Annotated in this window: 62 protein-coding genes (2 of these 62 only partly in view); 24 read left to right on the top strand and 38 right to left on the bottom strand. The window is 74.6% G+C overall.

The annotated features are described in order from the left end of the window. Together soxY and EDC57_RS12205 are read right to left on the bottom strand one after the other, a co-directional pair. Nucleotides 1-366, bottom strand: the 5' portion of a protein-coding gene (gene soxY / locus EDC57_RS12210) for a thiosulfate oxidation carrier protein SoxY (RefSeq protein ID WP_123402170.1). 111 nt of this gene lie to the left of the window's left edge; the window shows 366 of its 477 coding nt (coding positions 1-366); the start codon lies at nucleotides 364-366; its stop codon lies off the left edge, out of view. 146 nt (nucleotides 367-512) lie between these two features. Beyond that, on the bottom strand, nucleotides 513-1922 hold the full coding sequence (locus EDC57_RS12205; RefSeq protein ID WP_170165145.1) for a M48 family metalloprotease: 1410 nt from the start codon (nucleotides 1920-1922) through the stop codon (nucleotides 513-515). Between the two features lie 161 nt (nucleotides 1923-2083). Here EDC57_RS12205 and EDC57_RS12200 point away from each other — a divergent pair, with 161 nt between their 5' ends. Next, nucleotides 2084-2314, top strand: a complete 231-nt coding sequence (locus tag EDC57_RS12200) for a sulfurtransferase TusA family protein (RefSeq protein WP_123402168.1) — start codon at nucleotides 2084-2086, stop codon at nucleotides 2312-2314. 55 nt (nucleotides 2315-2369) lie between these two features. Further along, complete coding sequence (dsrE2, locus tag EDC57_RS12195) at nucleotides 2370-2852, top strand: sulfur carrier protein DsrE2 (RefSeq protein ID WP_123402167.1); 483 nt, start codon at nucleotides 2370-2372, stop codon at nucleotides 2850-2852. A gap of 32 nt (nucleotides 2853-2884) precedes the next feature. On the opposite strand, the gene hisC is transcribed toward dsrE2, so the two are convergent. From hisC to EDC57_RS12130, 13 genes are read right to left on the bottom strand one after another with little or no spacing between them, the layout of a single operon-like run. Then, entirely contained in the window at nucleotides 2885-3976 is a 1092-nt protein-coding gene (gene hisC / locus EDC57_RS12190; RefSeq protein ID WP_123402166.1) for a histidinol-phosphate transaminase, read from the bottom strand. After that, nucleotides 3969-5273, bottom strand: a complete 1305-nt coding sequence (gene hisD, locus EDC57_RS12185; protein WP_425454804.1) for a histidinol dehydrogenase — start codon at nucleotides 5271-5273, stop codon at nucleotides 3969-3971. The genes hisC and hisD overlap by 8 nt, the downstream gene beginning before the upstream one ends. Nucleotides 5274-5275: 2 nt before the next feature. Next, nucleotides 5276-5926 (bottom strand): ATP phosphoribosyltransferase, encoded by a 651-nt coding sequence (gene hisG, locus EDC57_RS12180; protein ID WP_123402164.1) that lies wholly within the window; start codon nucleotides 5924-5926, stop codon nucleotides 5276-5278. 10 nt (nucleotides 5927-5936) lie between these two features. Continuing rightward, the gene (gene murA, locus EDC57_RS12175) at nucleotides 5937-7247 is read right to left on the bottom strand and encodes a UDP-N-acetylglucosamine 1-carboxyvinyltransferase (protein ID WP_123402163.1); all 1311 of its coding nucleotides are present in this window, start codon (nucleotides 7245-7247) and stop codon (nucleotides 5937-5939) included. Next, nucleotides 7232-7483, bottom strand: coding sequence for a BolA family protein (locus tag EDC57_RS12170; RefSeq protein ID WP_123402162.1), 252 nt, complete (start codon nucleotides 7481-7483; stop codon nucleotides 7232-7234). The genes murA and EDC57_RS12170 overlap by 16 nt, the downstream gene beginning before the upstream one ends. A 16-nt stretch (nucleotides 7484-7499) precedes the next feature. Continuing rightward, nucleotides 7500-8270, bottom strand: a complete 771-nt coding sequence (locus EDC57_RS12165) for an ABC transporter permease (protein ID WP_123402161.1) — start codon at nucleotides 8268-8270, stop codon at nucleotides 7500-7502. Beyond that, complete coding sequence (locus EDC57_RS12160; RefSeq protein WP_123402160.1) at nucleotides 8267-9184, bottom strand: ABC transporter ATP-binding protein; 918 nt, start codon at nucleotides 9182-9184, stop codon at nucleotides 8267-8269. Before EDC57_RS12160 ends, EDC57_RS12165 begins: the two co-directional genes overlap by 4 nt. Continuing rightward, a complete protein-coding gene (locus EDC57_RS12155; RefSeq protein ID WP_123402159.1) occupies nucleotides 9181-9471 on the bottom strand; it encodes an STAS domain-containing protein in 291 nt (96 codons plus the stop codon). The genes EDC57_RS12160 and EDC57_RS12155 overlap by 4 nt, the downstream gene beginning before the upstream one ends. Continuing rightward, the gene (locus EDC57_RS12150; RefSeq protein WP_123402158.1) at nucleotides 9464-10078 is read right to left on the bottom strand and encodes an MlaC/ttg2D family ABC transporter substrate-binding protein; all 615 of its coding nucleotides are present in this window, start codon (nucleotides 10076-10078) and stop codon (nucleotides 9464-9466) included. The genes EDC57_RS12155 and EDC57_RS12150 overlap by 8 nt, the downstream gene beginning before the upstream one ends. Next, nucleotides 10075-11421 carry a TolC family protein gene (locus EDC57_RS12145; RefSeq protein WP_123402157.1) on the bottom strand — a complete coding sequence of 449 codons (1347 nt, stop codon included), beginning with the start codon at nucleotides 11419-11421 and terminating at the stop codon, nucleotides 10075-10077. Before EDC57_RS12145 ends, EDC57_RS12150 begins: the two co-directional genes overlap by 4 nt. Then, complete coding sequence (mlaD, locus tag EDC57_RS12140; RefSeq protein WP_123402156.1) at nucleotides 11418-11891, bottom strand: outer membrane lipid asymmetry maintenance protein MlaD; 474 nt, start codon at nucleotides 11889-11891, stop codon at nucleotides 11418-11420. The genes EDC57_RS12145 and mlaD overlap by 4 nt, the downstream gene beginning before the upstream one ends. 2 nt (nucleotides 11892-11893) lie before the next feature. Continuing rightward, nucleotides 11894-12673: a lipid asymmetry maintenance ABC transporter permease subunit MlaE gene (gene mlaE, locus EDC57_RS12135; RefSeq protein ID WP_123402155.1), complete on the bottom strand. Its 780-nt coding sequence runs from the start codon at nucleotides 12671-12673 to the stop codon at nucleotides 11894-11896. Then, nucleotides 12670-13485, bottom strand: coding sequence for an ABC transporter ATP-binding protein (locus EDC57_RS12130; RefSeq protein ID WP_123402154.1), 816 nt, complete (start codon nucleotides 13483-13485; stop codon nucleotides 12670-12672). Before EDC57_RS12130 ends, mlaE begins: the two co-directional genes overlap by 4 nt. A gap of 151 nt (nucleotides 13486-13636) precedes the next feature. Between EDC57_RS12130 and EDC57_RS12125 the strand changes: the two genes are divergently transcribed. The 15 genes from EDC57_RS12125 (at nucleotide 13637) to mgtE (ending at nucleotide 25991) form a co-directional block, all read left to right on the top strand. Then, nucleotides 13637-14632 (top strand): calcium/sodium antiporter, encoded by a 996-nt coding sequence (locus EDC57_RS12125; RefSeq protein WP_123402153.1) that lies wholly within the window; start codon nucleotides 13637-13639, stop codon nucleotides 14630-14632. A 14-nt stretch (nucleotides 14633-14646) separates the two neighbouring features. Next, nucleotides 14647-15648, top strand: a complete 1002-nt coding sequence (locus EDC57_RS12120) for a KpsF/GutQ family sugar-phosphate isomerase (protein ID WP_281272263.1) — start codon at nucleotides 14647-14649, stop codon at nucleotides 15646-15648. A 2-nt stretch (nucleotides 15649-15650) separates the two neighbouring features. Continuing rightward, nucleotides 15651-16163 (top strand): KdsC family phosphatase, encoded by a 513-nt coding sequence (locus EDC57_RS12115; protein WP_123402151.1) that lies wholly within the window; start codon nucleotides 15651-15653, stop codon nucleotides 16161-16163. After that, complete coding sequence (lptC, locus tag EDC57_RS12110) at nucleotides 16160-16714, top strand: LPS export ABC transporter periplasmic protein LptC (protein WP_170165144.1); 555 nt, start codon at nucleotides 16160-16162, stop codon at nucleotides 16712-16714. The genes EDC57_RS12115 and lptC overlap by 4 nt, the downstream gene beginning before the upstream one ends. Continuing rightward, nucleotides 16698-17207: a lipopolysaccharide transport periplasmic protein LptA gene (lptA, locus tag EDC57_RS12105; RefSeq protein WP_123402149.1), complete on the top strand. Its 510-nt coding sequence runs from the start codon at nucleotides 16698-16700 to the stop codon at nucleotides 17205-17207. The genes lptC and lptA overlap by 17 nt, the downstream gene beginning before the upstream one ends. Next, nucleotides 17204-17929 (top strand): LPS export ABC transporter ATP-binding protein, encoded by a 726-nt coding sequence (gene lptB / locus EDC57_RS12100; RefSeq protein WP_123402148.1) that lies wholly within the window; start codon nucleotides 17204-17206, stop codon nucleotides 17927-17929. Before lptA ends, lptB begins: the two co-directional genes overlap by 4 nt. Before the next feature lie 71 nt (nucleotides 17930-18000). Further along, nucleotides 18001-19437 carry an RNA polymerase factor sigma-54 gene (locus EDC57_RS12095; RefSeq protein WP_123402147.1) on the top strand — a complete coding sequence of 479 codons (1437 nt, stop codon included), beginning with the start codon at nucleotides 18001-18003 and terminating at the stop codon, nucleotides 19435-19437. A 42-nt stretch (nucleotides 19438-19479) separates the two neighbouring features. Further along, a complete protein-coding gene (gene hpf, locus EDC57_RS12090; RefSeq protein ID WP_123402146.1) occupies nucleotides 19480-19809 on the top strand; it encodes a ribosome hibernation-promoting factor, HPF/YfiA family in 330 nt (109 codons plus the stop codon). A gap of 17 nt (nucleotides 19810-19826) precedes the next feature. Continuing rightward, a complete protein-coding gene (gene ptsN, locus EDC57_RS12085; protein WP_123402145.1) occupies nucleotides 19827-20297 on the top strand; it encodes a PTS IIA-like nitrogen regulatory protein PtsN in 471 nt (156 codons plus the stop codon). Beyond that, the gene (hprK, locus tag EDC57_RS12080; protein WP_123402144.1) at nucleotides 20294-21238 is read left to right on the top strand and encodes an HPr(Ser) kinase/phosphatase; all 945 of its coding nucleotides are present in this window, start codon (nucleotides 20294-20296) and stop codon (nucleotides 21236-21238) included. Before ptsN ends, hprK begins: the two co-directional genes overlap by 4 nt. Beyond that, complete coding sequence (gene rapZ, locus EDC57_RS12075; RefSeq protein WP_123402143.1) at nucleotides 21235-22098, top strand: RNase adapter RapZ; 864 nt, start codon at nucleotides 21235-21237, stop codon at nucleotides 22096-22098. Before hprK ends, rapZ begins: the two co-directional genes overlap by 4 nt. Further along, a complete protein-coding gene (locus tag EDC57_RS12070) occupies nucleotides 22095-22508 on the top strand; it encodes a PTS sugar transporter subunit IIA domain-containing protein (protein WP_245995291.1) in 414 nt (137 codons plus the stop codon). Before rapZ ends, EDC57_RS12070 begins: the two co-directional genes overlap by 4 nt. Further along, nucleotides 22508-22789 (top strand): HPr family phosphocarrier protein, encoded by a 282-nt coding sequence (locus EDC57_RS12065; RefSeq protein WP_123402141.1) that lies wholly within the window; start codon nucleotides 22508-22510, stop codon nucleotides 22787-22789. Before EDC57_RS12070 ends, EDC57_RS12065 begins: the two co-directional genes overlap by 1 nt. Nucleotides 22790-22791: 2 nt before the next feature. After that, on the top strand, nucleotides 22792-24540 hold the full coding sequence (gene ptsP, locus EDC57_RS12060; protein ID WP_123402140.1) for a phosphoenolpyruvate--protein phosphotransferase: 1749 nt from the start codon (nucleotides 22792-22794) through the stop codon (nucleotides 24538-24540). Nucleotides 24541-24629: 89 nt separating this feature from the next. Further along, nucleotides 24630-25991 (top strand): magnesium transporter, encoded by a 1362-nt coding sequence (mgtE, locus tag EDC57_RS12055; protein ID WP_123402139.1) that lies wholly within the window; start codon nucleotides 24630-24632, stop codon nucleotides 25989-25991. Here the strand turns inward: mgtE and EDC57_RS12050 are convergent. After that, on the bottom strand, nucleotides 25979-26869 hold the full coding sequence (locus EDC57_RS12050; RefSeq protein ID WP_123402138.1) for a DMT family transporter: 891 nt from the start codon (nucleotides 26867-26869) through the stop codon (nucleotides 25979-25981). The genes mgtE and EDC57_RS12050 overlap by 13 nt on opposite strands. Nucleotides 26870-26902: 33 nt before the next feature. Here EDC57_RS12050 and trxC point away from each other — a divergent pair, with 33 nt between their 5' ends. After that, nucleotides 26903-27349: a thioredoxin TrxC gene (trxC, locus tag EDC57_RS12045; protein ID WP_123402137.1), complete on the top strand. Its 447-nt coding sequence runs from the start codon at nucleotides 26903-26905 to the stop codon at nucleotides 27347-27349. 6 nt (nucleotides 27350-27355) lie between these two features. On the opposite strand, the gene EDC57_RS12040 is transcribed toward trxC, so the two are convergent. From EDC57_RS12040 to EDC57_RS11945, 21 genes are all read right to left on the bottom strand, one after another. Then, a complete protein-coding gene (locus EDC57_RS12040) occupies nucleotides 27356-27997 on the bottom strand; it encodes a MarC family protein (RefSeq protein ID WP_123402136.1) in 642 nt (213 codons plus the stop codon). A gap of 5 nt (nucleotides 27998-28002) precedes the next feature. Next, a complete protein-coding gene (bamB, locus tag EDC57_RS12035) occupies nucleotides 28003-29130 on the bottom strand; it encodes an outer membrane protein assembly factor BamB (RefSeq protein ID WP_123402135.1) in 1128 nt (375 codons plus the stop codon). Continuing rightward, nucleotides 29127-29759 carry a YfgM family protein gene (locus EDC57_RS12030; protein WP_123402134.1) on the bottom strand — a complete coding sequence of 211 codons (633 nt, stop codon included), beginning with the start codon at nucleotides 29757-29759 and terminating at the stop codon, nucleotides 29127-29129. The genes bamB and EDC57_RS12030 overlap by 4 nt, the downstream gene beginning before the upstream one ends. Next, the gene (gene hisS / locus EDC57_RS12025) at nucleotides 29759-31042 is read right to left on the bottom strand and encodes a histidine--tRNA ligase (RefSeq protein WP_123402133.1); all 1284 of its coding nucleotides are present in this window, start codon (nucleotides 31040-31042) and stop codon (nucleotides 29759-29761) included. Before hisS ends, EDC57_RS12030 begins: the two co-directional genes overlap by 1 nt. A gap of 51 nt (nucleotides 31043-31093) precedes the next feature. Further along, nucleotides 31094-32194: a flavodoxin-dependent (E)-4-hydroxy-3-methylbut-2-enyl-diphosphate synthase gene (gene ispG, locus EDC57_RS12020; RefSeq protein ID WP_425454800.1), complete on the bottom strand. Its 1101-nt coding sequence runs from the start codon at nucleotides 32192-32194 to the stop codon at nucleotides 31094-31096. A 6-nt stretch (nucleotides 32195-32200) separates the two neighbouring features. Continuing rightward, nucleotides 32201-33217: a helix-turn-helix domain-containing protein gene (locus EDC57_RS12015; protein WP_123402132.1), complete on the bottom strand. Its 1017-nt coding sequence runs from the start codon at nucleotides 33215-33217 to the stop codon at nucleotides 32201-32203. After that, nucleotides 33214-33960 (bottom strand): type IV pilus biogenesis/stability protein PilW, encoded by a 747-nt coding sequence (pilW, locus tag EDC57_RS12880; RefSeq protein WP_170165143.1) that lies wholly within the window; start codon nucleotides 33958-33960, stop codon nucleotides 33214-33216. The genes EDC57_RS12015 and pilW overlap by 4 nt, the downstream gene beginning before the upstream one ends. Next, nucleotides 33957-35060, bottom strand: a complete 1104-nt coding sequence (gene rlmN, locus EDC57_RS12875) for a dual-specificity RNA methyltransferase RlmN (protein WP_211332009.1) — start codon at nucleotides 35058-35060, stop codon at nucleotides 33957-33959. Before rlmN ends, pilW begins: the two co-directional genes overlap by 4 nt. Continuing rightward, on the bottom strand, nucleotides 35057-35488 hold the full coding sequence (gene ndk, locus EDC57_RS12005) for a nucleoside-diphosphate kinase (RefSeq protein ID WP_123402131.1): 432 nt from the start codon (nucleotides 35486-35488) through the stop codon (nucleotides 35057-35059). Before ndk ends, rlmN begins: the two co-directional genes overlap by 4 nt. Nucleotides 35489-35627: 139 nt before the next feature. After that, on the bottom strand, nucleotides 35628-35951 hold the full coding sequence (locus tag EDC57_RS12000; protein WP_123402130.1) for a HesB/IscA family protein: 324 nt from the start codon (nucleotides 35949-35951) through the stop codon (nucleotides 35628-35630). A gap of 64 nt (nucleotides 35952-36015) precedes the next feature. Continuing rightward, nucleotides 36016-37167: a cysteine desulfurase family protein gene (locus EDC57_RS11995; protein WP_123402129.1), complete on the bottom strand. Its 1152-nt coding sequence runs from the start codon at nucleotides 37165-37167 to the stop codon at nucleotides 36016-36018. Nucleotides 37168-37174: 7 nt separating this feature from the next. Next, nucleotides 37175-37648 (bottom strand): Fe-S cluster assembly transcription factor, encoded by a 474-nt coding sequence (locus EDC57_RS11990; RefSeq protein WP_123402128.1) that lies wholly within the window; start codon nucleotides 37646-37648, stop codon nucleotides 37175-37177. A gap of 60 nt (nucleotides 37649-37708) precedes the next feature. Further along, complete coding sequence (cysE, locus tag EDC57_RS11985; RefSeq protein WP_123402127.1) at nucleotides 37709-38572, bottom strand: serine O-acetyltransferase; 864 nt, start codon at nucleotides 38570-38572, stop codon at nucleotides 37709-37711. A 56-nt stretch (nucleotides 38573-38628) separates the two neighbouring features. Further along, nucleotides 38629-39876, bottom strand: coding sequence for a DUF1015 domain-containing protein (locus tag EDC57_RS11980; RefSeq protein ID WP_123402126.1), 1248 nt, complete (start codon nucleotides 39874-39876; stop codon nucleotides 38629-38631). A gap of 69 nt (nucleotides 39877-39945) precedes the next feature. Continuing rightward, nucleotides 39946-40827 (bottom strand): protease HtpX, encoded by an 882-nt coding sequence (gene htpX / locus EDC57_RS11975; protein ID WP_123402125.1) that lies wholly within the window; start codon nucleotides 40825-40827, stop codon nucleotides 39946-39948. Between the two features lie 202 nt (nucleotides 40828-41029). Further along, nucleotides 41030-43234, bottom strand: coding sequence for a DNA topoisomerase IV subunit A (parC, locus tag EDC57_RS11970; RefSeq protein ID WP_123402264.1), 2205 nt, complete (start codon nucleotides 43232-43234; stop codon nucleotides 41030-41032). A gap of 29 nt (nucleotides 43235-43263) precedes the next feature. Then, entirely contained in the window at nucleotides 43264-45153 is a 1890-nt protein-coding gene (gene parE / locus EDC57_RS11965; RefSeq protein WP_123402124.1) for a DNA topoisomerase IV subunit B, read from the bottom strand. Next, a complete protein-coding gene (locus EDC57_RS11960) occupies nucleotides 45150-45605 on the bottom strand; it encodes a CNP1-like family protein (protein ID WP_123402123.1) in 456 nt (151 codons plus the stop codon). Before EDC57_RS11960 ends, parE begins: the two co-directional genes overlap by 4 nt. Before the next feature lie 51 nt (nucleotides 45606-45656). Continuing rightward, nucleotides 45657-46250: a DUF3501 family protein gene (locus tag EDC57_RS11955; protein ID WP_123402122.1), complete on the bottom strand. Its 594-nt coding sequence runs from the start codon at nucleotides 46248-46250 to the stop codon at nucleotides 45657-45659. A gap of 11 nt (nucleotides 46251-46261) precedes the next feature. Then, nucleotides 46262-47614 carry a heterodisulfide reductase-related iron-sulfur binding cluster gene (locus EDC57_RS11950; protein WP_123402263.1) on the bottom strand — a complete coding sequence of 451 codons (1353 nt, stop codon included), beginning with the start codon at nucleotides 47612-47614 and terminating at the stop codon, nucleotides 46262-46264. Nucleotides 47615-47676: 62 nt separating this feature from the next. Next, nucleotides 47677-48105, bottom strand: a complete 429-nt coding sequence (locus tag EDC57_RS11945) for a rubrerythrin family protein (RefSeq protein ID WP_123402121.1) — start codon at nucleotides 48103-48105, stop codon at nucleotides 47677-47679. 153 nt (nucleotides 48106-48258) lie between these two features. Between EDC57_RS11945 and EDC57_RS11940 the strand changes: the two genes are divergently transcribed. The 5 genes from EDC57_RS11940 (at nucleotide 48259) to EDC57_RS11920 (ending at nucleotide 51440) form a co-directional block, all read left to right on the top strand. Further along, nucleotides 48259-48513: an exodeoxyribonuclease VII small subunit gene (locus EDC57_RS11940; RefSeq protein ID WP_281272262.1), complete on the top strand. Its 255-nt coding sequence runs from the start codon at nucleotides 48259-48261 to the stop codon at nucleotides 48511-48513. Further along, nucleotides 48494-49381, top strand: coding sequence for a (2E,6E)-farnesyl diphosphate synthase (ispA, locus tag EDC57_RS11935; protein ID WP_123402120.1), 888 nt, complete (start codon nucleotides 48494-48496; stop codon nucleotides 49379-49381). Before EDC57_RS11940 ends, ispA begins: the two co-directional genes overlap by 20 nt. A gap of 106 nt (nucleotides 49382-49487) precedes the next feature. After that, entirely contained in the window at nucleotides 49488-50303 is an 816-nt protein-coding gene (gene folE2, locus EDC57_RS11930; protein WP_123402119.1) for a GTP cyclohydrolase FolE2, read from the top strand. 19 nt (nucleotides 50304-50322) lie between these two features. Beyond that, nucleotides 50323-51033 carry a type 1 glutamine amidotransferase gene (locus EDC57_RS11925; protein WP_123402118.1) on the top strand — a complete coding sequence of 237 codons (711 nt, stop codon included), beginning with the start codon at nucleotides 50323-50325 and terminating at the stop codon, nucleotides 51031-51033. Continuing rightward, on the top strand, nucleotides 51030-51440 hold the full coding sequence (locus EDC57_RS11920) for a secondary thiamine-phosphate synthase enzyme YjbQ (RefSeq protein ID WP_123402117.1): 411 nt from the start codon (nucleotides 51030-51032) through the stop codon (nucleotides 51438-51440). Before EDC57_RS11925 ends, EDC57_RS11920 begins: the two co-directional genes overlap by 4 nt. A gap of 11 nt (nucleotides 51441-51451) precedes the next feature. On the opposite strand, the gene EDC57_RS11915 is transcribed toward EDC57_RS11920, so the two are convergent. Continuing rightward, nucleotides 51452-51829, bottom strand: a complete 378-nt coding sequence (locus EDC57_RS11915) for a cyclophilin-like fold protein (RefSeq protein WP_123402116.1) — start codon at nucleotides 51827-51829, stop codon at nucleotides 51452-51454. Nucleotides 51830-51989: 160 nt separating this feature from the next. Here EDC57_RS11915 and sthA point away from each other — a divergent pair, with 160 nt between their 5' ends. Next, a protein-coding gene (gene sthA / locus EDC57_RS11910; RefSeq protein WP_123402115.1) for a Si-specific NAD(P)(+) transhydrogenase crosses the window boundary here: on the top strand, nucleotides 51990-53254 show its 5' portion. Its footprint extends 130 nt past the window's final position; only the first 1265 of its 1395 coding nucleotides appear in the window; it begins with the start codon at nucleotides 51990-51992; the stop codon falls past the right edge of the window.

The following is a 53254-nucleotide window of genomic DNA, read 5'->3' as shown; positions in this document are numbered from 1 at the left end:
CGAGGCCTGCGGCAGCGTGCCTTCGCCGAACAGGAAGCGAGCCGCAAGCGGCAGCGGATTGTTCTCCACCAGGATGGCGATGGAGGCCACCGCGGCGAGATCCGCCTCCACCGTGATCGGCACCACCGCGCCGTTCTCCGCGATCTCGGGGGCCTTGAGGCGGATCGCCGCGCTCTCCTGCGGCCCGCGCTCGCCGTAGAGGGCCTCGAGCGCCGCCTCCAGCTCCTCCGCCTTGAAGGCCGCCTCGGGCCAGGCGGCGAAGACCCGCCGCGGGCTCATGACCCCGGCGGCCACGAGGGCCGCCACCGCGGCCACCGTCGCCCCCGTCCTCAGAAAGGTCCTGCGTCCGACGTCAAGCTCGCTCACGTTCGCTCCTCCACGCTCCTCCAGGCATCGTGCGCCTTCCAGGGCCGATCCTCCTGAGGGCACTGTACGCAGTGCCAACCTGACAAAAAATACCCCAATCCGACGGTCGCGCTATCCCCAACGGGGTAGGCGGCCTGCACCGAAGCCTAGCGCCTCTCCGCCATCTCCGCCTGCAGCCGCGCCCGGCGCGCCTCCAGCCGCGCCTTCCGGTAGCGGTCCGGATCCGCCGCCAGCGCCAGCGCCACCTGCTCCAGGGCCGCGCCCAGGTCCCCCCGCTGCGCCGCCGCCTCGGCAAGCTGCTCGTGGGCCGCCGCCCGCTCGCCGAGCGCCATGTGGGCGCGGGCGAGGAGCTCGCGCAGGGCGACCGGCACCGCCGCCCCCCGCACCGCATCCACCAGGAGATCCCGCGCCGCCCGCGCCTGCCCCCGCTCGAGGAGGAAGCGCGCCCACGCCGCCAGCACCGCCTCGTTCCCCGGGAAGACCGCGGCCAGCGCGGCGAAGGCCTCTCCCGCCTCCGCCTCCCGTCCCGCGGCGGCAAGCCACCGCGCCCGCTCGAGCCGCACCGCCAGCCGGTCCGGCGCCGCCGCGAGCGCGGCCTGCACGTGCCGCCCGGCCTCCTCGAGGCGGCCCGCCCGCCGCAGCGCCAGCGCAAGCCCGTAGTGCGCCGCCGCCCGCTGGGCCGGGGTGGCCTGCCCGCCTTCGAGGAGGGGCTCGAAGTGGGCGGCCGCCGCCAGGGGACGCTCCGCCGTGAGCACCCGCAGCCGCGCCTGGGCGAAGGCGAAATCCGACTCCTCGGCCGGGCGCGGGACGAGGCCGCGGGCGCGGGCGCGGGCCTCGGCCAGACGCGCCGCGGTCACCGGGTGGGTGCGCAGGAATTCCGGCAGGACGTCGGTGTAGTAGCGCCCGCGCTGCTGCAGGGTCTCGAACAGACCGGCCATGGCCTGGGGATCGAAGCCCGCCGCGGCCAGAAGCTCCATCCCCACGCGGTCGGCCTCGCGCTCGTGCTCGCGGGTGAAGCCGATCTGGGCCTGCGCCTGGCCCGCCACCACCCCCGCCACCGCCGCCTGTCCGAGCTGCGGGTCCGCCGCCCCGGCGAGCACTGCGGCGAGCAGCCCCACCGCCGTCGGCAGGCTGAGGCTGCGCATGGCCTCCAGCGTGCGCGCGAGGTGGCGCTGGGTGACGTGGGCGATCTCGTGGGCGAGCACCGCCGCCACCTCGTCCTCGCGCCGGGCGGCGAGGATCAGGCCGGCGTGGATGCCGATGTAGCCGCCCGGGGCGGCGAAGGCGTTGAGGCTGGGGTCGCGCACGACGAACAGATGCACCCCCCCCGCCCCGGCCTCCTGGGCGAGGCGCCCCCCGAGGTGGCGCAGCCAGGCGTCCACCTCCGGGTCCTCCAGGATGCGCCCGGCGCGATAGAGGCGCTGGTGGAAGGCGCGGCCGATGCGCGCCGCCTCCTCCGCCGGCAGCACCGCCGCCGAGGCATCCCCCATCTCCGGCAGAGCCACGGGCGCAGCCCGGCCTGCCGCGCAGACCGCGGCCAGTGCGAGCACCGCCATGCGCCACCCCCTCATGCCGTCAGTGGACCCTGCAAGCTCCGGGCGGGTTCCCCGGTCCCCCTCCCGGATGGGGTGTTGCAGGCGGCGACGCAGGTGCAATATAAGCAGCCTCTCTTATTCTGCAATGCTGATGATCCGCGACGAGACGGGGAGGAACACCGATGACCCAGTTCGACCAGGAGCTCGACGCCACCGGCCTCAACTGCCCGCTGCCCATCCTGCGCACCAAGAAGACCCTCGCCACCATGCAGAGCGGGCAGGTGCTGCGCGTCATCGCCACCGACCCGGGCTCGGTGAAGGACTTCGACGCCTTCGCGAAGCAGACCGGCAACGAGCTGCTGGAGTCCGGCGAGGAGGGCGGCAAGTACTATTTCCTGATCAAGAAGGCCTGACCGCCCCGCGCGGCGAGGGAGCGCCGCCGCCCGCGGTCGGCGGGAGGAGTCCACCATGTCCGACACCAAGAAGCTGGCCATCATCGCCACCAAGGGGTCCCTCGACTGGGCCTATCCGCCCTTCATCCTCGCCTCCACCGCAGCCGCCCTCGGCTACGAGGTGCAGATCTTCTTCACCTTCTACGGCCTGCAGCTGCTGCGCAAGAAGCTGGACCTGCAGGTGACGCCGCTCGGCAACCCCGGCATGCCCATGCCCCTGGGCATGGACAAGTGGTTCCCGGTGGCGCTGACGGCCCTGCCCGGCATGCAGGGCATGATGACGGCGATGATGAAGCAGAAGCTCAAGTCCAAGGGCGTGGCCAGCATCGAGGAGCTGCGCGAGCTCTGCCAGGAGGCCGAGGTCAAGCTCATCGCCTGCCAGATGACGGTGGACCTCTTCGACTTCACGCCCGACGAGTTCATCGACGGCATCGAGTACGGCGGCGCCGCCACCTTCTTCGAGTTCGCGGGCGAATCCGACATCTGCCTCTTCATCTGAGGACCGGCGCCCCGGCCCCCCCGGGGCGCCCCTCAGGCGCCGAGCACCGCCTCGAGGGCGGCGAGGAAGGCGTCGTTCTCCTCCGGCCTGCCCACGGTCACGCGCAAGCAGTCGGCCAGCAGCGGGTGGCTGCCGTCGAGGTTCTTGACCAGGACGCCGCGCGTGCGCAGCCCCTCGAAGACCTCGCCCGCCCGTCCGGCCGGCACCCGGAAGAGGAGGAAGTTGGCCCGGCTCGGCCAGACCCGCACCCCCGCCACCGCCGCCAGGGCCCCGTGCAGACGCGCCCGCTCGGCGCGGATGGCGGCGGTCTGGGCGGCGAAGACCTCGCCGTGGCGGAGCGCGAACTCGGCGCTCACCTGGGTGAGGACGTTGACGTTGTAGGGCAGGCGCACCTTCTCGAGCTCCGCGATCCAGGCCGGATCGCCCGCCAGCAGCCCGAGCCGCAGCCCCGCCAGCCCCAGCTTCGACACCGTGCGCATCACCAGCAGGTGCGGGTATTCGGCCAGCCATCCCATGGCCGTGAAGTCGGCGAAGGGCGCATAGGCCTCGTCCACCACCACCAGCCCCGGCGCGGCCTCGATCACCGCCCGCAGCGCGGCCTCGTCGAAGAGGTTGCCGGTGGGGTTGTTGGGCGCGGCGAGAAAGACCAGCGCCGGGCGCGCCTCCCGCAGCGCCGCGCGCATCGCGCCCACGTCCAGGGCGAAGTCCTCGGCCCGCAGCGGCACGCCGCGGTAACCCAGCCCGCAGAAGGTGGCGATCATGCGGTACATGACGAAGCCCGGCTCCGGCGCCACCACCGCCCGCCGCGGCCCACCGGCGGCGAGGGCGAGGATCTGGATGATCTCGTCGGAGCCGTTGCCGAGCAGGATGCCGGCGCCTTCGGGCACACCCATGGCCTCGCGCAGGCGCGCCTTGAGGGCCTCGGCGCCGGGGTCCGGGTAGCGGTTCACCGCCACCCGCTCCAGCAGGCGCAGCCACTCGGCCACCATCTCCGGCGGCCAGGTGTAGGGGTTCTCCATGGCGTCGAGCTTGACCAGTCCCTGTGCCGGCGGCACGTGGTAGGCGGCAAGGGCGCGGATCTCCTCGCGGATGACCGCCGTCACGCGCGGTGCCGCCTCAGCCATCGCCGCCGCCCCGAAGCTCCGCGGAGCGGGCGTGGGCCTCGAGCCCCTCGCCGCGGGCGAGCACCGCCGCCGTGCGTCCGAGCCGCGCCGCCCCCTCCGGCGAGCAGCCGATGATGCTGGTGCGCTTCTGGAAGTCGTAGACCCCCAGCGGCGAGGAGAAGCGCGCGGTGCGGGAGGTGGGCAGCACGTGGTTGGGCCCGGCGCAGTAGTCGCCCACGGCCTCCGCGGTGTAGCGGCCGAGGAAGACCGCCCCGGCATGGCGGATGCGCGCAAGGAGCGGTTCGGGATCGGCCACCGAGAGCTCGAGGTGCTCGGGGGCGATGCGGTTGGCCACCGCCGCCGCCTCCTCGAGGTCGCGCACGGCGATGAGCGCCCCGCGCGCGCCGAGGGAGCGCTCGATGATGGCGCGGCGCGGCTGGGCCGGCAGCAGCCGCCCGACGGCCTCGGCCACCGCGTCGAGAAACGCCCGGTCGGGGCTGACCAGGATGGCCTGGGCGTCCTCGTCGTGCTCGGCCTGGGAGAAGAGGTCCATGGCCACCCACTCGGGGTCGGTGGCGCCGTCGCAGATCACCAGGATCTCCGACGGCCCGGCCACCATGTCGATGCCCACGGTGCCGAAGACGGCGCGCTTGGCGGCGGCGACGTAGATGTTGCCGGGACCGACGATCTTGTCCACGGCGGGGATGGTCTCGGTGCCGTAGGCGAGCGCCGCCACCGCCTGGGCCCCGCCGACGGCGAAGCAGCGGTCGACCCCGGCCACCGCGGCCGCGGCGAGCACCAGCTCGTTGACCTCGCCCCGCGGCGTCGGCGAGACCATCACCAGCTCGCCGACGCCGGCGACCCGCGCCGGCACCGCGTTCATGAGCACCGAGGAGGGATAGGCGGCCTTGCCCCCGGGCACGTAGAGGCCGACGCGGTCGAGCGGCGTCACCCGCTGCCCCAGCACCGTGCCGTCGGCCTCCTCGTAGCGCCAGGACGCGAGCCGCTGCCGCTCGGCGTAGGCGCGGATGCGCGCGGCGGCGCTCTCCAGGGCCTCCCGAAGCTCGGGTGAGACGGCCTCCAGCGCCGCCTGCAGGCGGGCCTGCGGGATCTCGAGCTCGGCCACCGAGGCCGCCTCCACGCCGTCGAAGCGCCGCGTGTACTCGAGCAGCGCGGCGTCCCCGCGGGCGCGCACCGCGGCGAGGATCTCCGCCACCGCGGCCTGCACCGTCTCGTCGGCCACCGACTCCCAGGCCAGGAGGGCGTCGAGCTGCCGCCAGAAGTCGGCCGCCGCGGAATCGAGCCTGCGGATCGCCATCGTCATGCCGTCTCCCCCCGTGCGCGGCCCGCCGCGGCCTGCGCGATCCGGGCCACCAGCGCCTCCACCCGCGGATGGTGCAGCTTGTGCGCGGCGCGGTTCACCACCAGGCGGGCGCTGATCTCGGCCACCAGCGCGCGCGGCTCGAGCCCGTTGGCGGCGAGCGTCCGCCCCGTCTCCACCAGATCCACGATGCAGTCGGCCATGCCCACCAGCGGCGCGAGCTCCATGGAGCCGTAGAGCTTGATCAGGTCCACGTGCCGGCCCTCGGCGGCGAAGTGGCGGCGCGCGATGCGGGGGTACTTGGTGGCCACCCGCAGCCGCCCCGGCGGCAGGAGCCGCCCCGCCGGCGCCGCCACCATCAGGCGGCAGCGGGCGATGCCGAGGTCCACCGGCTCGTAGAGGGTCTCGGCGCCGTGTTCCATGAGGACATCGGCGCCGGTGACGCCGAGATGGGCGCCGCCGTGCTCCACGTAGGCCGGCACGTCGGCGGCCCGCACCACCACCAGCCGCACCCCCGGGCGGGTGGTCTCCACGATCAGGCGGCGGCTGCGCGCGAGGTCCTCGGCCGGCTCGATCCCGGCCGCGGCCAGGAGGGGGAGGGCCTCGCGGAGGATGCGCCCCTTGGCCAGCGCGATGGTCAGCGCCTGCACCGCCCCGCCCTCAGCCCGCGATGCGGCGGATGCGCGCCCCCAGCTGCTGGAGCTTCTCCTCGATGCAGTGGTAGCCGCGGTCGATGTGGTAGATGCGGTCGACGAGGGTCTCGCCGTCGGCGACGAGCCCGGCGAGGACGAGGCTCGCCGAGGCGCGAAGGTCGGTGGCCATCACCGGCGCCCCGGTCAGGCGCTCGACCCCGCGGCAGATGGCGACGTTGCCCTTGAGGCGGATGTCGGCGCCCATGCGCTGCAGCTCCGGAACATGCATGAAGCGGTTCTCGAACACCGTCTCGGTGACCGTCCCGACCCCCTCGGCGATGGCGTTCAGGGCCGTGAACTGCGCCTGCATGTCGGTGGGGAACGCCGGGTAGGGTGCGGTGGAGACGTCCACCGCGCGCGGCCTGCGCCCCTGCATGTCGAGCTCGATCCAGTCCTCGCCCGTGCGGATCTCGGCCCCGGCCTCGCGCAGCTTGGCGAGCACCGCGTCGAGGATGTCGGCGCGGGTGTCCTTGAGCCGGACGCGCCCGCCGGTCATGGCGGCGGCGACGAGATAGGTGCCGGTCTCGATGCGGTCGGGGAGGATGCGGTGGCTCGCCCCCTGCAGCGTCTCCACCCCCTCGACGACGATGGTGTCGGTGCCGGCGCCCTCGATGCGCGCGCCCATGGCCCGCAGGCAGTTGGCGAGATCCACCACCTCGGGCTCGCGCGCGGCGTTCTCGATCACGGTGGTCCCCTCGGCGAGGGTGGCGGCCATCATGAGATTCTCGGTGCCGGTCACCGTGACCAGGTCCAGGACGATGCGCGCCCCCCGCAGGCGGCGGGCGCGGGCGCGGATGTAGCCGCCCTCCACGTCGATCTCCGCCCCCATGGCCCGCAGCCCCTCGATGTGCAGGTTCACCGGGCGCGAGCCGATGGCGCAGCCCCCTGGGAGCGAGACGTCGGCCCGCCCGTAGCGCGCAAGCAGCGGCCCCAGCACCAGAATCGAGGCGCGCATGGTCTTGACCAGCTCGTAGGGGGCGACGAAGGAGCGGATCGGGCGCGGGTCGATCTCCACGTTCATGCGCTCGTCCACCAGCAGCTCCACGCCCATGCGCCCGAGCAGCTCCATCGTGGTGGTGACGTCGTGAAGGTGGGGGATGTTGCCCACCGTGAGCGGGCCGTCGGCGAGCAGCGAGGCGATCATCACCGGGAGGGCCGCGTTCTTCGCCCCGGAGATGCGGATCTCGCCGGCGAGGGCGACGCCGCCCCGCACCAGCAGCCGGTCGCTGCCGCGCACGCGACGCGGGGCGCTCTGCGCCGCCGCTACGGCCGCGGGCATCCCGCCGCCTCCCACTGCCCCGGGGTGTAGGTCTTGAGGGCGAGGGCGTGGATCTCCTCGCGCATGCGATCGCCGAGCGTGGCGTACACCAGGCGGTGCTGCTCCAGCAGCCCCTTGCCCTCGAAGGCCTCGCTCACCACCACGGCCTCGAAGTGGGTGCCGTCGTCGCCGCGGACGTAGGCCCGCGCCCCGGGCAGCCCCGCCTCGATCAGGCCCCGGATCGTCTCCGCGTCCATCTCGCCCTCACCTCGCTCAGAGCCGGATCTTGTAGCCGCGCGCAAGCATCACCACCGCGACCGCCGCCACCGTCACCGCCGCCGCCGCGACCACCGCGAGGCTGGTCGCGGGCGCGACGTCGGAGACGCCGAAGAAGCCGTAGCGAAAGCCGTCTATCATATAGAAGAACGGGTTGAAGCGGGACAGCTCCGCCCACAGCGGCGGCAGGGCGTGGATGGAGTAGAACACCCCGCTCAGGAACGAGAGCGGCAGCACCACGAAGTTCTGGAACGCCGCCAGCTGCTCGAACTTGTCCGAGACCACCCCCGCGATCACCCCCAGCCCCCCGAGGGCCGCCCCCGCCAGGACCACGAAGGCCAGCGCCCAGCCGGCGTGGGCCAGCGGCAGGTCGACGAACCAGGCCGTCGCCAGGAGCACCCCCGCCCCCACGAGGAGGCCGCGGGTCACCGCGGCGAGCACGAAGGCGAGGTAGAACTCCGCCGCCGAGATGGGGGCCACGAGCACGAAGACGAGGCTGCCCACCATCTTCGACTGGATCAGGCTCGAGGAGCTGTTGGCGAAGGCGTTCTGGATCACCGTCATCATCGCCAGCCCCGGCACCAGGAAGGCGACATAGCCCACGCCCGGGTAGACCTCCGGCTGCTCGGCGAGCACCTGGGCGAACACCGCCAGGTACAGCAGCGCCGTCACCACCGGCGTCAGGAGCGTCTGCACCGTGACCTTGAGGTAGCGCAGGATCTCCTTGCGGCACAAGGTCCAGAACCCGAGCCAGGGCGCCGCCTTCACGCCGCCTCCCTCCCCACGAGCTCGAGGAAGACCTCCTCCAGGCTCGGCTCGCGCGTGCCGAGGTCCGCCACCCGCAGCCCCGCCGCGCGCAGCGCCTCGAGGACGTCGCCGACGCGGTGGTCGAGCCGATTGAGGCGCAGGGTCAGGCGGCTGCCTTCGCGCGCCACCACCAGCGCCGCCACCGCCGGCGGCAGCCGCGCGGGATCGCCGTCCACGGTCAGGCACAGCAGCCGGTACGGGTAGCGCGCCAGCAGCGCCTCCTTGCGGTCCAGGGCCTTGAGCTGTCCGCGGTCGAGGATGGCGATGCGCTCGCACAGCGCCTCCGCCTCCTCCAGGTAGTGGGTGGTGAGCACGATGGTGTGGCCGTCGCCGTGGAGGCGGCGCACGAACTGCCACAGCGCCTGCCGCAGCTCCACGTCCACCCCCGCCGTGGGCTCGTCCAGCACCACCACCGGCGGGCGGTGCACCAGCGCGAGCGCGATGAGCACCCGCCGCTTCATCCCGCCGGAGAGCGCCTGGACGTTGGTGTCGGCCTTGTCGGCGAGGCTCAGGGTCTCGATCAGCTCCTCGATCCAGGGGCGGTTGGCGCGCCCCAGCCCGAAGTAGCCGGACTGGATCTCGAGGATCTCGCGCACCGTAAAGAAGGGGTCGTAGACCAGCTCCTGCGGCACCACCCCGAGGCAGCGCCGGGCCCGCCGGTAGTCGCGCACGACGTCGTGGCCGAGGACCGCGACGCGCCCCTGGGTGGGCCGGGCGAGCCCCGCCATGACGTGGATCAGCGTCGACTTGCCCGCGCCGTTGGGCCCCAGGAGGCCGAAGAACTCGCCCCGGCCGATGGCGAGGTCGATGCCGCGCAGCGCCTCCAGCGCGCCGTAGCGCTTGCGCAGCCCCTCGACGCGGACCGCCTCGTTCACGGCCCCGCGAGCCCCAGCAGCCCCGCCACGCCGCCGACGCGGGCGAGCGCCCGCAGCGGCTGCGGCGCCCCCTCGTAGCGCAGCGTCCCCCGCGCCCGGCGCAGCCACTCGATGAGCAGGGCGAGCCCGGCGCTGTCGACGCGGTCGAGCCCGGCGAGGTCCACCGTCAGCCCCTCCCCCGCCGCCGGCAGCCCCCGCTCCAGCAGGGCCGGCACCGTCTCGTGGGTGAGCGCCCCGGCGAGCCGCACCCGCCCGGGCCCCGCCGCCTCCAGACGCAGCTCAGCCACCGGAGGACGCCTGCTCCTCGAGCCGGACGATCAGCGCCTCGAGCCCGGCACGCCGGATCTCGTCGCGGAAGCTGGTGCGGTAGTTGGTCAGCAGGCTCAAGCCGTCCACCACGATGTCGTAGACCTTCCAGCCCTCGGCGCCGTAGTAGAGACGGTAGTCGAGGCCGATGGGGAAGCCCCCCGGCTGCTCCACCTCGGCATGGACCACGACGTCGTCCGCCCCGGGCCTTGCCTTCACCGGGGCGAAGACGATGCGCTCGTCGCGGTACTTGCCCACCGCCGAGCCGTAGGTCCGCACCAGCAACCGCTCGAAGGCGCGCACGAAGCGGCGGCGCTGCTCCGGGGTCGCCCGCCGCCAGTGCACCCCCAGCACGTGCTGCGACATGCGCTGGAAGTCGAAGTGCGGCAGGACGAAGCGCTCGATGATGTCGTAGACCCGCGCCGGGTCCTTCTCGAGCTCGGCGCGGCGGGCCCGCACCGCGTCCAGCACCTGGCGGGTGGTGCGTTCCACCAGCGCCCGCGCCTCGTCCGGATCCGGCGCCGCCGGCACCGCCGGCGCCGCCGCCCACAGGACCATCAGCACACCCAGCAGCCATCGTCTCGTCATGGCAGATCCCCCGTCGCCTGCCGCAGCGCCACCACCTGCAGGTTGTACTGGTGCAGGGTGGCGAGATAGTCGGCATGGCTCAGCACGTAGCCCTTGAACGCCTCCACCAGCCGATCCGAGGTCTCGAGCCCGGCCTCGAAGTCGGCGAAGGTGCCGAGCATCCAGCGCCGGCCGGCACGGCTTGCGCGCTCGAGCGCCGCCACCGCCTCGCGCAGGGAGCGGGCGCGGTGGTAGGCCTCGGCCACCTGGAACGGGATCCCGCGGCGGGCGAAGGCCCCCTTCTCCACGAGGGCGTCGAGCTCGGCCCGGGCCCGCGCGACCCGGGCCGGCTGCACCCCCGTGGCCCAGGACCACTGCACCCCCACCACCGGGGTGAGGCCGGCGCTGTTGAAGGGGTCGACGATGAACGGGTTCTCCAGGTCCTCGCGCCCCGACACCGAGAGGGTGCCGATGAGGCCGGCGAACAGGTTGGGCCTCCGCTCGGCCCGCGCCGCCTCCACCAGCGCCCGCCGCGCCCGCAGCCCGGCCTCCAGCTGGGCCATCTCCGGGCGCCGCTCCAGGGCCCGCCGCTGCAGCGTGGCCAGATCCCCCTCCGGCAGGGGCAGCGGGCGCAGGCCCCGATCGGCCACCTCCACCTCGCCCTCGAGCCCCGCAAGCACCCGCAGGCCCTCGGCCGCCACCGCCTCGAGACCCCGCGCCTCGGCGAGGAAGCGCTCGATGAGCGCCTTGCCGTTGCGCACCGCATAGAGGTCGGACTGGCGCACCCCGGAGGCGCCCTCCTCGAGGCGCTTCTCCACCGTGACCTCGGCATCCTCCGCCAGCCGCCCGACCTGCTCCAGCAGGCGCCGGGTGTCGCGGGCGGCGAGGAAGCCGTAGTAGGCGTGTGCCACCTGGGTGACGATCCGCCCCTGCTCCAGGCGCACGTCGCCGCGGCGCACGTCGACGTTGGCCTGCGCGGCCTCGGCGTAGCGCTCGATCTTGCCGAAGGTGGCGAGGGGCTTGATGATCGCCAGGCGCAGGTTGAGCCAGGGCGTGACCCCATCCGGCAGCGGCCCGTCGTCACGCAGCCGGCAGGGCGAGGTGCAGGTGAAGCTGCCCCCCTCGAAGGGCCCGCCCTCCACATCCGGCGCCAGACCGAGGAAGGCGGTGGCCTCGATCCGCGTAGCGCCGTTGCCCAGGGCCTCCTGCAGCAGCGCCCGCGCCGCCTCCACCAGGTGGCGCCGCTCGGCAAGCCGCGGGTCCTGCTCCAGGGCCCGGCGCACGGCGACGTCGAAGTCCACCGGCTGCGCCGCCGCGGCGAGCGGCCCCAGCATCAGCGCGAGCATCCATCGCCTGGCTCTCATGGTCCGCCTCCCTCCTGGGCCTTGTTGAACAGCACCTGCCCGATGATGCGCTCCAGCACCAGCGCCGACTGGGTGAGCCGGATCTCGTCGCCGTCGCGCAGGTAGGTCTCCGCCCCGCCCGGCTCCAGGCCCACGTACTGCTCGCCCAGCAGCCCCGCGGTGAGGATGCTGGCGCTGGTGTCCTTCGGGATGCGATCGTAGCTGCGGCGGATGCGCATCCGCACCACCGCCTGGTAGGTCTCCTGGTCGAAGTCGATGGCCTCCACGCGGCCGATGCGCACGCCCGCCATGGTCACCGGCGCCCGCGGCTTGAGGCCGCCGATGTTGTCGAAGCGGGCAAGCAGCGTGTAGCCCTCGCCGTCGCCGAGGGCGCTGAGGTTGCTCACCCGCACGGCGAGCATGAACAGGGCCGCAAGCCCCAGGGCCACGAAGACGCCCACCGCGATCTCGGTCGCTCTCGTTCGATCCACGCTCAGGCCTCCCCGAACATCAGCGCGGTCAGGAGGAAGTCCAGACCCAGCACCGCCAGCGCGGTGTGGACGACGGTGCGGGTGGTGGCGCGGCTCACGCCCTCGGAGGTGGGCACGGCGTCGTGGCCCTCGAAGACCGCGATCCACGACGCCACGACCCCGAAGACGACGCTCTTGACCACCCCATTGTAGACGTCGTCCATGAGCTCGACGCGCGCCTGCATCTGCGACCAGAAGGCCCCCTCGTCCACGCCCAGCAGCCCCACCCCCACGAAATAGCCGCCGAGGATGCCGACGGCGCTGAAGATGGCGGCCAGGAGCGGCATCGCCAGCACCCCGGCGACGAAGCGCGGCGCCACCACCCGCCGCAGCGGATCCACCGCCATCATCTCCAGCGCGGCGAGCTGCTCCGTGGCCTTCATGAGGCCGATCTCGGCGGTCAGCGCGGTGCCGGCGCGCCCGGCGAAGAGCAGCGCCGCCACCACCGGCCCCAGCTCGCGCACCAGCGACAGGGCCACCACCACCCCCAGCGACTCCTCGGCGCCGAAGTCCACCAGGGTGTTGTAGCCCTGCAGCCCCAGGACCATGCCCACGAACAGCCCCGAGACCACGGTGATGATGAGCGAGAGCACGCCCACGGCGTAGAGCTGCTGCACCACGAGCCGCGGCCGCAGCATGAGCGCCGGAACCCCGGCGAGCACGGCGGCGAGGAAGAGGTGGCCGCGGCCGAGGCGCGCCAGCACCCCCAGCGCCCAGCGGCCGAGGGCCGCGAGGGCGTTCACGCCGCCCCCCCGAGCAGCTCCTCGGCCAGCGGCGGCGCCGGGTAGTGGAAGGCCACCGGCCCGTCGGGAAGCCCCCCCAGGAACTGGCGCACCCAGGCCGAGTCCGTCTCCCGCAGGGCCTGCGGCGGGCCGTGGGCCACCACCCGCCCCTCGGCGAGGACGTAGCAGTAGTCGGCGATGGCGGTGGTCTCCGCCACGTCGTGCGAGACCACCACGCTGGTCAGCCCCAGGGCGTCGTTGAGGGTGCGGATGAGGCTCGCCAGCACCCCCATGGAGATGGGGTCCTGGCCCGTGAAGGGCTCGTCGTAGAGCACCATCTCGGGGTCGAGGGCGATGGCGCGGGCCAGCGCCACGCGCCTCGCCATGCCGCCCGAGAGCTGCGCCGGCATGAGGTCGCGCGCCCCGCGCAGCCCCACCGCCTCGAGCTTCATGAGCACGATGTCGCGGATCAGCCGCTCCGGCAGCCGCGTGTGCTCGCGCAAGGGGAAGGCGACGTTGTCGAAGACGCTGAGGTCGGTCAGGAGCGCCCCGCTCTGGAAGAGGACGCCGATGCGGCGGCGCAGCCGGTAGAGCGCGTCTCGCCCGAGCCGCGGCACCTCGACGCCGCCCACGCGCACCGAGCCCGCCTCGGGCCGAAGCTGCCCCCCGATCAGGCGCAGCAGGGTGGTCTTGCCGGTCCCGCTCGGCCCCATGACGGCGGTGACGCGGCCGCGCGGGATGTCGATGTCGACACCGTCGAAGACGAGCCGCGCGCCCCGGCGGAAGCGCAGGCCCCGAATCGTCACCAGCGTCTCGTCGGGCGTCCCCGCCATGCAGCCCTGTCCCCCCAGCGGATGCGGTCTCGCCCCCACCGCGGGGGCGCGCGCAGTGTACCACGTTGACCGCTCGGTCAGCCTCCGGTTCCGTCGGCGCCCGGGCGCAGCCGTGCCATAATGCCGCGCCCGGCACGGACCCTCGGAAAGGATGACGCAGATCCTCGCGAGCCACCCCCTCATCGCCGCCGCCCTCGCCCTCGGCGGCGGCGTGCTCGCCCTCGTCTGGGGCGCCGACCGCTTCGTCGCCGGCGCGGCGGCCCTCGCGCGCGGGCTCGGGGTCTCGACCCTGGTCATCGGCCTGACCGTGGTGGCCATCGGCACCTCGGCGCCGGAGATCCTGGTCTCGACCATGGCGGCGCTCGCCGGCAACCCGGAGCTGGCGATGGGCAACGCCATCGGCTCCAACATCGCCAACATCGGCCTGATCCTCGGCGTCACCGGCCTCGTGGCCCCCCTCACCGTGCGCTCCGCCACCCTGCGGCGCGAGTTCCCGGTGCTGCTACTGGTGATGCTGGGGACGCTGCTGCTGCTCGCCGACGGCCGCCTCGGCCGCCTCGACGGGGCGCTGCTGGTCGCGGCCATGGTCGCCCTCCTCGCATGGCTCGTGCGCACCGCGCGCAGGGGGGGCGACGACGCCCTGCAGGCCGAGCTGGAGGCCGAGATCCCAAGCGAGATGCGGCCGGGGCGCGCCCTCCTCCTCACCGTGGCCGGGCTGGTGGTGCTGCTCGGCGGCTCGCGCGCCATCGTCTGGGGCGGGGTCGCCATCGCCACCCACCTGGGGGTCAGCGAGCTCGTCATCGGCCTCACCATCGTCGCCGTGGGCACCAGCCTGCCCGAGCTCGCCTCCTCGGTGGCGGGGGCGCTGCGCGGCGAGCCCGACATCGCCATCGGCAACGTCATCGGCTCCAACATGTTCAACCTGCTGGCGGTGCTGCCGGTGGCGGGCCTGGTGGCGCCGGGCCCGGTGCCGGGCGACCTGCTCGCGCGCGACCTGCCGGTGATGAACGCCATCACCCTCGCCCTCTTCGTCATGGCCTACGGGCTGCGCGGGCCCGGGCGGATCGGGCGCGGCGAGGGGGCGCTGCTGCTTGCGGCCTTCACCGCCTACCTGGGATGGCTCTACCATCAGGGCTCGGCACCGTGAGCGGGGGCAGACCCTTGGCCGGGGAGGGGCACATCCGGGACGAGGCGGAGGCGGCCGAGCTGCGCCGCCTGGGGCTTGCGGTCATCGAGACCGAGGCGCAGGCGGTGGCGGCCCTCGCCCCGCGCATCGACGAGGCCTTCGTGCGCGCCTGCCGCCACATGCTCGCCTGCCGCGGCCGCATCGTCGTCCTCGGCATGGGCAAGTCGGGCCACATCGGCGGCAAGATCGCGGCGACGCTGGCGAGCACCGGCACCCCTGCCTTCTTCGTCCACCCGGGGGAGGCGAGCCACGGCGACCTCGGCATGATCACGCCGCAGGACGTGGTGCTGGCCCTGTCCAATTCCGGCGAGACCGACGAGATCGTCACCATCCTGCCGCTCATCAAGCGCCTCGGCGTGCCCCTGATCGCCCTCACCGGCAATCCGCGCTCCACCCTCGCCCGCGCCGCCGACGTCCACATCGACGTCTCCGTCGAGCGCGAGGCCTGCCCCCTGGGGCTCGCCCCCACCGCCAGCACCACCGCCACCCTCGCCATGGGCGACGCCCTCGCGGTGGCGCTGCTGGAGGCGCGCGGCTTCACCGCCGAGGACTTCGCCCGCGCCCACCCGGGCGGGCGCCTGGGGCGCCGGCTGCTGCTGCGCATCGACGACGTCATGCACACCGGTGACGGCGTGCCGCGCGTGGGCACCGACGCCCTCCTGCGCGAGGCCCTGGTGGAGATGACCGCCAAGGGGCTGGGCATGACCGCGGTGGTGGACCCCGACGGCCGCGTCGCCGGCGTCTTCACCGACGGCGACCTGCGCCGCAGCCTCGACCGCGGCGTCGACGTCCACCGCACCCCCATCGCCGAGGTCATGACCCGCGAGGCACGCACGGTCCGCCCGGGGCTGCTCGCCGCGGAGGCGCTGCACCTCATGGAGACCCACAAGATCAACGGCCTGCTGGTGGTGGACGAGGACGGCCGGCTGCTCGGCGCCCTCAACATGCACGACCTCCTGCGGGCGGGGGTCCTGTAGCGGTGCGGCTGGCGCAGGACGAGCTCGTGCGCCGCGCCGCGGGGATCCGGCTCCTGGTCCTCGACGTCGACGGCGTCCTCACCGACGGGCGCCTGTACGTGGACGAGGCGGGGCGCGAGACCAAGGCCTTCCACGTCCGCGACGGCCACGGCATCAAGCTCGCGCACCGCGCCGGCATCGCCGTCGCCCTCGTGAGCGGGCGGCGCAGCGGCGCCGTCGACGCCCGCGCCGCCGAGCTCGGCATCGGGCACGTCTGCGCCGGGGTCGAGGACAAGGCGGCGGCGCTGGCCCGCCTCTGCCGGGAGACCGGCATCGACGCCGCGGCGGCCGCCTGCGTCGGCGACGACGTGGTCGACCTCCCCATGATGGCGGCCGCGGGGCTCGCCGTCGCCGTCGCCGACGCCCACCCCGCGGTGCTCGCGCGCGCCCACTGGGTGACGAGCCGGCCCGGCGGCGCCGGCGCCGTGCGCGAGGTCTGCGACCTGCTCCTCGCGGCGCGGGGGGAGGGGCCGTGAAGCGGCGCGCTGCCGCCGCCTTCCTCGGCGCCACCGCCCTCGCCGCCGCCCTCCTCGGCCTGGTGCGGCGGCAGGAGGGCGCGGCACCGCCGCTCCCCGGGCCCGCCCACGTCGCCGACTGGTGGGTGAGCGAGGGGGAGGCGGTGGGCTTCGACGAGGCCGGGGCCCCCCGCCGGCGCCTGCGCGCCCGCCGCATGGTGCACTACCGCGACGACGGCACCACCGAGCTCGACGCGCCCCGCGTCGCCCTCGTCGATGCCGCGGGCACGCGCTGGCGGGCCGAGGCCGAGCGCGGCCGGCTCTCCGCCGACCGCCAGCGCCTGCGCCTGGAGGGCGCCGCCCGCCTGGAGCGGCTCGCGCCGCCGGCGCGCCTCGACACCCGCGATCTCCTGCTGGAGCTCGACCGCGAGCGCGCCGCCACCGACGCCGAGGTGGACTTCGCCGCCCCCGGGCGCAGGATCCGGGGGCGCGGCCTGCGCGCCGAGCTTGCCGGCGCGGGCCGCATCACGCTGCTGGCCGAGGTGAGGGGACGCCATGAACCGACACCCTGACCGCACCCTGCCGTGGCGCCTCCTGGCCGCGGCGGCGCTGCTCGCGGCGGCGCTGGGCGCGGCGGCGGCGCCGCCGCCCATCGAGCTCGAGGCCGACCGCGTGGAGGTGGACGACAACCGCGGCGTCAGCGTCTACGAGGGCGCGGTGGTGGTCACCCAGGGCCGGCGGGTGGTGCGCGCCGACCGCGTCGTGGTGCGCAACGACGCGCAGGGGCCGGCGCGCCTCGAGGCCGAGGGGGCGCCCGCCACCCTCGAGGACGTGGACGCCGAGGGCCGCCCCCTCCGGGGCGAGGGCCGGCGCATCGACTACGACCTGCGCGGCGAGGTCGTGGTGATCACCGGGGAGGCGCGGCTGCGCCAGGGCGGCGACCGCTTCCGCGGCGAGCACATCGAGTACCGCATCGCCGACGGGCGCATCCGGGCCGAGGGCGGCGATGCGCGCGTGCACATCCTGCTCGCGCCGCGCGAGGGCGCGACCGGCGACGGGCGATGAGCGGGCTCGAGGCCGAAGGACTCGTCAAGCGCTACCGCGGGCGCAAGGTGGTGGACGGGGTCTCGCTGCGGGTCGGCCCCGGCGAGGCGGTGGGCCTGCTCGGGCCCAACGGCGCCGGCAAGACCACCAGCTTCTACATGATCGTGGGGCTGGTGGCCGCGGATGCCGGGCGCATCCTCCTGGACGGCGAGGACATCACCCGCCGCCCGATGCACCTGCGCGCCCGCGCCGGCCTCGGCTACCTCCCCCAGGAGCCCTCGGTCTTCCGCCGCCTCACGGTGGCGGAGAACATCCTCGCCGTCCTCGAGACGCGCCGCGACCTCGACCCCCCGGCGCGGCGCTCGCGCCTGGAGGCCCTCCTCGAGGAGCTGCACATCGGCCACCTGCGCGCACAGCCGGCGCTGTCGCTCTCGGGGGGCGAGCGGCGGCGGGTCGAGATCGCCCGCGCCCTCGCCGCCGAGCCCCGCTTCATGCTCCTCGACGAGCCCTTCGCCGGAGTCGATCCGATCTCGGTCCTGGACATCCAGCGCATCATCGCCCACCTGTGCCGGCGCGGCATCGGCGTCCTCGTCACCGACCACAACGTGCGCGAGACCCTCGGCATCTGCGGCCGCGCCTACATCGTCAACGCCGGCCGCGTCATCGCCGCCGGCACCCCCGAGGAGATCCTCGCCGACGAGCAGGTCCGGCGGGTCTATCTCGGCGAGGGCTTCCGCCTCTGATCCCTGCAGCGGCAACGGGGCTCGGGTAGAATGACGGCCAAGATGAGCACCGCGGCCGCCAGCGCCAGCCCATGAAACAGACCCTGCAGCTCCGCCTCGGGCAGCACCTGACCATGACGCCGCAGCTGCAGCAGGCGATCCGCCTGCTGCAGCTCTCGACCCTGGAGCTGCAGGCCGAGATCCAGCAGGCGCTGGAGTCCAACGTGATGCTGGAGCTCGAGGAGGAGGGCGAGCAGGAGACCGAGGCGGAGGTCGCCGCCGAGGCCGCGGCGGAGGAGGCCGGCGAGCGCGAGCTCGGCGGCGACGGCGGCGAGATCCCGGACGAGCTCCCCGTCGACAGCTCCTGGGAGGACGTCTACGACGGCGCCGTCCTCTACGGCGGCGGCGGCGGCGACGAGGACGAACGGGGCCTCGAGCCCGTGAGCCACGACGGCGAGTCCCTGCGCGACCACCTCACCTGGCAGCTCGAGCTCACCCCCTTCAGCGAGCGCGACCGCCTCCTCGCCACCCTCATCATCGACGCCATCGACGAGGACGGCTACCTCGGCGCCGGGCTCGAGGAGATCGTCGCCGCGGCGGGGCCGGAGGTCACCGTCGAGGAGGCCGAGGCGGTGCTCCACCGCATCCAGCACTTCGACCCGCCGGGGGTGGGGGCTCGCAGCCTCGCCGAGTGCCTGCGCATCCAGCTCCTCGAGCTGCCGGAGGAGACACCCTGGCGCGCCCAGGCCCTGCGCCTCGTGGACGGCCACCTCGAGACCCTCGCCGCCGGCCGCCACGCCGAGCTCGCCGAGGCCCTCGGCGTCGATCTCGAGGCGCTGCGGGAGGTGGTGGCCCTGGTGCGCTCGCTCAATCCGCGCCCCGGCAGCAGCCTCCCCGGGCCGCCGCCCGAGTACATCATCCCCGACGTCATCGTGCGCAAGGAGGAAGGGGTCTGGCGGGTCGAGCTCAACCCCGAAGCGACGCCGCGCGTCCGCATCAACCCCCGCTACGCCGCCCTGGTGGGCCGGGGCGGCGCCGACGGCACCTGCCTGCGCAGCCACCTGCAGGAGGCGCGCTGGCTGATCAAGAGCCTGCGCAGCCGCAACGAGACCCTGCTCAAGGTGGCCACCTGCATCGTCGAGCGCCAGCGCGGCTTCCTCGAGCACGGCGAGATCGCCATGAAGCCGCTGATCCTGCGCGACGTGGCCGAGGCCGTCGGGATCCACGAGTCCACCGTCTCCCGCGTCACCACCCGCAAGTACATGCACACCCCGCGCGGGATCTTCGAGTTCAAGTACTTCTTCTCGAGCCAGATCGCCACCGACGACGGCGGCGCCGCCTCGGCGACGGCGATCCGCGCCCTCATCCGCAAGCTGGTGGAGGCGGAGAACCCGGCCCGACCGCTGAGCGACGCCATGATCGCCCGCCTGCTGGGCGAGCAGGGGATCCGCGTCGCCCGCCGCACCGTGGCCAAGTACCGGGAGGCCATGGCCATCCCATCGTCGAGCGAGCGCAGGCGGCTCGTCTGAGCCCCTGCCGGGACCCAGGACCCGAGCCAAGAGGAGCCGAGCATGCAGATCAACGTCACCGGCCACCACGTGGAGGTCACCGAGGCGCTGCGCAACTACGTGCTGGAGAAGTTCGAGCGCCTCGAGCGCCACTTCGACCACGTCACCAACGTGCACGTGATCCTCAGCGTGGAGAAGACGCGGCAGAAGGCGGAGGCCACCGTCCACGTCTCCGGGGCGCAGCTCTTCGCCGAGGCGGTGGAGGAGGATCTCTACGCCGCCATCGACGTCCTCGCCGACCGCCTCGACCGGCAGATCCTCAAGCACAAGGAGAAGCTCAACGGCCGCGGCCGCGGCGGCGAGCACAAGCGCGAGGGCGCGGCGCAGGCCTGAGGGCGGAAGGAGGCAACGTGCGCATCGCCGACCTGCTGAGCCCGGACCGGGTCGCCTGGGGGGTCGAGGCGGCAAGCAAGAAGCGGGCCCTCGAGACCCTGAGCCACCTCCTCGCCGACGCCGGCGGGGAGCTCGACCCGGTGCGCATCTTCGAGACGCTGCTCGGGCGCGAGCGGCTCGGCAGCACCGGCCTCGGGCACGGGGTCGCGCTGCCCCACGGGCGGCTCGGTCACGGCGCCGCCGTGGGCGCCCTCCTCACCCTGCGTCAGGGCGTGGACTTCGACGCCCTCGACGAGCAGCCGGTGGACCTCCTCTTCGGCCTCGTGGTGCCGGAGGAGGCCACCGAGGAGCACCTGCAGATCCTCGCCGAGCTGGCGCGCATGTTCTCCGACGAGGCCTTCTGCGCGCGCCTGCGCGAGGCCGGGAGCAGCGAGGCCCTGCTGCGGCTGGTGCAGGGCTGGCCGGAGGCGGCGACCGGGGCGCCATGACCCGGCGGATCACGGCCGCCCAGGTGGTGGAGCTGCTGCGCGAGCCGCTGCGGCTGACCCACATCGCCGGAAGCGACGGGCGCGACCGCATCCTCGAGCCGGCGGGACCGTCCTACACCGCGATGGCGCTCGTCGGCTACCTCAATCCCATCCGCCCGCCGCGGGTGCCGGTCCTGGGCCTGCACGAGCTGGAGCGGCTGTGCGAGGCCCCGGGCGGACCCGCGGCCTTCCTCGCCGGCGCCCTCGGCCCCGAGACCGGCTTCGCCGTGGTCGCCGACGGCTGCCCCGCCCCGGCGGTGCTGGTGGAGGCGGCCGAGGCCGGCGGAACGCCGCTGTTCGGCTCGGAGCTGCCCAGCCCCGAGCTCATCAGCCGCCTCCAGTACCACCTCGCCACGCTGCTCGCCGAGCAGGTCACCCTCCACGGGGTCTTCCTCGAGGTCCTGGGCAGCGGCGTGCTGCTCACGGGCGAGGCCGGCGTCGGCAAGAGCGAGCTCGCCCTCGAGCTCATCAGCCGCGGCCACCGCCTGGTGGCCGACGACTGCCCGGTCTTCTCCCGCGTCGCCCCGGACCTGCTCACCGGACGCAGCCCGGAGCCGGGCGAGGGCTTCCTCGAGGTCCGCGGCCTCGGCATCCTCAACGTCCGCGCCATGTACGGGGCCGACGCCGTCAAGAGCGCCCGCTACCTGCGCCTGATCGTGCACCTGCAGCCCCTCGACGCGGTCGCCCCCGAGGCCATCGACCGCCTGCGCGGCAGCGTGCGCGAGCGCGAGATCCTCGGCGTGCGCATCCCCGAGGTCACCCTCTACGTCGCCCCCGGGCGCAACCTGGCGGTGCTGGTGGAGGCCGCCGTGCGCCAGCACCTGCTCGCCCGCCAGGGCTACGACGCCGCCGCCGACCTCGCCGCGCACCAGCAGCGGCTGCTGGAACGGGGGCCGCGGTGAGGCTGGTCATCGTCAGCGGGCTGAGCGGCTCGGGCAAGAGCACGGCGCTGCACACCCTCGAGGACCTCGGCTACTACTGCGTCGACAACCTGCCGCTGGTGCTCCTGCACGACTTCGCCACCGGGATCGAGGGCCACCGCCGCGGCCGCTACCCGGGGGCCGCCGCGGGCATCGACGCCCGCAACGTCGCCGCCGACCTGCGCCGCTTCCCGGAGATCCTCGCCGGGCTGCGCGATGCCGGCGTCGACACCGAGGTGGTCTTCCTCACCGCCGGCGACGAGGCCCTCGTGCGCCGCTTCGCCGAGACCCGCCGCCCCCACCCGCTGGCCGGCCCGCGCACGGGGCTGCGCGAGGCGATCCAGCGCGAGCGCCGGCTGCTCGCGCCGGTGAGCGAGGCCGCGGATCTCTTCCTCGACACCACGGGACTCAGCATCCACCAGCTCCGCGACCTGGTGCGCGAGCGCGTCGCCCGGCGCCCCCGCGGGCGGCTGTCGCTGCTGGTGCAGTCCTTCGCCTACCGCCAGGGCGTGCCCGCCGACGCCGACCTCGTCTTCGACGCCCGCTGCCTGCCCAACCCCCACTGGGTGCCCGAGCTTCGGCCGCTGACCGGCCGCGACGAGGCGGTGGCGCGCTTCCTCGACGAGCAGCCCGCCAGCGGTGCGCTCCTCGCCGACATCGAGGCCTTCCTCGGGCGCTGGATCCCCCGCTTCGAGGCCGACAACCGCCCCCACCTCGCGGTGGCGGTGGGCTGCACCGGGGGACGGCACCGCTCGGTCTACGTCGCCGAGCGGCTGGCGCAGCGCCTGCGCGCGCAAGGGCGGTGGCAGGTCCTCGTCCAGCACCGGGAGCTCAAGCGGTGACGGCGAGACCGCCGGTGGGGCTACTGCTCGTCACCCACGGGGCCGTGGGCGGGGCCCTCCTTGCGGCCGCGCGCGGCATCCTCGGCGAGACCCGCATGCCGCTGGAGGTGGTGGCGAGCGAGCCCGGCGGCCGCCCGGAGGCGCTCGCGGCGGCCATCGAGGCCGCGCTCGACCGCCTCGACCGCGGCGCCGGCGTGCTCGTCCTCACCGACCTCCACGGCGCCACCCCGGCCAACCTCGTCGCCCGCGCGGCGCGGGGCCGCCGCGTGCGCAGCGTCAGCGGGATCAACCTGCCGATGCTGCTGCGGGTGCTCAACTACGCCGATCGCGACCTCGCCGAGCTCGCCCGACGCGCCGCCGAGGGGGCCGCGGCCGGCATCGTCGCCAGCGAGCAGGGAGAGCCCGAGTGATGCCCGAGTGCGAGATCCGCCGCCGCATGGAGATCGTCAACCGCCTCGGACTGCACGCGCGCGCCGCCGCCAAGCTCGTCCAGACGGCCTCGCGCTTCGCCTCCGAGATCACCCTGCGCTGCAACGGCCGCGAGGCCAACGCCAAGAGCATCATGGGGGTGATGATGCTGGCCGCCGCCCAGGGGACGATGGTGGAGCTGGAGGCGCGCGGGCCGGACGCCGCCGCGGCCGCCGACGCCATCGAGACCCTGGTGCGCGAGCGCTTCGGGGAGGAGCGCTGAGGGTGGTGGTGGAGCTCGGGGGGATCGGCGTCGCCCGTGGGATCGCCATCGGGCCGGCCCACGTGGTGGAGGCCGCCGTCCTCGAGGCGGTGGAGTACTGCCTGCCCCGCTACCGCCTCGAGGCGGAGGTGGCGCGCTACCGGCGCGCGGTGGAGGCGGCGCGGGCCGAGCTGCGGGCGGTGCGCGAGCAGATCCCCCCCACGGCGGCGGCCGACATCCGCTCCTTCATCGACACCCATCTCCTGATGCTCGACGACGCCACCCTCACGACGACGCCGGAGCGGCTCATCCGCGAGCGGCGCGTCAACGCCGAGTGGGCGCTGAAGATGCAGCGCGACGCCCTGGTGCAGGTGTTTGAGGAGATGGACGACCCCTACCTGCGCACGCGCCGCGACGACGTCGACCACGTGGTGGGACGCATCCAGCGGCTGCTGGCCGAGGGCGGCGGCCCGGGCGGCAGGCGGCGGCCGCAGGGTCTGGACGGCCGCGTGGTGGTGGCCGAGGACCTCACCCCCGCCGACCTCGTCCTCATGCATCAGCAGGGCATCGCCGCCCTGGTCACCGAGCGCGGCGGCCCCCTCTCGCACACCGCGATCCTCGCCCGCAGCCTGCGCATCCCGGCGGTGGCCGGCGTGCGCGGCGCCCGCCGCCTGCTGCGGGAGGGCGAGACGCTGGTGGTGGACGGCGCCGCAGGCTGCGTGCTGGCCACCGAGGATGCGGCGGTGCTGCGCCACTACCGACGGCGCCAGCGCGAGGTGCGCCGCCGCGAGGGGCGCCTCCGGCGCCTACGCCGTCGCCCCGCCACCACCCGCGACGGCGAGCGCGTCGCGCTCATGGCCAACATCGAGCTGCCCGAGGACGTGGCCGCGGCGCGCGACGTCGGCGCCGAGGGCGTCGGCCTCTACCGCACCGAGTTCCTCTTCATGAACCGGCGCGACCTGCCGGACGAGGAGGAGCACTACGAGACCTATCGCCAGGTGCTGCGGGAGCTGCGCGGCCTGCCGCTCACCATCCGCACCCTCGACCTCGGTGCCGACAAGCAGGTGGACGGGCGCGGCGCCGGCGACGGGGCAGCGCCGCCCAACCCGGCCCTCGGCCTGCGCGCCGTCCGCCTCTGCCTGCGCGAGCCGGGGCTGTTCCTGCCCCAGGTGCGGGCGATCCTGCGCGTCGCCGCCGAGGGGCCGGTGCGCATGATGATCCCCATGCTCTCGAGCCCGCGCGAGCTCGCCCAGGTCCTGGCCCTGGTGGACGAGGCCCGCGCCGCCCTCGCGGCCGAGGGCGCCGCCTTCGACCCCCACCTGCCGGTGGGCGGCATGATCGAGGTCCCCGCCGCCGCCGTCGCCGCCGGCTTCTTCGCCCGCCGGCTCGACTTCCTCTCCATCGGCACCAACGACCTCATCCAGTACACGCTGGCCATCGACCGCGTCGACGACGCCGTGAGCCACCTCTACGACCCCCTCCACCCCGCGGTGCTGCGGCTCGTGCACCAGACCATCGCCGCCGGCCGGCGCGCCGGTGTCCCCGTCGCCCTCTGCGGCGAGATGGCGGGCGAGCCCCGCTACACCCGGCTGCTCCTCGGCCTCGGGCTGCGCGAGCTCAGCATGCACCCGACCACGCTGCTGGAGATCAAGGAGGTGGTGGCGGCCACCGAGGCCGCGGCCGCCGCCCGCATCGCCCGCCGCATCCTGCGCCTCGCCGATCCCGACGAGATCGCGGCCCTGCTCGGCGAGCTCAACGCCGACCTCTTCTGAGCCGCCGGCCGCGCCTGACCCCGCCCGGGGCCGCTGCTACACTGTGGCGCGGGCCGCAACGGCGCGGCCCCCCGATCAGGAAGGCGCCCATGGCCGAGCCGGCAGAGACCCGCACCCGCACCGCCGCCCACCTCGAGGCCCTCACCCAGGCCCTCGAGACCGGCACCCTGCGCCGCGTGGCGCGCATGCTCAACGCCCTGCCGCCGGCCGAGATCGCGCGCCTGCTCGAGTCGCTGCCGCCGCCGCAGCGTGCGGTGGTGTGGGAGCTGGTGGACGAGAGCTACGACGGCGACGTGCTCGCCGAGCTCAACGACGAGGTCCGCGCCACGCTCCTCGAGGACATGGAGGCCGAGGAGGTGGTGGCGGCGCTGGAGGGCCTCGATCCCGACGACCTCGCCGACATCCTCCAGGACCTGCCCGACACGGTGATCCGCCAGGTCCTGGCCTCCATGGACCAGGAGAACCGCCGGCGCCTCGAGGCGGTGCTGTCCTACCCCGAGGACACCGCCGGCGGGCTCATGAACACCGACACGGTGACGGTGCGCGCCGACGTCACCCTGGACGTGGTCCTGCGCTACCTGCGCATGCGCGGCGAGATCCCGGAGCTGACCGACAGCCTCTTCGTGGTGGACCGCAACGGCCGCTACCTGGGGGTGCTGCCGCTGACGGCGCTGCTGACGCGGGACCCGATCCTCACCGTCGCCGAGGTCATGGAGCGCGAGCCCGAGGGCATCCCCGCCACCACCCCCGCCACCGAGGTGGCGCAGCTCTTCCAGCACCGCGACCTGGTCTCGGCGGCGGTGGTGGACGAGCGCGGCCGGCTGCTCGGGCGCATCACCGTGGACGACGTGGTGGACGTCATCCGCGAGGAGGCCGACCAGGCCCTGCTGAGCATGGCCGGCCTCGACGAGGAGGATGACATGTTCGCCCCGGTGCCGGTGAGCTACCGCCGCCGCGCCCTCTGGCTCGGGGTCAACCTCGCCACCGCCTTCCTCGCCTCCTGGGTGGTGGGGCTGTTCCAGGACACCATCGACCAGGTGGTGGCGCTCGCGGTGCTGATGCCCATCGTCGCCAGCATGGGGGGCATCGCCGGCAGCCAGACCCTCACCCTCGCCATCCGCGGCATCGCCCTCGGCCAGGTGAGCAGCGCCAACGCCGCATGGCTCCTCACCAAGGAGCTCCTGGTGGGGCTGCTCAACGGCATGACCTGGGCGGTGGTGGTGGGGCTCATCGCCTGGTTCTGGTTCGACAACACGCAGATCGCCGCCGTCATCGCCGCGGCCATCATCATCAACCTCATCTGCGCCGCCTTCGCCGGCCTCACCATCCCCCTCGCCCTGCGCCGGATGGGCATCGACCCGGCGCTCGCCGGCAGCATGGCCCTGACCACCGTCACCGACGTGGTGGGCTTCTTCGCCTTCCTGGGGCTGGCCAGCCTCTACCTGGCCTGAGCCGGCGCCGCCACCGCCGTCACCACCCCGGCGAAGATGAGCGCCGCCCCGAGCCAGCCTGCGGCGCCGAAGCGCTCGCCCCACCAGAGCCACGCCACCAGCGCCGCCACCACCGGCTCGAGGGTCGCCACCAGGGCCGCCCGCGACGCCTCCAGCCGCCGCAGCCCCGCGTAATAGAGGCTGTAGGCGAGCCAGGTGGAGCCCACCGCGAGGAAGGCCACCGCGCCCCAGGCGCGCGCGCTCGGAGGGGCCGCCCCCACGAAGGGGGCGAGGCCCAGCGCCCCCGCCGGTAGCGCCCAGGCGAGCAGCACCGGGGTCGGGTGGTGGGCGAGCCAGCGCTTGCCGAGGATGTAGTAGAGGGCGTAGGCGAGGCCCGAGACGAGCCCCCAGAAGAGGGCCGGCAGGATCCGCGCCCCGCCCGTCAGACTGCCGCCGTCGGCGGCCACCCCCACGACACCCGCGAGGGTGAGCGCGAGCGCGGCGAGCTTGGCCGCCCCGAGCCCCTCGCCCAGCAGCCACCACGCCAGCAGCGCCACCCACGCCGGCGCGGTGTAGAGCAGCACCGACGCCAGGGCGGCGCCGCCGTCGCGCACCGCCAGCTGATAGGCGCCGTAGAAGACCGCCACCCCCACGACGCCGAAGGCGGCCAGGGGCGCGAGCTCCCCCGGCCGCACCGCCAGCACCCGGCGACCGCCCTGCAGCGCGAACAGCCCCCAGGCCAGCAGCGCCCGCCAGAACGCCACCTCCAGCGGCGCCATGCCCTCGGCGAAGGCGACGCGCGAGACCGGGCCGATGAGCCCCCAGAGGGCGGCAGCCGCCACCATCAGCGCATAGCCGCGCACGGCCGGTGACTTGAAAGCGCCTGCGGCGGTCACCATCTGAGGAAGCAGTCCGTCCTGGAGCCACGACCCATGAGCGATCCCCTCCACATCGTCTGCCCGCACTGCCAGGCCGTGAACCGGCTGCCGGCCGCGCGCCTCGAGGCCCGCCCCCGCTGCGGGCGCTGCCGCCAGCCGCTGTTCGGGGGCGAGCCCGTGAACCTCGACCCCAACGCCCTCGCCCGTCACGCCGAGCGCGGCGACCTGCCGCTGCTGGTGGACTTCTGGGCCCCGTGGTGCGGCCCGTGCCGGATCATGGCCCCGGCCTTCGCCCGCGCCGCCGCCCGCCTCGAGCCGCACATGCGCCTCGGCAAGCTCGACACCGAGCGCTACCCGGAGGAGGCGGCCCGCTTCGGCATCCGCGGCGTGCCCACCCTGGTGCTGCTGCACCGCGGGCGCGAGCTCGGCCGCGTCTCCGGGGCCATGAGCGCCGAGCAGATCGAGACCTGGGCGCGCGGAGCCCTGGGGCGGGCGGTCTGACCGGGCTCAGCCCCCGGCCAGCACCGGGAAGGTCTCGCGCAGCCCCCCCACCAGGATCTCCACCGCAATCGCCGCGAGCACCAGGCCCACCAGTCGGTTGGCGATGCTGATCCCGATGTGGCCGAGGCGGGCGCCGATGGGTGCGGCAAGGCGCAGGGTCGCCCACAGCAGCAGGGCCGCCAGCGCCACCGCCAGCAGTACCGCGGCCCGGTGACCGAGCCCCGCCTCGCGGTGGGCCTCGATGATCACGGCGCTGATGGCACCGGGTCCGGCGAGCAGCGGCACCCCGAGGGGCACCACCGCCACCTGCTCGCGCGCCCCCGCCTCGGCGATCTCCTCCGGCGTCTGCTGGACCTGGCTCGGGCGCGCGCGCAGCATCTCCAGCGCCATCATGAGGAGGATGATGCCGCCGCCGATGCGAAACGACGCCAGGCTCGCCCCCATCGCCCGCAGCACCGCCTCGCCGAAGACCGCCGAGAGCCCCAGCACCGCCAGCACCGTCGCCGCGGTGACCCCCGCCGTGCGCCGCCGCTGCGGTGCCGTCTGCCGCTCCGTGAGGGCGAGGAAGACGGGCACCGCGGCAAAGGGGTCCATGACCGCGAGCAGGGTGACCAGGAAGTGCCCGTAGTGGGCCAGCGCCTCCAGCACGGCGCTCAGCCCCCGCGCGGCGCCGCCAGCAGGGTCAGGCCCTCGGCGTGGCGCACCAGCAGCCCCGCCGTCGTCGCCACCAGGGCCAGCACCTGGCCCTCGCCCGCCCGCACCCGCCCCCGCAGGGCGCCGTCGGCCGGGTCGAGGGCGTGCACCCAGCCCTCGAGATCCCCCACCCACAGGAGGCCGGCATGCAGGACCGGGCCGCTCAGGCGCCGGTTGCGCAGCGCCTCCTGCCGCCACAGCGCCCGCCCGCCGGCCCGCTCCAGGGCCCACACCACGCCGTCGGCCGCACTCGCCACCACCGCCTCGCCGGCGACCGCGATCCCCGACCAGACCGAGAGGTCCCGCGCCCACAGAAGGACCCCGCCGCCAGCGGCGATGGCCCCGATCCTTCCCTGGTAGGCGGCGGCGTAGACCTGGCCGTCGGCCACCACCGGATCGGCGTCCACGTCCACCATGCGCGCCGGCTCCGTCGTCCCCCTGGGGGTCGCCAGCCGCACCACCCACAGCGGCGCCCCGTCGGCCACCCGGTGGGCGCTCACGCGCCCGTCGGCCCAGCCGGTGACCACCGCGCCGTCGCTGGGGACGGCGCGGGCCGTGCCCCGCAGCGACAGCGCCGGCACCGCCTGCTCCTGCACCCAGAGCCGGCGGCCGTCGGCGGCGTCGAGGGCGAGCAGCCGGCCCTCGGCGGTGCGCAGGAAGACCCGCCCGCCGGCCACCGTGGGCGGGGCCAGCACCTCCCCCTCCACCGTCACGCGCCAGCGCAGGCGACCGTCCTCGAGGGCGAAGGCCAGGACCTCGCCCTCGCCGCCGGCGGCCACGGCGAGGCCCTCGCCCACACCGACCCCGGCGGTGAGCCCGGTGCCCGCCGCCGCCCGCCAGTGCACGCGGCCGTCCTCGAGGCCCGCCGCCACCACCTCGCCCGCCGGCGCCATCGCGAGCACCCGGTCGCCGGCCACCGCGGGCCGCGGCCTGAGCCCCTCCACCGCCCCCGCGAGGGGCAGACGCCAGCGCGGCACGAGCGGCGCGACACCCTCGTCCGCGGGCAGCGGCGCCGGCGGATCCAGCACCTCGGCCCCGCCGCAGCCGGCGAGCAGGAGCGCCATCGCCAGCAGCGCCGCCCTCGTCATCCGGCGCCCGCCCCGAGCGCCTCGAGCTTCATGCGCAGCAGGCCGCGGTTGGCGGCGCCGGCGGCCAGGGCCTCGCGGTAGGCGGCCACCGCCTCCTCGCGCTCGCCCCGGGCCCGGGCGATGTCGCCGCGAAGCTCCGCCCGCGCCGCCTCGAAACCGCCCGCGACACCCCCGAGGAGGCGCGCCGCGCCCTCGGCGTCGCCGGCCGCAAGGCGCAGCCGCGCAAGGCGCAGCCGCGCCAGATCCCGCAGCGCCGGCCACGGCGCCTCGGCCTCGACCCGGCGCAGGGCGGCCTCGGCCCCCTCGGCATCCCCTGCATCGAGCCGCGCCCGCGCCTGGGCAAGCGCCGCCAGGGCGGCGTAGGCGGTGTCCTCGAAGCCGCCCTCGGCGAGCACGCGCACCTGCGCCTCCAGCGCCTGGGCGTCCCCCGCCCGCAGCGCCGCCAGGACCTGCTCGTAGGCGGCGGAGGCGGCCTCGGCGTGGGCCTGCGCCCGCGCCTGCCACCAGCGGTAGCCGAACAGCGCCCCGAGCCCCAGCGCCACCCCCACCACGACGGCGGCGCCGTTGTCGCGCAGCCACTTGCGCACCGCCTCGGCGCGCTCGTGGTCCGATACGTAACCGTCCACCATCAGCCTGCCTCCTCCCTCAGCAGCCGCGCCAGCTCCCCGGCCAGCGCCTCGCGCGCGAGGCTGCGCTGGGGCGCGTCGGCGCGCAGGTCCTTGAGCCCGACGCGGCCCTCGGCGAGCTCGCTCTCGCCCAGGATCACCGCCCAGCGCGCGCCGCTGCGGTCGGCCCGCCTGAGCTGCGCCTTGAACCCGCCCTCGCCGCAGTGCACCAGCAGCCGCAGCCCCGGCACCGCATCGCGCAGCGCCTCGGCGAGCAGGAGCGCCGCCGCGCGCGTGCCCTCGCCCACCGAGACCAGATAGGCGTGGGGTGCCTGCGGGTCCGGTCCCGCCCCCTCCCCCAGCAGCTCCACCAGCCGCTCGAGGCCGATGGCGAAGCCCACCCCGGGCGTCGGCTGCCCGCCGAGCTGCGCCACGAGCCCGTCGTAGCGGCCGCCGGCGCACACGGTCCCCTGCGCACCGAGCCGGTCGGTGATCCATTCGAAGACGGTGCGGGCGTAGTAGTCGAGGCCGCGCACGAGGTAGGGATTGACCTCGTAGCGCACGCCGGCCTCGTCCAGCAGCGCCCTGAGGCCCTCGAAGTGGGCCCGCGACTCGGGGCCGAGATGGTCCCACAGCCGCGGCGCCTCCGCCACCACCGCGCGCGTCTCCGGATCCTTGCTGTCGAGGATGCGCAGTGGGTTGGTGGCGAGGCGGCGGCGGCTGTCGGCGTCGAGCCGGTCCACGTGCCGCTCCAGGTAGGCCACGAGCCCGCGGCGGTAGGCGGCCCGCTCCTCGGCGGTGCCGAGGGAGTTGATCTCCAGCCGCAGCGCCCCCTCCACGCCGAGGGCGCGCCAGATGCGGGCCGAGAGCAGGATGAGCTCGGCGTCCACATCCGGGCCCGGGAGCCCGAACACCTCCACGCCCACCTGATGGAACTGCCGGTAGCGGCCCTTCTGGGGGCGCTCGTGCCGGAACATGGGGCCGCGGTACCAGAGCCGGTGGGCCTGGTTGCGCAGCAGCCCGTGCTCGATGCCCGCGCGCACACACCCCGCGGTCCCCTCCGGGCGCAGGCTGAGGCTTTCGCCGTTGCGGTCCCGGAAGGTGTACATCTCCTTCTCGACGATGTCGGTGACCTCGCCGATGGAGCGGGCGAAGAGCTCCGTGCGCTCCACCACCGGGGTGCGGATCTCCCGGTAGCCGTAGGCGGCCAACACCTCGGCGATGGCCGCCTCCACCCGCTGCCAGCGGCCGCACTCCTCGGGCAGGATGTCGTGCATCCCCCGCACGGCCTGGATCGTCGCGCTCAATCTCCCCCCTCCCTGCCTGCGCGGCAGTGACGATGCATCCAGGGACCGGGATCAGCCGCGGCGCGCGAGCCGCTCGCGCACCGCGCGCTCGACGGCATCCACGAGGGCCTCGTCGTCCACCTTGCCCGCCGGCCGCCCCTGCACGTAGAGCAGGTTGGGCTCGCCGCCGGTGACGCCCACCTCGGCGATGCGGGCCTCGCCGGGCCCGTTGACGACGCAGCCGATGACGGCGACGTCGATGGGCTCGCGCACGTCGGCCAGCCGCCGCTCCAGCTCGCGGGTCACGCCGATGACGTCGAAGCGCTGGCGCGAGCAGGTGGGGCAGGCGATGAGGTTGACCCCCCGCGCGCGAAGCCCCAGGCTCTTGAGGATCTCGTAGCCGACGCGGACCTCCTCGACCGGATCCGCCGCCAGCGACACCCGCAGGGTGTCGCCGATGCCCTCGGCGAGCAGCATCCCCAGCCCCACGGCCGACTTCACCGCGCCCGGCAGCAGCCCCCCCGCCTCGGTGATGCCGAGGTGCAGCGGCTGCTCGATGCGCCGCGCCAGCATGCGGTAGGCGGCCACGGTCATGGGCACGTCCGAGGCCTTGAGACTGACCTTGAAGTCCGGGAAGTCGTGGCGCTCGAGGATCGCCACGTGGCGCAGGGCCGACTCCACCAGGGCCTCGGCGGTGGGCTCGCCGTAGCGGGCGAGCAGCTCCTTCTCCAGGGAGCCCGCGTTGACGCCGATGCGGATCGGGATGCCGCGCTCGCGGGCGGCCGCGATCACCGCCCGCACCCGCTCCTCGCGGCCGATGTTGCCCGGGTTGATGCGCAGGCAGTCGGCGCCCAGCTCGGCCACGCGCAGGGCGATGCGGTAGTCGAAGTGGATGTCGGCCACCAGCGGCACCTCCACCTCCCGCCGGATGCGGCCGAAGGCCTCGGCCGCCTCCATGCTCGGCACGGAGATGCGGACGATGTCCGCCCCGGCGGCCTCCAGGGCCCGCACCTGGGCCACCGTCGCCGCGACGTCGCAGGTGTCGGTGTTGGTCATGCTCTGCACCGCCACCGGCGCATCGCCGCCGACGGTGACGCGGCCGACGCGGATGGGGCGCGAGCGACGGCGCACCGCCCCGAGCCCGCGCACCCAGCCCGCTTGCGCCGCCGCCACCACCGCTCAGCCCTCCGGCGTGGTCCAGCGCAGGACCCCGCTCGCCGGCGGCTGCGGCGGCGTCAGGGCCTGGCCGTTGAGCTCGAGGCGGACCGCACCCGCGTTGCCGAGGAGGACGCGGAACGGCGCCTCGCCCTGCACCCGGCGTACCGCCCCGTCCCGGAGGAGCTGGTAGACGAGCCGCTCGCCCCGCGCATCGCGGACCTCCACCCAGCTGTCGCCGCCGGCGACGGTCAGGGTCAGGACGTCGCCGGCGGGCTGCGCCGGCGGGGGCGGCTGCGCCGCGTCCTCGCCGGATGCGGCCTCCGCCCCACCGCCGGAGTCGGCCTCGGCCCCCGGCGCCGGGGTGCCCGCCGCCGCGGGCGCCGGCGGCCCGGCCCCGTCCACGGCGCGCCCCCCCGCATCCGCCACCGTCTCCGTCGCCGCCTCGCCCACCGGCGCCGGCGCGAGCTGCGCCGCGGCCGGCAAGGGCTCCTCCGCGGCCGGCGCAGACTCCGCCGCGGGCGGCGCCGGCTCCGCCGCCGGCACGGGCGCAGGCTGCGCTGCGGGCGGTGGCGGCACAGGCTCCGACGCCACCGGCGCCTGGGCCTGCACCGCGGGCGGCTCCTCCGCAGGCCCGCCGGCCGGACCCCGCCAGCCGAGCCAGACCAGGACCGCCGCGATCGCCGCCACCAGGGGCGTGCCCCAGACCAGCGCCACCCGCTCCAGCCGGGGACGCCCGGCGGTGCGCGGCCTCGGTGCGGCCGGCTCCGGCGGCTGCGGTGCCAGCGCCGCCAGCAGCTCGTCCTCGGGCAGCCCCAGCAGCCGGGCGTAGCTGCGCACGTAGCCCCGCGCGAACACCGGCCCCGGCAGCTCCTCGCAGCGCCCGGCCTCCAGCGCCTCCACGTAGCGGCGCGGCACCCGCAGGCGCTGGGCCGCCTCGTCCTCGGACCAGCCGAGGGCCCGCCGCGCCTCGCGCAGCCGTGCCCCGGCCGCCGCCGGCGCGGGCTCCGCCGCCTCCACTCGCTCGGGCGCCTCGCTCACGACCCTTCCTCCGCCGCCTCCAGGGCCCGGGCCTGGGGGCTGTCGGGGAACCGGCTCCTGAGCCGCGAAGCATAGCGGGCGGCGGCATCGCGGTCACCCAGGGCCTGCTCCACCTGCACCCCGAGCCACAGCGACTCGGCGCTCGGCGGCGCCACCTCGTGGTAGCGCTGCAGGTAGCCGCGGGCGCTCAGGGCCCGGCCGCGCTCGAGGCTCACCCCGACCATGGGCAGCAGGGCCGGGGCGAAGCGGGGATTGAGCTGCAGCGCCCGACGCAGGCGCGCCTCCGCCCCCGCGCGGTCGCCGCCCGCGAGCGCGCACAGCCCCGCGTTGGTCCATGCCACCCACGGCGCCCCGTAGCCCGGCGCCGACGCCGCCCGCTCGAACAGGCGCATCGCCTCCTCGCGCCCGCCGCGGGCGCAGAGGAAGCGGCCGAGGTTGTTGAGGGCGTTGGGGTCCTCGGGCGCCAGCTCCACCGCCCGCCGGTAGTGCCGGTCCGCCTCCGCCTCCCGCCCCATGCGCTCGTAGACGACCCCGAGGGCGGAGTGGGCGGTGGCGTTGCCCGGATCGGCGGCGATCGCGCGCTGCAGCCGATCGAGGGCCTGCTCGAGCTTGCCCTCGCGCAGATAGGCGATGCCGAGACCGGTGTAGGCGGCCGCGCTGCGGTCGTTCCCGCCCTCGCCCGGCGCCGGCCCCGCGGCGCAGCCCGCCAGGGCCAGCAGCACGAGCGCCGCCGCCGCCCTCACGCCGCCGCCTCCGGAAAGCGCCGGCGCACGCGGCTCCGCACCTGCCCCGCGAGCTGGCCGCAGGCGGCCTCGATGTCGTCGCCGCGCGGCCGCCGCGTGATCGCCGTCATGCCCGCCGCCAGCAGGACATCGCGGAAGCGGTCCACCGCGGCCTGCGCCGGGCGCCGGTAGGGGGCGCCCGGGAAGGGGTTGAAGGGGATGAGGTTGACCTTGGCCGGGATCCCGCGCAGCAGACGCACCAGGGCCTCGGCGTCGGCCACGGCGTCGTTGACGCCGGCAAGCAGCACGTACTCGAAGGTGACCCGCCGGCGCGGGTCGTCGGCCACGTACTCGGCGCAGGCGGCCAGCAGCTCCCGGATCGGGTACTTGCGGTTGAGGGGCACGAGGCGGTCGCGCAGGGCGTCGGTGGTGGCGTGGAGGGAGACGGCGAGGCTCACCGGCGCCGCCTCGCGCAGCCGCCGGATGCCGGGCACGACGCCGGCGGTGCTCACGGTGACGCGGCGGCGCGAGAGGCCGAAGCCGTGGTCGTCCACCAGCAGGCGCAGCGCCGGGATCACCGCCTCGAGGTTGAGCAGCGGCTCGCCCATGCCCATGAGGACGACGTTGGTGATGGGCCGGCGGCTGCGCTCGGCGATGGCGAAGCCGCCGAGGCGCTGCTGCGCCAGCCACACCTGGGCGACGATCTCGGCCGCGGTGAGGTTGCGCGAGAAGCCCTGGCGGGCGGTCATGCAGAAGCTGCAGTTGAGGACGCAGCCCACCTGCGAGGACACGCACAGGGTGCCCCGGTCCGGCTCGGGGATGAACACCGTCTCGACGGCGTTGCCGTCGGCGAGGCGCAGCAGCCACTTGCGCGTGCCGTCGGCGGAGACCCGCTCGGCCAGCACCTCGGGCAGGGTGAGCTCGGCCTCCTCCGCCAGCCGCGCCCGCAGCCCCTTGGACAGATCGGTCATGGCCGCGAAGTCGGTGACCCCGCGGCGATAGACCCAGCGGGCGAGCTGCACCGCGCGGAAGGCGGGCTCCCCGCGCTGCGCGAAGTAGGCCGCGAGCCCCCCGCGGTCGAGGCCGAGGAGGTTCGTGCGTCCGCCCCCTGCGGTCTTCAGCGCGTCCGCGGGCAAATCTCCTCCGGCTTGAAGAAGAAGGCGATCTCGCGCGCCGCGGTCTCGGGACCGTCGGAGCCGTGGACCGCGTTCTCCTCGATGCTCTCGGCGAAGTCGGCGCGGATCGTGCCCGGCGCCGCCTGACGGGGATCCGTGGCCCCCATGATCTCGCGGTTGCGCGCGATGGCGTCCTCGCCCTCCAGCACCTGCACCATCACCGGCCCCGAGGTCATGTAGGCCACCAGGTCCTTGAAGAAGGGGCGCTCGCGGTGGACCTCGTAGAAGCCCTCGGCCTGCTCCCGCGTCAGGTGCAGCATCTTGGCGGCGACGATGCGCAGGCCCGCCTCCTCGAAGCGGGTGTAGATCTTGCCGATGATGTTCTTCGCCACCGCGTCGGGCTTGATGATGGAGAGCGTGCGCTCAATGGCCATGGGACCCCCTTTTCCTGGAATCGGCCTAATCTAACACGAAAACCCGCGCCGGGACGCGGGCTTATGTGGACGTGCGCCGGCCGGCCGCCGGCTGCGGGCGCACCAGTCTACCCGCCGGCCGCGGGGGTGGCAAACGCGCTCAGACGGTGAAGCTGTCGCCGCAGCCGCAGGTGGCCCGCACGTTGGGGTTGCGGAAGCGGAAGCCCTCGCTGAGGCCCTCGCGGGCGAAGTCCACCTCGGTGCCGTCCAGCAGCCGCAGGCTCTCCCGGTCCACCACCACGCGCACGCCGTCATCCTCGAAGACGACGTCGTCCTCGCCCACCTCGCGGGCGAGATCCATGACGTACGAGTAGCCGGAGCAGCCCATGGCGCGCACGCCCAGGCGCAGCCCCACCGCGCTCCCGTCCTGGGCCAGAAAGCCGCGGACCCGCTCGCGGGCCGCCTCGGTCAGCCGGATCGCCATCGCTTGCACCTCCTCCGTCTCGCGTCGACGCCCCTTGGGACCGCGCCGCCGCCCGTGCGGTTCCTCAGCAGGCGAGGCGCCGCCCGGCGCGCAGCCGCGCCACCAGGGCGGTGATCCGCGCCGCCGCCTCCTCCACCTCCTCGGCGGTGGTGTAGCGGCCGAGGGAGAGGCGGAGGGCGCCGCGGACACGCCACTGCGCAAGCCCCATCGCCCTCAGCACGTGGGAGCCGCGGACGTCGCCGGCATGGCAGGCCGCCCCGCTGGCGCAGGCCACCCCCTCCAGCAGGCTGAGGAGCACGTCGGCGTCCACCCCGCAGAAGGCCATGTTGAGGATCCCGGGGACGGCGCGGGCGGGATCGCCGTTGCGCGCCGTCATCCCCGCGGCGGCGAGCCGGGCCTCCAGGCGCGCGGTCAGCTCGGCCAGACGCGCCCACTCCGCGGGCCCCTCCTCGGCGGCGATGCGGCAGGCCTCGGCGAACCCCACGATCTGGTGGGTGGGCAGCGTCCCGGGGCGCAGGCCGCGCTCCTGACCGCCGCCGTGCATCAGGGGCTCGGGCAGGGGGTCGAGCCCGTCGCGGATCCACAGCGCCCCCACGCCCTTGGGCCCGTAGAGCTTGTGCGCCGTGAACGAGAGCAGATCCACCCCCAGGTCGCCCACCCGCACCGGCATCCGCCCCACCGCCTGCACGGCGTCGGTGTGGAAGACGGCGCCGCGGCCGCGGGCGAGCTCGGCCAGCGCCGCCACGTCCTGCACCACGCCGGTCTCGTTGTTGGCGAGCATCACGCTCACCAGCACCGTGTCCGGCCGCAGGGCCTCGCGCAGCCGCTCCGGCGCGAGCCGCCCCCCCTCGTCCGGCGCCAGCACCGTGACCTCGAAGCCCTCGCGGTCGAGCGCCCTGCAGGCGTCGAGCACCGAGGGATGCTCGCTGGCGCAGGTCACGACGTGGCGGCCGCGGCGGCGCAGCGCCCGCGCCATCCCCAGCACGGCGAGGTTGTTGGCCTCGGTGGCGCCGGAGGTGAAGAGCACCTCGCGGGCGCCGATGAGGGCCGCGACGCGGGCCCGCGCCCGCTCCACCGCCTCGGCGGCCTGCCGCCCCGGGGCGTGGCTCGTCGCCGACGGATTGGCGAAGAGCCCGTCGGGGCCGAGGTGGGCCTGCATCGCCCGCACCACGCGGGGGTCGGCCGGGGTCGTGGCGGCGTAGTCGAGGTAGATCACGGGGTGCTCAACCGGCGAGCCGCTCGCCCGCCTCGGCCCCGGCGGCGCGCGCCTCCTGCCGCACCGCGATCTCGCGGATCTCCCGCCGCGCCACCAGGTCCCCGAGGCTGATGCCGGCGAGGAAGTCCTGGATGCGCCGGCTGAGCTCGCACCAGAGCTCGTGGGTGAGGCAGGGCTCGTCGTCGTGGCAGTTGCCGAGCCCGCCGCAGCGCATGGCGCTGACCTCCTCGTCCACCGCCGCGATGACGTCGCCGACGGCGATCTCCGCGGCCGGCCGGGCCAGCCGGTAGCCGCCGCCGGGGCCGCGCACGCTGGCCACCAGCCCCCTGCGCCGGAGCTTGGCGAAGAGCTGTTCCAGATAGGAGAGCGAGATCCCCTGGCGGCGCGAGATCTGGGCCAGGGTGATGGGCCCCTCCCCCTCGCGCAGGGCGAGATCGAGCATCGCCGTGACTGCGTAGCGCCCCTTGGTGGTCAGTCTCATGGCAAGTCCTCGTCTGGCGCTTGGCCCGCGGCCATTATCCCACAAAGCATAGTGGGATCATCAATTATTGCCGGCGGCGCGCCCGGACCCGCCCTCCGCCTCGGCCCCGCCTTCCCCGGCGCCGGCCTCCCCGGCCGCCGCGTCCTGCCCGTGGCGGGGCGGCTCCTCGCCCGGTGCCGTGCTCTCGATCTCCACCGGTTCCATCTCCGGCAGGCACTCGGCGTCGACGCGCACCCCCATCTCCCGCAGCGCCTGGCACAGGGCTTCCATGCGGCGGTCCATGAGGTGGATGTGGTCGAGCATGCGGTTGATGGCGTGGGCCACCGGGTCGGGCATGTCCCGGGTGGCGCCGTAGGCGTCGAAGCCCATCTTGCGGGCGATCTCGGCGCGCTTGCGCTCGCCCGCGCTGCGCCGCGGCGGCACCACCACCCCCGGGACCCCCACCACCGTGGCCCCCGCGGGCACGTCCTTGAGCACCACGGAGTTGGAGCCGATGCGGGCGCCGTCGCCGATGCGGATCGGCCCGAGGACCTTGGCCCCGGCGCCGACCACGACGTTGTTGCCGAGGGTCGGGTGGCGCTTGCCCTTCTCCCACGTGGTGCCGCCGAGCGTGACGCCGTGGTAGAGGGTGCAGTCGTCGCCGATCTCGGCCGTCTCGCCGATCACCACCCCCATCCCGTGGTCGATGAAGAAGCGCCGCCCGATGCGGGCCCCGGGATGGATCTCGATCCCCGTGAGCCAGCGCCCGATGTGGGAGACGAAGCGCCCCAGCCACTTGAGCCCGTGGTTCCAGAGCCAGTGGGCGAGGCGGTGGATGAGGATGGCGTGCAGCCCGGGGTAGGCCGTGACCACCTCGAGGACGCTGCGCGCCGCAGGGTCGCGCTCGAAGACGCAGCGGATGTCCTCTCGCAGCCTCTCCAGCATGATCCTGACTCTGCCGTTGGGGAATGGGGGACGTTAGCACATCGCCCCATCCGCCGTCACGGCGCCGGCCCGAGCAGGTGCGAGACGAGGCCGTCGGCGAGCTTGGGCTCGAACCAGGTGGACTTGGGCGGCATCACCTCGCCGCGGTCGGCCACCGCCATGAGGGCCTCCATGGGCGTCGGGTGCATGGAGAAGGCCACCGCCATCTCGCCGGCGTCGACGCGGCGCTCGAGCTCCGCGAGCCCCCGCACCCCGCCCACGAAGTCGATCCGCGCATCGCGGCGCGGGTCGCGGATCCCGAGCAGGGGCTCGAGGACGTGCTCCGAGAGCAGGCTCACGTCCAGGCGCCGGACCGGATCCTCCGGCAGCCGCGACGGATCCAGTGCGAGGCGGTACCAGCGCCCGTCGAGGTACATGCCGAAGGTGGCCGGCCGCTCGGGGGCCACCGGACGCTCCGCCGGTTCCACCCGCATGCGGCGGCGCAGCGCCTCCAGGAAGCCCTCCGGGGTGTGGCCGGCGAGATCGCGCACGACGCGGTTGTAGTCGAGGATGCGCATCTGCGCCGCAGGGAAGATGACGCCGAGGAAGCGCGCCCAAGGGGCCTCGGGGTCGTCCCCGTGGCGGCGGCGGCGCTCGGCCGCGACCCGGGCCGCGGCCGCCGAGCGGTGATGCCCGTCGGCGATGTAGAGGGCATCCAGCGCGTCGAGGGCCGCCTCCAGGGCCGCCACCCGCGCCGGGTCGGCGACCGGCCAGATCTGGTGGCGGACGCCGTCGTGGGGCGCGACCACGTCCACCTCGGGAGGGGCCGCCGCCACCTCCGCCACCAGCGCCTGCAGCGCGCCGCTTCCGCGATGCGCGAGCAGGACCGGGCCGGTCTGGGCGTCGAGGACGTCGATCTGGCGCGCGCGGTCGGCCTCCTTGTCCGGGCGGGTATGCTCGTGCCGGCGCACCCGCCCCGCCTCGTAGGCCGCCACCGAGACCGCGGCGACCACGCCCGTCTGCTCGTGGCCCTCCGCGGCCATGCGGTAGACGTACAGCCGCGGGGCGGGATCGCGCACCAGCACCCCCTCGCGCATCATCCGCGCCAGGTTCTCGGCGCCGCGCCGGTAGACCGCATCGTCATGGGGATCGGTGCCGGGCGGGAGGTCGATCTCCGGGCGCGAGATGTGCAGGAAGCTCCACGGGCGCCCGGCGGCGAGGGCACGCGCCTCCTCGGTCGAGACCACGTCGTAGGGCGGCGCGATGACCTCCGCCGCCCGCCCCGGCGCGGGGCGCAGCCCCGCAAAGGCCCTCGCAAGCCTCATCCCCGTCTCCCGCAGCCACGAAGGGCCCACATTGTAGCCGCCGGCCCGGTGGGGGGGCCAACGGCGCCCTCAGGCCATGGCCTCGAGGGCGGCGATGCGCTCCTCGATCGGCGGGTGGGTCATGAACAGCCGCGCCAGGCCCTGCCCCACGCGCCCGGAGATGCCGAAGGCCGCAAGCTGGTCGGGCAGCGGCTCGGCCTCGTGCTGGGCCGCCAGCCGCCGCAGCGCCGCGATCATGGGCGCGCGCCCGGCAAGGCGCGCCCCGCCCGCATCGGCCCGGAACTCGCGCCGGCGGGAGAACCAGAAGACGATGATGCTGGCGAGGATCCCCAGCACCACCTGCGCCACGAGGGTGGCGACGAAGAAGCCCGGGCCGTAGCCGCGCTCGTTGCGGAGGACCACCCGGTCGATGACGTGCCCGACCACGCGCGAGAGCACGATCACGAAGGTGTTGACCACCCCCTGGATGAGGGCCAGGGTGACCATGTCGCCGTTGGCGATGTGGCTGACCTCGTGGCCGAGCACCGCCTCCACCTCCTCCGGGCGCATGCCGCGCAGCAGCCCCGTGCTCACCGCCACGAGGGCGTGGTCGCGGTCCATACCGGTGGCGAAGGCGTTCATCTCGGCCCCCTCGTAGACGGCCACGTCCGGCGTGCCGATGCCCGCCTCGCGGGCAAGACGCCCCACCGTCTCCACCAGCCAGGCCTCGGTGGCGTCGGCCGGCTCCTCGATGACACGCAGCCCCATCATGTGGATCGCGGTCCACTTGGAGAGGGCGAGCGAGATGAACGAGCCGCCCATGCCCAGCAGGGCGGCGAAGACGAGCAGCGCCTCGAAGTCGATCCCGGCGCCCTGCTCGAGGATCCGGTCGACCCCGAGCAGGCGCAGCGACACGCTCATGACCAGGAGCACGGCCACGTTCGTGCCCAGGAAGAGCATCACACGCTTCATCGTTCCCTCCGTCTCGAGCGGCAGGACATCCCGTGCGGCCCCGCGGCGAACCGCCCCCACGGAGCCGATCATTGGAAACCGTCTCCTCGATAAAGTTCCCGCCGCGGGGGCACTTACGGCGGAAGGCGGGTAGTATAGCCGGCGTGGAACGGCGCGTGCAGACGGGGGGCGCGCCGGTGCAGGGGGCCGCCGGCCTCCCTGATCACACCACCTCGAGGCGCTCCACGCGCTGGAAGCCGCGCGGCAGGGCCCGTCCCCGGCGCCCGCGCGGCCCCAGGTAGGGCTCGAGGTCGGCGAAGCCCAGGCGCAGGTGGCGCCTGCCGCAGTGCACGCGCAGGATGCGCCCCGGCCCCACCGCCGCCACCGCCACCATCCGCGCCGCACCGCCGCGGGGCAGGGCGAGGATGCGCTGCCCCTTGCCGCGGGCCATGCGCGGAAGCTCCGCCGCCGGGAAGGCCAGCAGGCGCCCATCCGACGAGGCCGCCACCACCAGATCGGCCTCCACGTCGGCGAGCGGCACCGCCGGCAGCGGCGAAGCACCTTCGGGCAGCGCCAGCACGGCGCGGCCGCCGCGCTGGCGCGGCTGCAGCGCGCCGAGGCGGGCGATGAAGCCGAAGCCTGCGTCGCAGGCAAGGAGCACCGCCTGCTCCTCCGGCCCCATGAGCACGGAGAGGAAGCGGGCCCCGTCCGGGGGCGAGACGCGCCCGCTGAGCGGCTCGCCCTGGCCGCGCGCCGAGGGCAGGACATGCGCCGGCACGGCGTAGACCCGCCCCGTGGAGTCGAGGAAGACGGCGACGTCGCTGCTGCGGCCGCGGGCGGCGGCGAGGAAGCCGTCGCCGGCACGGTAGGCGAGGGCCTCGGGATCCACCTCATGGCCCCTGGCGGCGCGCACCCAGCCCTTGCGCGAGAGCACGACGGTCACCGGCTCGCTGGGGACGAGGGCGCGCGGGTCGAGGGCGCGCGCCGGCCGGCGCTCCACGATGGGCGAGCGCCGTGCGTCGCCGTGCCGCTCGGCGTCGGCGGTAAGCTCCTCGGCGACGAGCGCCGAGAGCCGGGCCTCCGAGCCCAGCACCGCCTCGATCGTCTCGCGCTCGGCCTCGAGCGCGTCCTGCTCGGCGCGCAGCCGCATCTCCTCGAGCCGCGCCAGGTGGCGCAGCCGCAGCTCCAGGATGGCCTCGGCCTGGGCGTCGGTGAGGCCGAAGCGGGCCATGAGCACCGGCTTGGGCTCGTCCTCGCGGCGGATGATCTCGATCACCTCGTCGATGTGGAGGTAGGCGATGCGCAGCCCCTCGAGGACGTGGAGGCGCTCGCGCACGCGGCCGAGGCGGTGCTCGAGGCGGCGGCGCACGGTGGCGCGCCGGAAGTCGAGCCACTCCAGCAGCAGCTCCGGCAGCGGCCGCACGCCGGGGCGGCCGTCGAGGCCGATGAGGTTGAGGTTGACGCGGTAGCTGCGCTCGAGATCGGTGGTGGCGAAGAGGTGGGCCATGACCGCCTCGGCATCGACGCGGCGCGAGCGCAGGGTCAGGACCAGCCGTGTCGGGTTCTCGTGGTCGGACTCGTCGCGCAGGTCCTCCACCATGGGCAGCCGCTTCGCCTGCATCTCGCGCGCGATCTGCTCCAGCACCCGCGCCCCCGAGACCTGATAGGGCAGGGCGGTGATCACGATCTCGGCCCCGTCCTGCTCCCAGCGCGCCCGTGCGCGCAGGGTGCCCGATCCGGTCTCGTAGATGCGCGCGAGCTCCTCGCGCGGGGTGACGATCTCGGCCTCGGTGGGAAAGTCGGGGCCGGGCAGCCGCGCCATGATCTCCTCGATGGAGGCCTCGGGCCGCTCCAGCAGCAGCAGGCAGGCCGCCACCACCTCCCTCAGGTTGTGGGGCGGGATGTCCGTGGCCATGCCGACGGCGATCCCGGTGGTGCCGTTGAGGAGCACGTTGGGGACCCGCGCCGGGAGCACCGCCGGCTCCTCGAGGGTGCCGTCGAAGTTGGGCACCCAGTCCGTCGTGCCCTGCCCCAGCTCCTCCAGGAGCAGCCTTGCGTAGGGGGTCAGCCGCGCCTCGGTGTAGCGCATGGCGGCGAACGACTTGGGGTCGTCCGGCGAGCCCCAGTTGCCCTGGCCGTCGATGAGCGGGTAGCGGCAGGAGAAGGGCTGGGCCATGAGGACCATGGCCTCGTAGCAGGCCGCATCCCCGTGCGGGTGGTACTTGCCGAGGACGTCGCCGACGGTGCGCGCCGCCTTCTTGGGCTTGGCGCCGGGGCCGAGGCCGAGCTCCGACATGGCGTAGACGATGCGCCGCTGGACCGGCTTGAGGCCGTCGCCGATGTGCGGCAAGGCGCGGTCGAGGACCACGTACATGGCGTAGTCGAGATAGGCCCGCTCGGCGAACTGGCGGATGGGCAGGCTCTCCATGGCGGTCTCCTCGCGCGGTCCGGGCCCGATCACCGGATGCGGGCGAGATTGCCCCTCGCCTCGAGCCAGGCGCGCCGATCGGCGGCCCGCCGCCGGGCGAGCAGCAGGTCCAGCAGCTCGCCGTCGTCGTCGCCGGGCGAGAGGGTCAGGCGCACGAGCCGGCGGGTGTCCGGATCCATGGTGGTCTCGCGCAGCTGCATCGGATTCATCTCCCCGAGCCCCTTGAAGCGCGTCACCGTCACCCGGCCGCGGCGGCCCTCGGCGGCGATGCGGTCGAGGATCCCCTGGCGCTCCTCGTCGTCGAGGGCGTAGTAGACGTCCTTGCCCACGTCGATGCGGTAGAGGGGCGGCATCGCCACGTAGACGTGCCCGGCCGCGACCAGGGGCCGGAAGTGGCGCAGGAACAGCGCGCACAGCAGGGTCGCGATGTGGTTGCCGTCGGAGTCGGCGTCGGCGAGGATACAGACCTTGCCGTAGCGCAGCCCGTCGAGCCGGTCCGAGCCCGGATCGACGCCGATGGCCACCGCGATGTCGTGCACCTCCTGCGAGGCCAGCACCTGCTCGGGCGCCACCTCCCAGGTGTTGAGGATCTTCCCCCGCAGCGGCAGCACGGCCTGGAACTGGCGGTCGCGGGCCTGACGGGCCGAGCCGCCGGCCGAGTCGCCCTCCACCAGGAAGAGCTCGGTGCGGGCGGGGTCCTGGAGGGTGCAGTCGGCCAGCTTCCCGGGCAGCGCCGGGCCGCCGGTGACGCGCTTGCGCTCCACCTTGCGCGCGGCGCGGAGGCGGCGCTGGGCCTCGGCGATGGCGAGCTGCGCGATGGCCTCCCCGGCCTGCGGGTGCTGGTGCAGCCAGAGGCTGAAGGCGTCCTTGACCACGCCGGCGACGAACGCCGCGCAGGCCCGCGAGGTCAGCCGCTCCTTGGTCTGGCCCGAGAACTGCGGCTCCGCGAGCCGGACCGAGAGCACGTAGGCGAGCCGGTCCCAGACGTCATCGGGGGCGAGGCGCACCCCGCGCGGGAGCAGCCCGCGCAGGTCGCAGAACTCCCGCAGGGCCTCGGTCAGCCCCGTGCGCAGGCCGTTGACGTGGGTGCCCCCCTGGGGCGTCGGGACGAGGTTGACGTAGCTCTCGGCCACCGGCTCCCCGCCCTCGGGAAGCCAGGCCAGGGCCCAGTCCACCGCCTCCTCCTCGGCGGCGAAGCTGCCGGTGAAGGGCTCGGCGGGCAGGCGCGGCGCCGCCCCCAGCGCGGCCGCGAGATACCCGGCGAGCCCCGCCTCGTAGCGCCAGGTCTCGCGCGTGCCGGCGCGGCGATCCTCCAGATGCACCGCAAGACCCGGCAGCAGCACCGCCTTGGCGCGCAGCAGATGGCGCAGGCGCGGCAGCGAGAAGCGCGGGCTGTCGAAGTGGCGCGGCTCGGGCCAGAAGCGCAGGCGCGTGCCGGTGCGCCGGCGCGGCACCTCGCCGGTGCGCTCCAGGGGCCCCAGGGGCTCGCCGTGCGCGAAGGCCATGTGGTGCTCGGCCCCGTCGCGCCAGACCCAGACCTCGAGGCGGCGCGAGAGGGCGTTCACCACCGAGACGCCGACCCCGTGCAGCCCCCCCGAGAAGCGGTAGTTCTTGCGGGAGAACTTGCCCCCGGCGTGGAGGCGCGTGAGGATCACCTCCACCCCCGGACGCCCCTCCTCGGGGTGGACGTCCACGGGCATGCCGCGGCCGTCGTCGATCACCTCCAGCGACTCGTCCTCGTGGAGGATCACCGTGATCTCGCGGGCGTGGCCCTCGATGGCCTCGTCCACCGCGTTGTCGATGACCTCCTGGGCGAGGTGATCCGGGCGCGCGGTGTCGGTGTACATGCCGGGGCGGCGGCGGACCGGCTCGAGCCCCGTGAGCACCTCGATGGAGGCGGCGTCGTAGACGCTGCTCATGGCGCCCCCCGCACGGCCTCGGCGCCGAGCCGGCGCAGGATCTCGGCCCGCGGCCGCGGCCGCCCCCGCTGGTCGCAGAAGTGGCGGCGGTAGAGCACCACGCGATGGCCGGCGCCGCGCGCGACGCGATGCCAGCCTTCCCCCGGGTAGCGGCGCCACCGCCCATCGGGCGCCAGGTAGGCGTAGAGGGTGTAGCGGGCGTCGCCGCAGCGGATGCCCTCGAAGACCACGTTGCGCGCCGAGCCGCTCGGCAGCGCCACCACGTAGCGCACGACGCCGTCCCCGCCCACGGCGAGGCTCTCCGGCGCGATGGCGTAGCGCAGGACGGCGCGGTCGCGCACCTCGAGCTCGATCCACTGTCCCGGCACCCCCGCCGGGAGGGGCACCGGCGCCGCGGCGGCCGGCAGGGCCGCGGCGCCGACGACGAGCGCGGGGAGGATGCTCCCGTTCATGGGGGCGCTAGTCTAGCCGCATCGGGGGCGCGGCACGAACGCCCCCGCGGCTCAGGCGGGGGGGTCGAGATCCTCGGCCAGGGAGGCCCGCACCGGCTCCGGCAGGGACTCCACGGCGTGGCGGTAGGCGGGGTGGTCGATGCCGAGGGCGACGTCGGCACCGGCGCGCACCGCGCGCACCATCTCCGGGGTGAGCTCGAAGCGCAGGAAGTGCACCGCCGAGGTCTTCTCGCCGGTGTCGCGCTGCAGGTCCTCGTCGGCGACGGCGTAGACCGGCGGGAAGCCGGCCACCCGCACCCAGACCCGGTCCTCGATCCCCACGAGACGGGCGAGCTCGCGCCGGCGCACCGCGGGATCGTCGAACTCGATCATGAGGGTGGCCTTCCAGTTGTGCCCGTCCGGGATCAGCGGGTTGTAGACGGCGAGCTCGGCCTCGATCTCGGCCGGCTCGAAGATGCGCTCGGCGCGCAGCATCTCCTGCACCTGGTAGCGCATGGTGAGCCGGTCCTCGAAGTGCAGGGTCACGTGCGGCCCCACCGGGACGCGGCGGCGCCGCTTGTGGGCCATGACCTCGGCGCGCAGCCGCGGCCTCGCCTCGGCGTAGCGCTCGAGCGGCAACAGGTCGTCGCGGGTGAGCTTCTCCATCGGTCCCTCCCTCAGATGCCGTAGGCCCGCCGCAGCAGCGTCATCGGATGCACCGGGCTCGAGCCGTCGCCGAGCCCGCTGCCGATCTGCCGCCCGGCCATGGGGCAGTCGCTGGCGTAGTGCTCGGCCCGGGCGCGGCGCACGCGCTCGAAGACCGGGCGGCCGATGCGCATGCTGGTCTCGTGGTACTCGCGCTTGACCGCGTAGGTGCCGTCGTGCCCGGAGCAGCGCTCGATGACCTCGATCTCGGTCCCGGGCACGAGGGCGAGCACGTCGCGCGTCTTCAGGCCGATGTTCTGCACCCGCAGGTGGCAGGGCACGTGGTAGGCGATGCGTCCCAGCGGGTTGCGGAAGTCGGTGCGCAGCAGCCCCTCGCGGTGGCGCAGCCACAGGTACTCGAAGGGGTCGAAGAAGGCCTGCGCGACGCGCGCCACGCGCTCGTCCCCGGGCAGCAGCAGAGGCAGCTCGCGCCGGAACAGGAGGACGCAGGAAGGCACCGGCGCCACCACGTCCCAGCCCGCCTCCACCAGGGGCAGCAGCTGCGGCAGGTTGATCTCGGCCAGCCGCACCACCTCCTCGAGGTCGCCGAGCTCCATGCGCGGCATGCCGCAGCAGCGTTCGCGCCGCGTCAGGGTCACCGGGATGCCGTTGTGGCGGAACACGGCGGCCAGGTCCTCGCCGATCTCCGGCTCGTTGCGGTTGCCGTAGCAGGTGGCGAAGAGGACCACGCGCCCGCGGGTGCGCCCGGCGGGGCGTGCCTCGGCGTCCTCGGCGTCGGCGGCGAGGCGCCGCCGCAGGGGACGGGCGCGGTAGGGCGGCAGCGCGGCGTCGCGGTGCACGCCGAGGACCCGCTCCATGAGGGCGCGCGCGAGGGGGCTGCGGTTGGCGCGGTTGACCGCCTCCACCACCACGGGGATGCCGGCGAGCCGCCCGACCGCGTCGGTGGCGGTGAGGATGCGGTCGCGAAGGCGCACCCGCCCCTGGCGCAGCCGCACCGCCTTGGCCCGCAGCATCAGGTGCGGGAAGTCGATGTCGAAGGGGTGCGGCGGCACGTAAGGGCACTTGGTCTGGAAGCAGAGATCGCAGAGGTAGCAATGCTCGGCCACCTGCCAGTAGACCTCGCGCGGCAGGTCCTCGGGCTCGCCGCTCTCGCCGGCGTCGATGGCGTCGAACAGGGTGGGGAAGGCGTTGCAGAGGCTGAAGCACCGCCGGCACCCGTGGCAGACCTCGAACACGCGCGCCATCTCGGCGAGCAGCGCCTCCTCGTCATGGAAGGCCGGGTCCCGCCACGCCAGCGGCCGGCGCTGCGGCGCCCGCGTGCCGCCCTCCTCCACCCGACCCCTGCGCTCCGTCTCCTCCGCCATCGCGCCGTCCTCCGTCTCGTCCCGCACCCGCACCGGGGGGCGACGCGCGCCCCCCGGCCGCCTCAGCCGGCGTCGGCCTGCAGCTCCTCGAGCGCCTTCTGGAAGCGCCGGGCGTGGGAGCGCTCGGCCTTGGCGAGGGTCTCGAACCAGTCGGCGATCTCGTCGAAGCCCTCCTCGCGGGCGGTCCGCGCCATCCCCGGGTACATGTCCGTGTACTCGTAGGTCTCGCCCGCGATGGCGGCCTTGAGGTTGGCCACGGTGTCGCCGATGGGCTCGCCGGTGGCGGGATCGCCCACCTGCTCCAGGTACTCCAGGTGGCCGTGGGCGTGGCCGGTCTCGCCCTCGGCGGTGGAGCGGAACAGGGCGGCGACGTCGTTGTAGCCCTCCACGTCGGCCTTGGCGGCGAAGTAGAGGTAGCGGCGGTTGGCCTGGGACTCGCCGGCGAAGGCGGCCTTGAGGTTCTCGTGGGTCTTGCTGTTCTTGAGCTCCATGGGCTCGTCCTCCTCGCGATGGGATCCGATGCGGGAGCAGGGGCGCCCCCGCAGGACAGTTTAGACTTGGTCCAGGTCATGTCAAGGACGTTTGACCGCCTGCCCGCCCTGTTCTACCGTGAGCCCGCTGCGGATCCTGCGGGGGAGGGCAAGGTGTCGGAACCGTCGAGCTTCGAGGCGGCGATGGCCGAGCTGGAGGAGCTGGTGGCCCGGCTCGAGCAGGGGGAGCTGGGGCTGGAGGAGTCGCTGGCGCTGTTCGAGCGCGGCGTGCGCCTGGCCCGGCAGTGCGAGCAGGTCCTCGAGCAGGCCGAGCAGAAGGTGGAGCTGCTGCTGAGCGAGGAGGGGCGGCCGGAGCCGGAGCCCGAAGAGGCGGCCGCGCGGGGGGACGATGACGACGGTGCGGTTTGAGCCGCTTCTGTCGCGCTGGCGAAGGCGCGTCGAGGCGGCGCTGGAGCAGGCCCTGCCCCCGGCCACGATCCATCCGGCGACGCTGCACGAGGCCATGCGCTACGCCGCCCTCGGCGGCGGCAAGCGCCTGCGCCCGATCCTGGTCTACGCGGCAGGGGGCGTGCTCGGCGCCGACGAGGCCCTGCTGGATGCGCCGGCGGCGGCGGTGGAGCTCATCCACGCCTATTCCCTGGTCCACGACGACCTGCCGGCGATGGACGACGACGACCTGCGCCGGGGCCGCCCCACCTGCCACAAGGTCTACGGCGAGGCCATGGCCCTGCTCGCGGGCGATGCGCTGCAGACACGCGCCTTCGAGGTCCTGGCCACGGCCCCGGGCCTCGACGGCGAGCGCCGGGCGGCGCTGGTGGCGGAGCTGGCGAGGGCGGCGGGCTCGCGCGGCATGGCGGGGGGCCAGGCCATCGACCTCGCCGCCACCGGGCGCACCCTCGGCATCGCGGAACTCGAGGACATGCACATCCACAAGACCGGCGCCCTCATCCGCGCCTGCGTGCGCATGGCCGCGGTGGTGGCCGGCGACGGGCCCGAGGCGGCCCGCCTCGACCACTACGCCAAGTGCCTGGGACTCGCCTTCCAGATCCGCGACGACATCCTCGACGAGGAGGGCGAGCCAGAGGTCATGGGCAAGGCCCGCGGCGCCGATCGCGCCCGCGGCAAGCCCACCTACCCGGCGCTGCTGGGGCTGGAGGAGGCGCGCCGGACGGCGCGGGCGCTGGCCGACGAGGCGCGGCAGACCCTCGCCCCCCTCGGCGAACGCGCCGCCGTCCTGGCATGGCTCGCCGACCACGCGGTGGAGCGCCTCGCCTGAGCGCCACCGAAGCCCCCCGCATGGGTGGGTTTATAATCCCGTCGCCGCGGGCTAACCTTGGCGGCCCCGCGTCCGGCCGCGGGCACCGTCAGGACGGGTACCGATCATGAGCGACTCCAGCCGCGACGCCGGCATCGCCGACGTTCAGTCCAGCCACGATACCCGGCGCATCCCCATCGACCGCGTCGGCATCAAGGACATCCGCCACCCGGTGCGGGTGCGCGACCGCAGCGACGGCGAGCAGCACACCGTCGCCAGCTTCGACATGTACGTGAACCTGCCCCACAACTTCAAGGGCACGCACATGTCGCGCTTCGTCGAGATCCTCAACCGCCACGAGCGCGAGATCTCGGTGGACTCCATCCGCGACATGCTCTGCGAGATGGTGCAGGTGCTCGAGGCCGAGGCCGGGCACATCGAGATGCGCTTCCCCTACTTCGTCAACAAGCGCGCCCCCGTCACCGGCGTCGAGAGCCTCATGGATTACGACGTGACGCTCACCGCGGAGCTGCTGGACGGGCAGGTGCGCACCTGGATCCAGGTGGTGGTGCCGGTGACCAGCCTCTGCCCCTGCTCCAAGGAGATCTCCGACCGCGGCGCCCACAACCAGCGCTCCCACGTCACCGTGCGGGTGCGCACGCGCGGCTTCGTCTGGATCGAGGAGCTCATCGAGCTGGTGGAGCAGGAGGCCTCGTGCGAGCTCTTCGGGCTGCTCAAGCGCCCCGACGAGAAGTACGTCACCGAGCGGGCCTACGACAACCCGAAGTTCGTCGAGGACATGGTGCGCGACGTCGCCGCCCGCCTCAACGCCGACGACCGCATCGCCGCCTACGTGGTGGAGTCGGAGAACTTCGAGTCCATCCACAACCATTCGGCCTACGCCATGATCGACCGCGACAAGGAGGCGGAGCCGCCCTGCTGAGGGGCGGCCCCGGCACGGCGTGGGCACGGTCTGCATCCTCCGCCACGTGGACTGCGAGGGGCCCGGCTACCTCGCGGAGTTCCTCGACCGCAACGGCATCCCCTGGAAACTGGTGGCGCTGGACCAGGGCGAGCCCGTCCCCGGCGGGCTCGAGGGCATCGCCGGCCTCGTCCTCATGGGCGGCCCCATGAGCGTCAACGACTCGCTGCCCTGGATCGAGCCGGAGCTTGCGCTCATCCGCGAGGCGGTGGCGCGCGGGCTGCCGGTGCTGGGCCACTGCCTCGGCGGCCAGCTCATCGCCAAGGCGCTGGGCGGGCAGGTCAAGGCGAATCCGGTGCGCGAGATCGGCTGGCATCCGGTGGAGGTGATCGATCGCGAGGCCGCCGCGCCCTGGCTCGGCGACGACCCCGGGCCGTTCGAGGTCTTCCACTGGCACGGCGAGACCTTCACCCCGCCGCCGGCGGCGCGCCCCTTCCTCGCCAGCCGCTGGTGTGCGCAGCAGGCCTTCAGCCTCGGCAGCGCCCTGGCGCTGCAGTTCCACGTGGAGATGACCGAGGAGCTGGTGCGCACGTGGGCGCAGCGCTACGCCCACGAGCTCATCCCCTCCCCCTCGGTGCAGGACGCCGACGCCATGTGCCGCGGCCTCGAGGCCCGCATCCGGGCGCTGCACCGGCTCGCCGACCGCATCTACGGCCGCTGGATCACCGGCCTGGGGGGAACGTCGCCATGAGCGACCGGATCGAGGTGGAGACGCCCGCCCATCAGGCCCTCGTGCCCATCACCCGCGCCGTCCAGGCCCGGATCGAGGCGCTGGGGCTGCGCGAGGGCGCGGTGCACCTCTTCTGCGAGCACACCACCTGCGGCCTCCTCGTCAACGAGAACGCCGACCCGGACGTCGCCCGCGACCTCATCGCGCGCCTCGAGCGGCTCGTCCCCTGGGACGACCCCCGCGACCGGCACGCCGAGGGCAACACCGCGGCCCACCTGCGGGCGGTCCTGGTGGGGTGCGACCTCACGATCCCGGTGCGGCAGGGCCGCCTCGCCCTCGGCACCTGGCAGGGCATCTTCCTCGCCGAGTTCGACGGCCCGCGCCGCCGCCGCATCCGCCTGACGCCGCTGCCGCCCCCGACCCGCTGAGGCCGGGCGGTTCAGGCCTCGCCCACCAGGCTGATCCGGATGGGGTCGCCGTCGCGGATGGTGCGCAACCGCTCCAGGTGACCCTCCACCCGTCCCAGCACGGTGCAGGCCGAGGCCAGGCGGCACTCGCCGTGCTCGGCGATGGGGGTGGGGCCGTAGGGAATGGCCAGGGCGCGCCCCTCCGGCCAGTAGCAGACCGTGCCCGGCTCCACCACCTCGCGCGCCCCGGGCTCGGGCTCGGCGCGCATCGGAACCTCGAAGTAGACCTCCTCGCCCCACGTCTGGGCCGTGGTCCGGTGCGGCAGCGACTTGTAGAGCCGGCGCGCCGTCGGCGTATCGGCGAGGCGGACCACCACCTGCCCCCTGGGCCATGCGACACGGATGCGCATCCTCTCCCCTCCCGTTACGGTAAGCCTGCCTATGCCCTCTGCGCCACCGCGGCTATCCCATCCGGAGGACGGCGCCGGACGGGATCCGCACCCATCGGATGATAGAATGCCGGCCGCCCGGGCGGAAACGGGCTTCGGAGCAGGGGGACGAAGCGGGCGGATGAAGACGGCGCACTACGACGCAGTGGTGATCGGAAGCGGCCCCGGGGGCGAGGGGGCCGCCCTGACCCTGGCCCAGCACGGACTCTCCGTGGCACTGGTGGAGCGAAGCCCCCGGGTGGGCGGCAACTGCACCCACCGCGGCACCATCCCCAGCAAGGTCCTGCGCCATGCCGTGCAGCAGTTCAGCGAGCTGCGCCACAGCGCCCTCTGCCAGGGGGCGTTGCCGCGCCTGCGACCCGACTACCCGACGATGCTCGGCCAGGCGCAGCAGGTCATCGCGCAGCAGGTCCGGGTCCGCCGCCAGGCCTACGATCGCGCCGGTGTCGTCGTGATCACCGGCGAGGCCCGCTTCGTCGACAGCCACACCCTCGAGGTCCGCGAACCGGAGGGGCTGCGCAAGCAGCTCAACGCCGAGCGCTTCGTCGTGGCCACCGGCTCGCGCCCCTATCGTCCCGAGGACGTGGACTTCGCCCACCCGCGCATCCTCGACAGCGACACCGTCCTCGATCTGCGCGAGACACCCCGCTCCATCACCATCTACGGTGCCGGTGTCATCGGCTGCGAGTACGCCTCCATCTTCGCCGGCCTCGACGTCACCGTGAACCTGGTGAACACGCGCGAGCGGCTCCTGTCCTATCTCGACGACGAGATCACCGACGCCCTCAGCTACCACCTGCGCACGCAGGGGGTGGTCCTCTTCCACAATGAGAGCTACGAGCGCGTCACCGCCGACGGGGACGGCGTCGCCCTCGAGCTGCGCTCCGGCAAGGTCATCAAGAGCGACTACTTCCTCTGGGCCAACGGGCGGACCGGCAACACCGCAGGGCTCGGCCTGGAGGAGCTCGGCATCGCCGTCAACCATCGGGGCCAGGTGGAGGTGAACGAATATTTCCAGACCGCGCAGCCCCACATCTACGCCGTCGGCGACGTCGTCGGCTTCCCCGCGCTTGCCAGCGCAAGCTACGACCAGGGCCGCTTCGCCGCCCAGCACATCATCAACGGCGTCACCGACTTCCGCCTCGTCGAGGACATCCCCACCGGCATCTACACCAACCCCGAGATCAGCTCCCTCGGCCGCACCGAACGGGAGCTCACGGAGCAGCGGGTCCCCTACGGCATCGGCCGCGCCACCTTCGAGAACCTGGCCCGCGCCCAGATCACCGGCTACACCGTCGGGGTCCTCAAGATCCTCTTCCACCGCGAGACCCTGGAGATCCTGGGCATCCACTGCTTCGGCCACCAGGCCGCGGAGATCATCCACAT

The sequence above is a fragment of the Inmirania thermothiophila genome (assembly GCF_003751635.1).
Classification (GTDB): domain Bacteria; phylum Pseudomonadota; class Gammaproteobacteria; order DSM-100275; family DSM-100275; genus Inmirania; species Inmirania thermothiophila.
Note: the sequence above shows the minus strand (reverse complement) of the source record. Positions and strands in the feature narration are given on the sequence as shown.

What these genes read in the sequence shown, in the direction of transcription:
- ispA (WP_123402120.1), top strand. Translation starts at nt 48,494, where the DNA reads ATGACGACGGTGCGGTTTGAGCCGCTTCTGTCGCGCTGGCGAAGGCGC.
- EDC57_RS11920 (WP_123402117.1), top strand. Translation starts at nt 51,030, where the DNA reads ATGAGCGACCGGATCGAGGTGGAGACGCCCGCCCATCAGGCCCTCGTG.
- EDC57_RS12095 (WP_123402147.1), top strand. Translation starts at nt 18,001, where the DNA reads ATGAAACAGACCCTGCAGCTCCGCCTCGGGCAGCACCTGACCATGACG.
- EDC57_RS12000 (WP_123402130.1), bottom strand. Translation starts at nt 35,951, where the DNA reads ATGGCGATCCGGCTGACCGAGGCGGCCCGCGAGCGGGTCCGCGGCTTT.
- ndk (WP_123402131.1), bottom strand. Translation starts at nt 35,488, where the DNA reads ATGGCCATTGAGCGCACGCTCTCCATCATCAAGCCCGACGCGGTGGCG.
- EDC57_RS11980 (WP_123402126.1), bottom strand. Translation starts at nt 39,876, where the DNA reads ATGAGGCTTGCGAGGGCCTTTGCGGGGCTGCGCCCCGCGCCGGGGCGG.
- hprK (WP_123402144.1), top strand. Translation starts at nt 20,294, where the DNA reads ATGACCCGGCGGATCACGGCCGCCCAGGTGGTGGAGCTGCTGCGCGAG.
- EDC57_RS12145 (WP_123402157.1), bottom strand. Translation starts at nt 11,421, where the DNA reads ATGAGAGCCAGGCGATGGATGCTCGCGCTGATGCTGGGGCCGCTCGCC.
- trxC (WP_123402137.1), top strand. Translation starts at nt 26,903, where the DNA reads ATGAGCGATCCCCTCCACATCGTCTGCCCGCACTGCCAGGCCGTGAAC.
- folE2 (WP_123402119.1), top strand. Translation starts at nt 49,488, where the DNA reads ATGAGCGACTCCAGCCGCGACGCCGGCATCGCCGACGTTCAGTCCAGC.
- EDC57_RS11915 (WP_123402116.1), bottom strand. Translation starts at nt 51,829, where the DNA reads ATGCGCATCCGTGTCGCATGGCCCAGGGGGCAGGTGGTGGTCCGCCTC.
- EDC57_RS12200 (WP_123402168.1), top strand. Translation starts at nt 2,084, where the DNA reads ATGACCCAGTTCGACCAGGAGCTCGACGCCACCGGCCTCAACTGCCCG.
- EDC57_RS12170 (WP_123402162.1), bottom strand. Translation starts at nt 7,483, where the DNA reads ATGGACGCGGAGACGATCCGGGGCCTGATCGAGGCGGGGCTGCCCGGG.
- EDC57_RS12030 (WP_123402134.1), bottom strand. Translation starts at nt 29,759, where the DNA reads ATGGTGGACGGTTACGTATCGGACCACGAGCGCGCCGAGGCGGTGCGC.
- EDC57_RS11960 (WP_123402123.1), bottom strand. Translation starts at nt 45,605, where the DNA reads ATGAACGGGAGCATCCTCCCCGCGCTCGTCGTCGGCGCCGCGGCCCTG.
- cysE (WP_123402127.1), bottom strand. Translation starts at nt 38,572, where the DNA reads ATGCTGGAGAGGCTGCGAGAGGACATCCGCTGCGTCTTCGAGCGCGAC.
- mgtE (WP_123402139.1), top strand. Translation starts at nt 24,630, where the DNA reads ATGGCCGAGCCGGCAGAGACCCGCACCCGCACCGCCGCCCACCTCGAG.
- dsrE2 (WP_123402167.1), top strand. Translation starts at nt 2,370, where the DNA reads ATGTCCGACACCAAGAAGCTGGCCATCATCGCCACCAAGGGGTCCCTC.
- EDC57_RS11955 (WP_123402122.1), bottom strand. Translation starts at nt 46,250, where the DNA reads ATGGAGAAGCTCACCCGCGACGACCTGTTGCCGCTCGAGCGCTACGCC.
- EDC57_RS12130 (WP_123402154.1), bottom strand. Translation starts at nt 13,485, where the DNA reads ATGGCGGGGACGCCCGACGAGACGCTGGTGACGATTCGGGGCCTGCGC.
- EDC57_RS12125 (WP_123402153.1), top strand. Translation starts at nt 13,637, where the DNA reads ATGACGCAGATCCTCGCGAGCCACCCCCTCATCGCCGCCGCCCTCGCC.
- hisC (WP_123402166.1), bottom strand. Translation starts at nt 3,976, where the DNA reads ATGGCTGAGGCGGCACCGCGCGTGACGGCGGTCATCCGCGAGGAGATC.
- EDC57_RS11990 (WP_123402128.1), bottom strand. Translation starts at nt 37,648, where the DNA reads ATGAGACTGACCACCAAGGGGCGCTACGCAGTCACGGCGATGCTCGAT.
- parC (WP_123402264.1), bottom strand. Translation starts at nt 43,234, where the DNA reads ATGGAGAGCCTGCCCATCCGCCAGTTCGCCGAGCGGGCCTATCTCGAC.
- htpX (WP_123402125.1), bottom strand. Translation starts at nt 40,827, where the DNA reads ATGAAGCGTGTGATGCTCTTCCTGGGCACGAACGTGGCCGTGCTCCTG.
- hpf (WP_123402146.1), top strand. Translation starts at nt 19,480, where the DNA reads ATGCAGATCAACGTCACCGGCCACCACGTGGAGGTCACCGAGGCGCTG.
- lptB (WP_123402148.1), top strand. Translation starts at nt 17,204, where the DNA reads ATGAGCGGGCTCGAGGCCGAAGGACTCGTCAAGCGCTACCGCGGGCGC.
- murA (WP_123402163.1), bottom strand. Translation starts at nt 7,247, where the DNA reads ATGCCCGCGGCCGTAGCGGCGGCGCAGAGCGCCCCGCGTCGCGTGCGC.
- hisD (WP_425454804.1), bottom strand. Translation starts at nt 5,273, where the DNA reads ATGGCGATCCGCAGGCTCGATTCCGCGGCGGCCGACTTCTGGCGGCAG.
- parE (WP_123402124.1), bottom strand. Translation starts at nt 45,153, where the DNA reads ATGAGCAGCGTCTACGACGCCGCCTCCATCGAGGTGCTCACGGGGCTC.
- bamB (WP_123402135.1), bottom strand. Translation starts at nt 29,130, where the DNA reads ATGACGAGGGCGGCGCTGCTGGCGATGGCGCTCCTGCTCGCCGGCTGC.
- EDC57_RS12050 (WP_123402138.1), bottom strand. Translation starts at nt 26,869, where the DNA reads ATGGTGACCGCCGCAGGCGCTTTCAAGTCACCGGCCGTGCGCGGCTAT.
- EDC57_RS12150 (WP_123402158.1), bottom strand. Translation starts at nt 10,078, where the DNA reads ATGACGAGACGATGGCTGCTGGGTGTGCTGATGGTCCTGTGGGCGGCG.
- EDC57_RS11950 (WP_123402263.1), bottom strand. Translation starts at nt 47,614, where the DNA reads ATGGCGGAGGAGACGGAGCGCAGGGGTCGGGTGGAGGAGGGCGGCACG.
- EDC57_RS12065 (WP_123402141.1), top strand. Translation starts at nt 22,508, where the DNA reads ATGCCCGAGTGCGAGATCCGCCGCCGCATGGAGATCGTCAACCGCCTC.
- EDC57_RS11945 (WP_123402121.1), bottom strand. Translation starts at nt 48,105, where the DNA reads ATGGAGCTCAAGAACAGCAAGACCCACGAGAACCTCAAGGCCGCCTTC.
- EDC57_RS12205 (WP_170165145.1), bottom strand. Translation starts at nt 1,922, where the DNA reads ATGGCGGTGCTCGCACTGGCCGCGGTCTGCGCGGCAGGCCGGGCTGCG.
- lptA (WP_123402149.1), top strand. Translation starts at nt 16,698, where the DNA reads ATGAACCGACACCCTGACCGCACCCTGCCGTGGCGCCTCCTGGCCGCG.